This window comes from Sphingomonas sp. IC081 (assembly GCF_006874585.1).
Taxonomy (GTDB): Bacteria; Pseudomonadota; Alphaproteobacteria; order Sphingomonadales; family Sphingomonadaceae; genus Novosphingobium.
Genome location: NZ_CP029761.1, coordinates 416,351 through 472,093 on the forward strand (window position 1 = coordinate 416,351; position 55,743 = coordinate 472,093).

Consider the following 55,743-nt stretch of genomic DNA (forward strand, 5'->3'; position numbering starts at 1 on the left):
ATGCACAGGCAGCCGCAATGGCCACTGCCCTGGCGGCATTGCGCAAGAGCGGGCCGCGTCTGCGGCGGCATTTGCTGGTCGCGTTGCTGGTCAGTCTCTGCGTGCTGTCGCTGCTGATGCGCCGCGCGGCATTGCACATCGATCCGTGGCGCGGTGACAACCTGCCGTTCTACGCGGCGGGCCTGGCCCTCATGGCGCTGCGGTTCGGCTTGCCGCGCAGCGACTGGCGCCACGCCGTGCCGGTCGCGCGCTTCAGCGAGTATGCGGCGCTTTTCGCGCTGATCTCGCTGATGGGGGCGACGGCAAGCTATCCGGTGGCGGCGCTCACGCATGGCTATGCCGATGCGGCCTTGCAGCGCATCGACCTGGCGCTCGGGTTCGACTGGCTGGAGTGCTACCGGCGCGTCGCCGCGCATCCCGTGCTGCAACTGCTGGGCACTGCCGCCTATCGCAGCATCTATTTCACCCCGGCAGTGCTGCTGGCCCATGCGGCCTGGACCGGACGGCAGGGCCGGGCCTACGAGTTTCTCGCCGCCTTCTGGCTGGCGGCGGTGATCACGCTGGGCGTGTTCAGCCTGATGCCGGCGGTCGGCCCGTTCTCCTACCTGTGGCACGGGGCGATCCCCTATATGCCCGAGAGCGAACTGTGGCAGCAGGGGCTGATCCCGGGCTTGCGGGCGCACAGCGTGACGCAGGTCGACATCGCCCACTTGCGCGGGATCGTCTCGGCGCCGAGTTTCCACACTGCGGCGGCGGTGCTCTATATCGCGGCGGGCTGGCGGATCGCCGGGCTGCGCTGGCCGATCGTCACCCTCAACGCGGGCATGCTGCTGTCGACCCCGGTGGAGGGCACGCATTACCTGATCGACATGATCATCGGCGCGGCGGTGGCGGGGGTCTCGCTCTCGCTGGTTACCGCCTACCGGGCCATGCTGCGGCGGAGCGGCGCGCGAGAAGCGGGGCTTCTCGCGGCCTGAGAGGCGTTTGGGAATGCGCTTGCGGGCGGACTTTCCTCAATCCCGGAGCGCCTCAATCCCGGAGCGCCTCGATCTGCCGGGCGAGGTCGGAGCCGCGCTTGTCATCGGTGGCGATGCGTTCGAGCACGGCGATGCGCTTGCGCAGGTTTTCGACTTCGGCTTCGAGTTCGTGTTCGCGCTGGCCATGGTCTTCGCCGCCGAAGCCCGGCTTCTCGCCGCGCAGCTTCTGGGCCCGCAGCCAGACGCCGCTGGCGATGGCGAACATGACGACAACGGCAGTCCAGAAGCTCATTGCTTGGTAACCTCTTGACGGGCCTCAAGTCGGGCTTCCCGCAGGCCTTCGATCTGGAGGGCTACATCATAACCCTGGTCGGTGACAATCCGCTCGACGCTGGCGAGGCGGTCCTTGATCGAACCCACTTCGGCGCGCAGCTGGGCATTCTCCTGGGTGAGCAGTTGCACGCGGGCCTGGGCCTCGTTGTTGTCCTTGGGATAGAGTGCCTTGCCCCAGGAATTTTCCAGCGGATAGCCATTGCGCATGCGCAGCCAGTTGTTGACCACCCAGCCCAGCGTCGCCACCGCGGTCGCCGAGATGATGACGGGCGCGAGCGCTTCGATCACGACAAAATCGAGTGCCATGTTTGAAAATTTCCCTGTGGTCAGTTCGCGCGCGGTTCGCGGTCGCGCAGCGTTTCGATCTGGCGCGCGGTGTCCCAGGCGCCGTCGGTGACGATGGTTTCGAGGGCGCGCAGGCGGCTCTCGATTTCGGCATTGTGGGTGGCGTATTGCGCGGCCTTTTCGGCAGCGTTCCGGGCGGTGATGCCGGCGGTCAGTTCCAGCTTGCGCTCCAGGAAGGCGAGGCGGCGCTTGTAGACCCCGGCAAGGATCGCGGCGATGGCGATCATCGCGCCCATGACGGCGGCCAGGCCCATGAAGTCCCCGAAGCTCACTGGCGGGTTTCCTTTTCCGTCGTGCCGGTATCCGCGGCGCGCTGATCGCCCATCCGTGTGTCGCGAAGGGCCTCGATCTGGAGCGCGGTGTTGTAGCCGCCATCGGTGACGATGCGTTCGAGCACGCGCACGCGCTCTTCCAGTTCGCGGGCGTTCGAGGCGTATTGCGCGGCCTTTTCGGCGGTCGCCTCGACCTGCAGTTCCGCCATCTTGCGCTGGTGGCGGGTCCAGATCGCGAAACCGCCGATGATGAACGGCGCCAGCGGAATGAGCAGCGCGATCGTGTGGTTGTCCATGGTCCTGTATCTCTCTTGCCGTCGGGGGGCGGATCAGCGCAGGCTGTCGATTTCGGCGGCGAGGCGCGAGGTGCTGCTGGTCTTGTAGTGTTCCTCCATCTCGGCGACGCGGCGGTCGATGTCCGAGATGTCCGAGCGCAGGCGGCCAGAGCGGGCGCTTTCGCGGGTCATGGCGAAACCGCCAAGGCCGAGGCCCCGATCAAGGCCGCGGCTGCGGCGCACCCGGCGCTGTTCCATGCGGCGCAGCAGGCGGTCCTCCTCCTCTTCGGAATAGAGGTACATCGGCTTGTCGTCCGCCAGCCAGGCGATCATGATGTAGGCAAAGACGGTGAAGCCCGCGAGGCCGAAACACGTCAGCAGGACTGCCGCAAGGCGCACCCACAAGGCGTCGATCCCGGTATAGTCGGCGATCCCCGCGCAGACGCCCTTGATCTTGCCGTTCGACTTGTCGAGATAGAATTGTCCGCGTGACACTGCTGGTTTCCTTCCCCTGAAACGCTGGGAGGCAAAGGGCCTCGGCTCCCGGTTACTGGCCCGGTCACACCCCTGCTTGAGGGGGCCGGGCGGCGCGCGCATGCCGGGAGGCCAGGCGCGCGCCGGCAGGATCAGAACGGATCGCCGTCCGGCTTGGCAGGAGCGCTGGCGGCAGGCGTGCCCATCGCGCGCTTCATCTCGGCCAGTTCGGCGTCGATCGTGTCGCCATCGGCGAGTGCGGCGATCTCTTCGGCGAGCGTCGGCTGGCGCTTGTCGGCCAGGCTCATCGCCTCGGCACGGCCTTCCGCATAGTCGACACGGCGTTCGAGCTGTTCGAAACGCACCAGCGCCTCGTCCACGCGCTCGCTCGACAGCAAGGTGCGCAGTTTGACGCGATTCTCGGCGCTCTGCAAGCGCGCGGCGATCGAGGACTGGCGGCTGCGGGCTTCGCGCAGGCGGCTCTGCAGCTTCTCGATGTCGGCCTCGTAGGCGCGCAGGGCATCGTCGAGCACGAGGATCTCGGCATTGAGCTGCTCGGCCATGTCGGCGGCCTTCTTGCGTTCGAGCAGGGCGGCGCGGGCAAGATCCTCGCGGTCCTTGCTGAGCGCGAGCTGGGCCTTGTCGCCCCAGTCGGCCTGGAGCCGGTCGAGCTTGCCGACGTGGCGGCGCAGTTCCTTCTGGTCGGCGATGGTCCGCGCGCTGCTGGTGCGCACCTCGACCAGCGTCTCTTCCATCTCGAGGATGATCAGGCGGATCATCTTGGCCGGGTCTTCGGCCTTGTCGAGCATGTCGTTGAAGTTGGCGGCGATGATGTCGCGGGTGCGGGAGAAGATACCCATCGTGGTTGTTCCTTTGGTGCCGAAGCCCGAATTATGGATGCCCGAAGCCTTGAAGTCCGTGGTTCCGTGGTTGCCGCGTGTCCGCGTCCGGCTCTCGAAACCGAGCTGGCTCGGATCGAAAGGGCGGGCGCGGCCGTCCCGGGCGCTGCCGGCGGCTTGCCCCGAAGTCTGGAGAATTTCGATCTCCGCGTCGAGCCTGCTCATTGCAGGTGGCTCCCCATGCACACGGGGGCCGCCGCATGGGCCTTGGTGGCGAACTGGTCGCTCATGGCCACGAGGTTGAGCGAACCCATCGCCAAGATGCTGATGAGGATCGCCCAGTCGAGCTTGCTGCGCGCCGGGGCGCGGGCGGCGTCACGGCTGGCTGCGGGAGCTTCATGGAACGGCATGGCATCGGTCCTTCGATTGGGATCAGGTGAGATTGTCCCATGCTTCGCAAGGGGTGTGCCAAATTGCGGAAATGGCGGAATTACGTGATTTCAGTGTCTTGTCTTGGCGAGGGCGGAAATATGAATTGCCAATGAATGGGAAATTTCGCTAACATTTGGGAATGGAGCGCGAAGTCCAGTTCATTGGCCAGTCCTCTGCCTTCCTCGACGCGGTCGAGCGGGCGAGCCGTGCCGCGGCCGTGCGCCGTCCGGTGCTGGTGATCGGCGAGCGGGGGACCGGCAAGGAACTGATCGCCCAGCGCCTCCACCACCTCTCGCCGCGCTGGGGGGAGCCGCTGGTCACGCTCAACTGCGCGGCGCTGCCCGAGGCGCTGATCGAGGCGGAACTGTTCGGGCACGAGGCGGGGGCCTTCACCGGCGCGGTGCGGGCGCGGGCAGGGCGCTTCGAGGAGGCCGATCGCGGCACCCTGTTCCTCGACGAACTCGGCACCCTGTCGATGGCGGCGCAGGAGCGGCTGCTGCGCGCCATCGAATATGGCGAGGTCGCGCGGATCGGCGCCTCGCGGCCGGTGCAGGTCGATGTGCGCATCGTCGGCGCCACCAATGCCGACCTGCCGCGCATGGTGGAGGAAGGCACCTTCCGCGCCGACCTGCTCGACCGGCTCAGCTTCGAGGTCATCAACCTGCCGCCGCTGCGTGCGCGCGAGGGGGACGTGTTCGAACTGGCCGACTACTATGGCCGCCGCATGGCCAGCGAACTGGAGTGGGATCGCTGGCCGGGCTTCGCGGCCGAGGCGATGGCGGCGCTGGAGGCGCATCGCTGGCCCGGCAACGTGCGTGAACTGCGCAATGTGGTGGAGCGGGCGGTCTACCGCTGGGGGCTGGAAGAGGAGCCGATCGCGCGAATCGTCTTCGACCCGTTCGATTACCCCTGGCGGGCCGAGCCGGTGCCGGTGCCAGTGTCAGTGCAGGGGCCAGTTCCGGTTCCAGTGCGCGTATCGCCGCTCGCCGATGTGTCTGTTTCGCCTGCGGCGGCATCTGCGCCGGTTTCGGCAGGTCCGCCCCGTGCCGGGCGCGACTTGCGCGGGGCGGTCGAGGCTTACGAGCGGGCGCTGCTGGTCGAGGCGCTGGAGGGGCATCGCTGGAACCAGCGGCGGGCGGCGGCGGCGCTGGGATTGAGTTACGACCAGTTGCGCCATGCGATCAAGCGGCATCGCCTTTCCGCCGATACGATTGTGGCGCCGTCTTCGGCCGCCGGACGGCGGGATTCGCTTTCGGACCCCGAATCGGTTTAAGGGGCCCGGTGAACCCGTATGGGGTTTTTCAGGGTGGACTTGGGAAAGCCGGGCATCCGGCGACTGATTTCCTGAAGATATTTTCTTTAAGGGACTGCCCGTATAGGGTGGTGTTCTGGTATAGTACCCCGGCAGGCATGGACCCTGGGATGCACCGATTGAGGGCAGTGTGGACGACGTGACCGACATTGCGGAAGGCAAGGCCATGCTGGGCAGCCTCACCGACAAGCAGGTCGAGGTGCTGGACCTGCTGGTCATGCACCGCACCACCAAGGAAATCGCCCGTGAACTGGCGATCGCGCCCAACACCGTGGATCAGCGGATCGGCGCCGTGCGCGACAAGTGGGGGACGGTCAACCGCAAGGATACCGCGCGCCTCTATGCCCAGCTGGTCGAGCTATGTGGCAAACCCCTATGTGATTTTTCCCGTGTCGACGCCGGCCCCGCGCTGCCGGATGAAGCGGATCAGGACTTGCCGGTCGATCCGGTCTTCGTTCTCTCCGATGCCCGCCCGATGGAGCGGCATCCGGACTGGTACGGAGCCCCGACGATCGAGCTGGCGGGTCTGGAGGCTTTCGATGCGAAGTTCGGCCGTGCCGGGCGCATCGTCGCGGTAATCGTGCTGGCCCTGATGATGGCGGTGACGCTGGCGGCAACGCTGTCGATCGCCGATGTCCTGGGGCGGCTGATCTAGCGGCGTCTGCCCTTACCCTCGTGCCTGGCCGCCGCCGATGCCTCCGTCACGGGAACCGGCGCCACGGCGCAGATAGGGGTTAGAGGCATGACACCGGAAATCGCAGGCATGCGCATCGCACGCACCATTCGCTCGGTCGAGAACGACATGGACGAACTGCTCGCCAAGTCGAGCGAGCTTTTTGCCGAGATCGCCCGGGCGCGTATCGTCACCGAGGAGGCGGCCCGGCTTGGCCAGCAGCCGATGGCGCGCGTTGCCCGGCTGCAGCAGAGCCTGATGGATGCCCGTCTCGAACTGGTGCGGGCGCACCGCGACCTCTCGAAGATCGCGGAAACCATGGACATTCCGATCCGCTGCCCCGATGAAGCGCGTCTCGCGGAGATGACTGCGGAAGAGATCGGCGCGGTGGTGGCAACCGCCGCCTGATCGATGGCGAAGGGGCTGGTGTGATCAATTCGGAACAATTGGTTTTTTTCCTGCTCCTGGTCGTTTCGCTGGCATTGGCGCTGTGGAAGGGTGGGGCTCCCGAACGCTGGGGCGCCGTGGTCATCCTTGCGATGGTCGGGTTCGAGGCTACCGCCGAGATCTTCCTTCCCAGCGGCTTCCGGACCGTGGACCCCCTGTCGCTCCTGACGGACCTGGTGGGGACCATCGGTTTCGGCATGCTGGCGCTTCACGCGATGAGGATCTGGCCGTTATGGGCAACTTCGCTGCAATTGCTGAGCCTCAGCGCGCATTTCGCACGGTGGGCGGACATCGGCATCCCGCCGGTGGTCTATGCCGTGATGCGCAGTACGCCGACGGGGCTGGCGCTTGCGGTGCTGCTGGCGGGGACGCTGATGCATATGCGCCGGATGCGGCGGGATGGCAGCGATCGTTCCTGGCAGACCTGGTCCCGGGATACTGCCGGATCCGTCCGCTCTCGAGCCGGTTACTCGAAGCGCTGGTAGTCCGGCTTGGCCGGCTTGGCCGGGAAGTGCTGGTGGAGCTGCCGTTCGACCACGCCGGGCGACTGATCGGCGAGGCGGTGTGCGTCGCCGGCGGCGTCGCCTCGATCGGCAGCAGCTACCGGATGCTGGTCCAGCGGGCGCTGGCCTGTGACGCGGCGGGCATCGTGCTGGCGCACAACCATCCCTCCGGCAGTCATCGGCCGAGCCGGGCCGACGTTGTCGCCACGCGCCAGATCGCCGCGGTATGCCGGGCGGTGGATCTTGATCTGTTCGACCATCTCGTGATCGGCGGGCGCAGCGTTGCCAGCATGCGCCAGGCAGGTCTGTTGGCAGGCGCGGGGTAGCGCCTGCGGGGCGCGGGGCGATCATGCCCGCGCCGGCAAGAAGAATGACGTGGTTCGGCGACACCTCCCTCCGTCGCCGGACGCAGGCCGGGTGGGCCCCACCCCCACACACGATCCCGCCCGGCCTGCATTGTCCTGTGAGGTGCGCTCGCCACCCTGGTGGCGGGTTGGCGGCACCGATCCGTCGCTCTCCTGGCGAGCCCGAACGCGACCCTCGGGTCTTTTTGCCAAGGTGGAGGAACCGGCTGACTTCCCGGCGTGTGTCCTGACGGGAGGTCGCCAAGGCGGCGGGTCGGTGCCGTTTACGGCGGTTCGTGTGCCCTTGTGCCCGCATCGCCGCGGCCGCGACTCTCGCTCTTGCGTTTTTCCGGTAATGCGCTTATCTGCGCCTCATCCCGACATTGGTGAAACAAGGTTCGGGCTGGCGCCGGAAGGGGCCGGCGCGAAACTGCGTTGCCCCGGTGGCCGGTTTCACAGCAACGAATCGATTCGGAGAATACGGCTTGGCCGACATCGCACGCCTTATTGAAGTCATCGAACCGGAGGTTACCGCCCTCGGCTTCGATCTCGTGCGCGTGCGTGTGTTCGGCAAGAGCGAAGTGGGCGACGACGAGATCGCGCTGCAGATCATGGCGGAGAACCCGGCAACGGGCCAGCTGGTGATCGAGGACTGCGTGAAGCTCTCGCACCGCATTTCCGATCGCATGGACGCGCTTGAAGAAGCCGGCGACGTGCTGATCGAGGAAGCCTACCGTCTCGAAGTCAGCTCGCCGGGCATCGACCGTCCGCTGACCCGCCCGAAGGACTATGCCAACTGGGCCGGTCACGAGGTCAAGGTGAACCTGACCGCGCCGGTCGACGGCAACCGCAAGGGACTGACCGGCGAACTCGTCGGCATCGACGGCGACCAGGTCACGGTCGACGACAAGAAGTCCGGCCGCGTCACGTTCGGGCTGGACATCATTCATTCCGCAAGGCTCGTCCTCACCGACAAGCTGATCGCCGCAACCCGCCCGCTGGACGTCAGCGGGGCCGACGAGATCGTCGAGGAACAGGAAGACTAAGCCATGGCCAGTGCGATTTCCGCCAACCGCGCCGAGCTGCTTGCAATCGCGAACTCGGTCGCGTCGGAGAAGATGATCGACAAGTCGATCGTCATCGAGGCGATGGAAGAAGCGATCCAGAAGTCGGCCCGTAACCGTTACGGCGCCGAGAACGACATTCGTGCAAAGCTCGATCCGCGCACCGGCGACCTGCGCCTGTGGCGCGTCGTCGAAGTGGTCGAGCATGTCGAGGACTACTTCAAGCAGGTTGACCTCAAGCAGGCCGAAAAGCTCCAGAAGGGCGCGCAGCTCGGCGACTTCATCGTCGATCCGCTGCCCCCGGTGGACCTCGGCCGCATCGACGCGCAGTCGGCCAAGCAGGTGATCTTCCAGAAGGTCCGCGATGCCGAGCGTGACCGCCAGTACGAGGAATTCAAGGACCGCGTCGGCGAAGTGATCACCGGCGTGATCAAGTCGGTCGAATTCGGCCACGTGATCGTCAACCTCGGCCGCGCCGAGGGCGTGATCCGCCGCGACCAGCAGATCCCCCGCGAAGCCGCCCGCGTCGGCGAGCGTGTCCGCGCGCTGGTCCTGCGTGTCGAGCGCCAGAACCGCGGTCCGCAGATCTTCCTGTCGCGCGCTCACCCGGACTTCATGAAGAAGCTCTTCGCGCAGGAAGTGCCCGAAATCTACGACGGCATCATCGAGATCAAGGCCGCTGCCCGCGATCCGGGCTCGCGCGCCAAGATCGGCGTGATCAGCAACGACCATTCGATCGACCCGGTCGGCGCCTGCGTCGGCATGAAGGGCAGCCGCGTCCAGGCCGTCGTGCAGGAACTGCAGGGCGAAAAGATCGACATCATCCCCTGGAGCGAGGACACCGCGACGTTCGTGGTCAATGGCCTCCAGCCCGCCACGGTCAGCCGCGTCGTCATCGACGAGGAAGAGAGCCGCATCGAAGTCGTCGTGCCCGATGACCAGCTGTCGCTGGCGATCGGCCGCCGCGGCCAGAACGTGCGTCTTGCCTCGCAGCTGACCGGTTCGCAGATCGACATCATGACCGAGGCGGAAGCCTCGGAGAAGCGCCAGAAGGAATTCACCGAGCGCTCGAAGATGTTCGAGGAAGAACTGGACGTCGACGAGACGCTCTCGCAGCTGCTGGTCGCCGAAGGCTTCAGCGAGCTGGAAGAAGTCGCCTACATCGAAGTGGGCGAACTCGCCAACATCGAGGGCTTCGACGAGGAACTGGCCGAGGAACTCCAGAGCCGCGCCCACGAAGCGCTCGAGCGCCGCGAAGAGGCAAGCCGCCAGGAACGCCGTGCACTCGGCGTCGAGGATGGCCTCGCCGAACTGCCGCACCTCACCGAAGCGATGCTGGTCACGCTCGGCAAGGCCGGTATCAAGACGCTCGACGATCTGGCCGACCTCGCCACCGACGAGCTGATCGCCAAGAAGCGCACCGAGCAGCGTCGCCGCGACGGCACGGTGAACAAGCGTGCGCGTGACGAGGACAAGGGCGGCGCGCTTGGCGAGTACGGCCTGACCGAAGAACAGGGCAACGAGATCATCATGGCTGCCCGTGCCCACTGGTTCGAAGACGAACCGGCAACCGAGGAGGCCGCCGATGCGGAATCCTCGCAATGAGCGCGTAAGCTCCGACATCGATGGCACCGGTCCGGAGAGGAAATGCATTCTCTCCGGCGAGACCGGTGCGCGTGAAGACCTGATCCGTCTGGCGATTTCGCCGGACGGTCTGGTCCTCCCCGACGTCCACGCGCGTGCCCCCGGGCGCGGCGCGTGGATCGGCGTTTCACGCGAGACCCTTGAAATTGCCCTTGCGAAGGGCAAACTAAAGGGGGCGATGGCGCGCGCCTATAAGGGTGCACAACTCACCATTCCCGAAGACCTGGCGGACAGGATCGAACAGGCGCTGATTCGCGCGCTGACCGACCGGCTGGGGCTCGAACTGAAGTCGGGCAAGTTGCTCATGGGCTCGGACCGCATTGCGCAGAACGCGCGTGAGGGCCGGGTCACGTGGCTTGCCCATGCCGCCGATGCGAGCGAAGACGGCTCGCGAAAGCTCGACCAGGCCTGGAGAGTCGGGAGCGAGGCGGAAGGAAGCGGTCTCAAGGGCACACGCTTGCCACTGGACCGGGAGACGCTGTCTGTGGCATTGGGCCGCGACAACGTCGTTCACCTGGCGCTCAACGATCGCGGCTCGGCTTCCCGAGTCGCGGCGCAATTGCAGCGCCTACTGCATTTCCAGGGGCAACCCCGCGCCGATGCGGCCGGGGGCGATATGGCTAGTGGCACGGATCCGGCACAGGCTGCCGCATCCGCGACGACGAATTGAGACCGAAGGGCAAGACGAGAGATATGAGCGAGACCGACAACAAACCGACCCTGGGCCGCAAGCCGCTTGGGCTTAAGCGCTCAGTGGAAGCGGGTGAGGTCAAGCAGACCTTCAGCCACGGCCGCACCAACAAGGTGGTGGTCGAGGTGAAGAAGAAGCGCGTGATCGGCAAGCCCGGCGAGGGCGGTGCCGAGGCTGCCCCGGCTCCGCAGGCTGCACCTGCACCCGCACCGCAGGCGGCTCCCGCGCCGCAGGCCGCTGCGCCCGCGCGCCCGACTCCGCAGCCTGCGCCCCGCAAGCCGACCTTCATCCCCGGTGAAACCCCGCAGGAACGTGTCGCCCGCCTGCAGCGCGAGGCCGAAGAAGCCCGCCTTGCCGTGCTGGAGGAAACCACCCGCCGCGAGCAGGAACAGAAGCTGCGCGCGATCGAGGAAGAGAAGCAGCGCGCCGAAGCCAATCGCCGCGCCGAGGAAGAAGCCGTCAAGGCCCGCGAAGCGGCCGAAGCCGCAGCCAGCGCCGAAGCGGCTGCTCCGGCCAAACAGCCGGCCGAACAGCCGGTGGCCGCGCCCGAGGCTCCGGCAGCGGCCGCTCCGGCTGAGACGCCTGCCGCCCCGGTCGCCGCGCCCGCTCCGGTCGCCAAGGCACCCGTGCAGGCCGCCGCTCCGGCTCCTGCGCCGCGCCGCTTCACCCCGGTGCAGCGCCCCGAGCCGGTGCGCCGTCCGGAAGCGCCTGCCGCCAGTGCCGGTAACAATGCGGGTGGCAACACCGGCGGCACCGCGGCTGGCAACGCCGGCGGCAATGCCACCGGTTCGAGCAGCTCCGGCAGCGCGCCCAAGGGCCCGGCCGGCGTCAAGAAGACCAGTGCCCCGCCGCCGCGCAGCACGCCCGAGCGTGACCGCAAGGGTGGCGATCGCCGCCAGTCCGGCAAGCTCACGGTCAACCGTGCGCTCAACGACGACGAGGGCGCCCGCGCCCGTTCGCTGGCGGCGCTCAAGCGCGCCCGCGAGAAGGAACGCCGTGCCCACTTCGGCGGCCAGTCGCAGCAGCGCGAGAAGCAGGTCCGCGACGTGATCGTCCCCGAGGCGATCACCGTCCAGGAACTGGCGAACCGCATGGCCGAGAAGGGCGCCGACCTCGTGAAGGCGATGTTCAAGATGGGCATGATGGTCACCGTCAACCAGACGATCGACCAGGATACCGCCGAACTGCTCGTCACCGAATTCGGCCACAACATCCAGCGCGTTTCGGACAGCGACGTCGACATCGACACCTCGGTGGACGTCGATGCACCCGAAACCCTGAAGTCGCGTCCGCCCGTCGTTGCCATCATGGGCCACGTCGACCACGGCAAGACCTCGCTGCTCGATGCCCTGCGCGGCACCGACGTGGTGAAGGGCGAAGCCGGCGGCATCACGCAGCACATGGGCGCCTACCAGATCAAGACCAAGGGCGGCGATCTCGTCACCTTCCTTGATACCCCGGGCCACGCCGCCTTCACGCAGATGCGTATGCGCGGCGCCAACGTGACCGACATCGTGATCCTGGTGGTCGCGGCCGACGACGGCATCATGCCGCAGACGATCGAGGCCATCAATCACACCAAGGCCGCCGGCGTGCCGATGATCGTGGCGATCAACAAGATCGACAAGCACGAAGCCAACGCCCAGCGCGTCCGCGAGCGTCTGCTCGAGCACGAGGTCGTCGTCGAGGCGATGTCGGGCGAGGTCCAGGACGTCGAAGTCTCGGCCAAGACCGGTGCCGGTCTCGACGAGCTGATCGAGAAGATCCTGCTTCAGGCCGAACTCATGGAGCTCAAGGCCAACCCCGACCGCGAGGCCGAGGCGACCGTGATCGAAGCCAAGCTCGACAAGGGCAAGGGCCCGCTGGCGACCGTGCTGGTCAACCGTGGTACCCTCAAGGTCGGCGACATCCTCGTCGTCGGGACCGAGAGCGGCCGCGTGCGCGCCATGCTCGACGACAAGGGCCGCCAGGTGAAGGCCGCACCGCCTTCGATGCCGGTGGAAGTGCTGGGTATCGGCGGCGTGCCGATGGCCGGTGACAAGCTGACCGTCGTCGAGAGCGAACAGCGTGCCCGCGAGGTTTCGTCCTACCGTCAGGAACAGGCGACCGCCAAGCGCACGGCAACCGCGCCCGCCAACATCGACACGATGTTCTCGGCGCTGGCCGCCAAGCAGAATGTCATCGAGTATCCGGTGGTGATCAAGGGCGACGTCCAGGGTTCGGTCGAGGCGATCAGCGCCGCGCTCAACAACCTGTCGAACGACGAGATCAAGGTTCGCATCCTGCAGTCGGGCGTCGGTGCCATCACCGAAACCGACGTGGCTCTGGCTTCGGCCTCGGGTGCACCGATCGTCGGCTTCAATGTCCGTCCGAACGCCAAGGCGCGCGAACTGATCGCGAAGACCAAGACGCCGATGATGTACTACGACATCATCTACGAACTGACCGCCGAAGTCGCCAAGCAGATGGCCGGCATCTGGGGCCCCGAGCGGATCGAAACCGTCGTCGGCCGCGCCGAAGTCAAGCAGGTCTTCCCGGCCGGCAAGCGCGACAAGGCCGCCGGTCTGCTGGTGGTCGAGGGCTACATCCGCAAGGGTCTCAGCGCGCGTCTTACCCGCAACGACGTCATCGTTTCGGCCACGACCATCTCCTCGCTGCGCCGGTTCAAGGACGACGTGGACGAAGTGCGCGCCGGGCTCGAATGCGGTGTCGTGCTGGCCGACACGAACGACATCAAGGCGGGCGACCACCTCGAAGTCTTCGAAGTCAGCCACCGCGAGCGTACCGTCGGCTGATAGACGGTGCCCGTTTCGCGCGGGCGCCGGCCGAAAGGACAGCAGCGGCCATCGTCGGGCGACAAGCCCGGCGGTGGCCGCCTTCGTTTGCCGCGCCTTCGCGGCTGTCTCGGGGCGGCGATGCTGCTGCCAATAGGACTGATGATACTGCGATGACCCGCTACTGCGCCTTTTTCGAGAGTCTGACCGTTCGCGGCGACCGCCTGTCGATGGCGGACCTCAGGTATGCCTTCGAGCGTGAGGAACTGGAGAATGCCGAGACGGTGATCTCCAGCGGCAATGTCCTGTTCGAGTACGAGGAGCGGCCGAGCGAAGGGCTGGAGGACCTGCTGGCCTATCTGATGCGCGACCGGTTCGACCTCAAGGCGTTTGTCGCGGTGCGGACCCGCGCGGAAATTCGCGCGGCAGTGGAAGAGAATCCGTTCGCCGGGGAGAGCGGTGACAGCTTCGTGCACACCGTGCTGCTGTCGGGGCAACCGACGCAGGCGCAGTTCGAGCGGTTGCAGGCCGATCATGGCACGCTGGGCGGCGAGCGTCTGGCGCTCGGCACGCGCTGCCTGTTCATCGATTATGCCCGTCCGCCGGCGGAAAGCCTGCTGACGATGGAATTTGTCGGCAATCGCCTCGGCTGCCGGGCCACCGCGCGCAATGTCCGCTCGCTGGCGCGGATCGACGCCAAGATGTGAAAAAGGGCGGCGCCTTTGCAGGTGCCGCCCTTTTCGGTTTTCAGGTCCGCTGAAGGATCAGTGGAACATGTTCATGGTCACGGCGGCAACCAGGCCGCTGGTGATGCCCACGAGCAGCAGGTCATTGCCCGAACGTACGTAGTGGTAACCCTTCGGCGGCGCCTTCACGTTGCGATACTTGCGGTAGTCGACCGTCTGGTAGTGCGATGCGCGGCTGCGGTCGAACTTCTCGCCCTTCTTGAAGCGGTGCGGGGTCTGGCTCAGCTTCTTGGCCGGGGTCGCGTGACCCTGATTCGAATGGCCCTGATTCGAATGACCCTGGTTGGGCTTGCCGGGCTGCGCCATCGCCGGGGCTGCCAGGCTGGGCACGACGATCGCGGCGGCGAGCAGGGCTGCGGTGAATTTACGCATGGGTTCGGCTCCTTGAACGGGTGGGGGGAATGTGTCTCTTGCAGGCCTTAACCACAGGAACGGCGAATGGAGCCGTAATCATTTGTTGCAAATTGTCGCATTACGCCCACATGGAGGTCGTCATGTCCCGCCAGCAGATCACGCCCGAGCAGCAGTCCGTCCGCCTTCTCAAGGTTGGCGAGCAGGTGCGCCACGTCATTTCGGAAATCCTCACCCGCCAGCAGGTCCACGACGCCACGCTGAGCGGGCATTCGGTCTCGGTTACCGAAGTGAGGATGAGCCCGGATCTCAGGATCGCGACGGTCTATGTGAAGCCGCTGCTGGGTGAGGACGAGGAAGCGGTGCTCAAGGCCCTGCGCACCAACACCGCGTTTTTCCAGCGCGAGGTTGCCCAGCGTCTCAAGCTGCGGTTCGCCGCCAAGATCCGTTTCCGGGCCGACGAGACGTTCGACGAGGCCAGCCGCATCGACGCGCTGCTGAGCGATCCGCGCGTGAAGCGCGACCTCGACGAAGAGTAATCCTCCGCGCGGAGCCGTTATTCCGGCAGGAAGGTCAGCGTCACCCGGTCCCAGCGCCGCTGGGCGATGTCCCCGGCGGAAAGGCGGAACTGGAACAGGCCCTGGTGGGCCCAGTTCCATTCCATCATGTCGTCGCATCCGAGCTGGAGCAGCAGCACCTCGCCGCCCGGCGCCTGTGGGTGCCGCGGACGCGGTGCTCCGATGCCGAAAAGCTGGTGCTGATGGCCGATGGCAAGGCGGTGCTGGTCGTTGATCCGCGCCAGCTCGGCCTCGGGCACCTGCGCGAAGGCCTGCGCATCGCCGGTCATCATCGCGCGCAGCGACAAGCTGGTGAGTTCTCCCAGCGTTTCGGGCACGTAGAAGCGGACGAGGGCGGGGCAGTCGCGCTGCACATGGGCAAGCAGTTCGCCCAGCACCGCGATTTCCTCGGCACTGAGCGCCGTCCACGGATCGCGGTCGGCGACAAAACCGTCCATCGCCGTGACCACCTGTGCCAGACTGGCCTGTTCGGCCTGGATCGCGGGCAATTGCCGTTCGCAGGCGGCAAGGGCCTCGCCGGCCTCGTCGAGGTCCTCGATGCTGGTGGTCGGATCCTGTTCGAGCCGGGCCAGCCGTGCGCCTGCAAGGGTTCCCCGCTCCCGCTCGGTGGCGACGACATGGGCTGCGCCGTGGTAGGCCATGTGCAGGCAATCGGCCAGGTGCACGGCGCCGTGCCACCAGAGGTGCTCTGCGGGCTCCGTTGCGGTGAAGCCTTCGCTGCGTGGGGCCTCGTGCTCGGGCCGGTCCGCAAGGAGCGGTTCCACCGGCCAGAACGGGAAAAATGCGCGCGATAGCGGACCGGCATGGGCGGGCAGGGGGTGTCCGCCCTCGTCGAAGGCGGGGGGCAGGCCGGGAGGCGGCTCGGTGAAGAGTTCCGGCGCGCCGGGCACTTCGACGACGGCGCCGGAGCCGAGGAAAAAGGCGAGCGAACCGGACCGGGGCAAAGGGCTGTCGGGGCAGGCGGCGGCGATCGCGGCGAGGTCCAGCTGGGCCGCAAAGGGCAGCGGGCCGCGTTCGTCCGCGGGCCAGGCGGCCGTGCCGAGACGGGGCAGGCCGCCGAGCCAGCTGGTCTCGTCGAACCAGGCCTGCTCGCTGGTGGTGCGCTCGCGCGGTTTGCGGGCCAGCACGATTGCGCCGGGGATCGGCGGCAGGGAGTCGTCCGGGCCAGCATTCGGGCCAGGTTCGTCGTCAAGCTCGGGCATCAGCGGCGGTGCCGCCGGGGCGCGAGCGGCGGCGACCGGGGCGCCGGTGCCGTTCCCGGCTTCCCCATCGCTGGCGGCGCGGCGCTCAAGGCCGGGGACATGGTCCATCTCCGCCTCGACGGGTTCCGGTTCGGGGCGCCAGACGGCATCGGGGTCGGGGCGATTGCCCTTGCGGCCTCCCGGCATGCGCCGCCGTCCGCCCCTGGCAGCGGCCAGGCCGGCGCGGCGGGCGCTGGCGGCGAGCAGCAGCGCGAGGATGATCCCCAGCGCCAGCGGCGTGAGTACTGCCAGCTCGCGCCCCGAACGGACGACGAGGTTGGCGGCGGTATCGTCAAGCCTGGACAGCAGCGGGGCAAGCGCGCCGCCTTGCGGTGCAAGCGGGAACAGGGCGATATAGGCCGCAACCAGCACGGCCAGTGCCAAGACCGCAAAGACGGCGATCCATCGTCTCATGACCACCTCCACTCCCGGCCACGCGCCCGGGTCCCCAGCCGGCGATGCACGCGCGGGGGCTGCCGGTTTCCCGGCACCCGCGTGCCGCCCGGACCCATTAGATAACCTTGGTCCCGTCCATTCAAGCGGGGACAATCGCGGATCGTGCCCGTGCGCGGGGCAAACCGGCATGTTATCCCCAGCTGCGATGGCCAAGCTCTATTTCTATTATGCCAGCATGAATGCCGGGAAGTCGGCAACCTTGCTCCAGGCGAATTTCAACTACCACGAACGCGGCATGCGCACGATGCTGTGGACCGCCGCGCACGACGACCGGGGCAGCGGCGAGGGGGGCGACGATCACGCGATCGAGAGCCGTATCGGCCTGCACACGGCGGCGCATCGTTTTTCGCCCGATACCGATCTGGCGGCGCGCGTCGGGGCGGTCCACGCGGTGGAACCGCTTGCCTGCGTGCTGATCGACGAGGCGCAGTTCCTCACGCCCGAGCAGGTCTGGCAATGCGCGCGTCTGGCCGACCGGACCAACATTCCGGTGCTGTGCTACGGACTGCGCACCGATTTTCGCGGGCAGCTGTTCCCGGGATCGGCGGTCCTGCTGGGCATTGCCGACGCGCTGATCGAACTGAAGGCGGTGTGCCACTGCGGCCGCAAGGCGACGATGAACCTGCGTGTCGATGCCTCGGGCGCGGCGGTGCGGGAAGGCCAGCAGACCGAGATCGGCGGCAACGACCGCTACGTGGCGCTGTGCCGCCGGCACTTCGGGGAATCGCTGGGGTTCTGACGGCGGGCATGCCAGCCCCGCATCCCGGCCCCGCATCCCGGCCCCCATCCCGGCGGCGCGCGGGGCTGTCATTTCGCCGCAAACTATGCGAAATTCGCAGGCAACTTTTACACCGTCCCCTCGTTGGCAGTGCGACAACGGGTGCAGACGGGCCGAAATGCAGAGTGCGATAGTTCATCTGGGGTATCACAAGACAGCCACGACCTGGCTGCAGAAACAGCTGTTCCCGAACGCTGTAAGCCATGACTATGTGCCCCGGCAGACCGTTCAGGATGCCTTCCTCAAGCCTTGCGGCATGCATTTCTGCCCCGAACAGGCAAGCGAGGTGCTCTCGTTGCATGGCCGCAACCGCCCGGTTCTGCTGAGCGAGGAGAACCTCTCGGGCTATCTCCACAATGGCGGGCTGCACGGTTTCCTCGCCCCGGAAGTGGCGCGGCGGATCAAGGCGGTGCTGCCTGACGCGCATATCGTCATCTTCATCCGCAACCAGTTCGACATCTGCCGGGCGAGCTATGCGCAGTACGTCTCGGGCGGCGGCACCTGGGGCTCGCACCGTTATTTCGAGACCGCGCGCAAGGTGCGCGGCGCGCTGACCCGTCCGTGGAAGGCGCCGGCCTTCGAATTCGAGCATTTCGAATATGACCGGCTGATCGCCCATTACGACGCCCTGTTCGGGCGCGATCACGTCCACGTCTATCCCTATGAATGGCTGCGCGAGCGCGATGCGCTGATCGAGCGGATGCAGCAGGACCTCGGCCTCGCGATCGAGAGCCTGCCGCCGGAGGGCTCGCGCGCGAACCGATCGCTGGGGGCGGTGGGGCTGGCTATGGTGCGCGGGGTCAACCTGTTCTCGCGCCAGTCGGTGGTGAACAAGCACTATGTCATCGACCTGCCGGGCAGCCAGGCCTTGCGCCACGGTGCCAAGTGGCTGGCCGGCCGGGTGCCGGTGATCAACAATCGCCCCGCGCGGCTTTCGCCGCGCATGCAGGCCCGCATCGCCGCGCACTATCCCGAGAGCAACCGCCGCCTGATGGACCTGCGCGACCTGCCACTGGAAGAACTGGGCTATCCGCTTTAGGTCGTAAACTCATAAACGGCACCATCGAGGTTTGAGGCAAAATGGCTCAGCGGCAGGAGGGAAGGCGCTGGAATATGTCGATATTTCAAGACTTCCCGACGCGGCGCTGGGCCATTTTGGGCAAAGCCCGAAGGGGCGCCCAAATGGCTTCCATCTCGAACCGAAGCTGCCTTGGACGGGCAACCAGCCCGCCCGGCGGCAACTTCGGCCCGAGTTGTTCGCCATTTGGGAGCCTCGATGGTGCCGTTTATGAGTTTGCGACCTAGGTCATTGCGATAGCGCGGTACGCTTCCTAGATCGACGGCATGGAAAACACCCTGCTGCAAGCCGCGGCGCTCATTGTTCCCCTCATCATCGCAATCGTCTTTCACGAGGTCGCGCATGGCTGGACCGCGCTGGCGCTGGGCGACCCGACCGCGCGGGAGCAGCGGCGGCTGTCGCTCAACCCGCTGCGTCATGTCGATCCGTTCGGTACGCTCATCCTGCCGGGCTTCCTGGCGCTGACCGGCGCGCCGGTGCTGGGCTGGGCAAAGCCGGTGCCGGTCAACGCCTGGCGTCTGCGCAATCCGCGCCGGGGCATGATGGTGGTGGCCGCCGCCGGGCCGCTCAGCAATCTCGTGCTCGCTGCGGTGGGTTCGATCCTGCTCGGCCTGCTGATGCGCTTTTTCGGCGACGCGACCGGGCCGGTGCTGTCGTTCACGGTGATGAGCCTCGGCTTCTTTGTCATGATCAACGTGTTCCTGGCATTCTTCAACCTGCTGCCGATCCCGCCCTTCGATGGTTCGCACATCGTCGAGGGACTGCTGCCCGATGGTCTTGCGCGCCGCTATGCCCGGCTGCGTCCTTACGGGTTTGCGATCATCGTGCTGCTGATCGTTGTGGTGCCCTGGCTGGCGCCCGATCTCGGGCTGGTGCAGCGGGTGGTGCTGCCACCGGTGCTGTGGATGCTCGATCATTACGAGGCGCTGGCGCGCGCGGTTGCCGGGGTTTGAACCGTCGGGCGTTGACATCGCCGCCAGCCTCGCCTTGGGGAAGGGCATGAGCGAAACCCCGAAGACGCCGCATGGCTGGATCATTCTCGACAAGCCGCTGGGCCTCGGCTCGACGCAGGCGGTTGCCGCCGTGAAGCGCAACTTGCGCGAGGCGGGCTATGGCAAGAAGGTCAAGGTCGGCCATGGCGGCACGCTCGATCCGCTGGCGACCGGTATCCTGCCCGTCGCGCTGGGCGAGGCGACCAAGCTGACCGGGCGCATGCTCGATGCCAGCAAGATCTACGCGTTCACCGTGCGCTTCGGCGAGGAGACGGATACGCTGGACCTTGAGGGCAAGGTCATTGCCACCAGCGACGTGCGGCCAGCGCAGGCGGACGTGGAAGCCGTGCTGCCGCGCTTCACCGGCCCGATCGCGCAGGTTCCGCCGATCTATTCCGCGCTCAAGGTTGATGGCGAGCGCGCCTACGATCTGGCGCGCGCCGGGCAGGAAGTGGAACTGAAGTCGCGCAGCGTGACGATCTTCGAATTGAGCCTCGAGCGATTCGATGCGGAGGATGGGGCGACCCTGCACGCCCATGTCTCCAAGGGCACGTACATCCGGTCCCTTGCACGCGACATCGCACAGGCCCTTGGAACTTGCGGAACAGTCTCCATGCTACGCCGCGTAAAGGCGGGCCCGTTCGACCTGTCTCACGCGATTTCGCTGGACAAATTGAACGAAATCGGCAAGGGGGCACCGCTTGAACAGATACTCTTGCCACTGGAGGTGGGGCTGGACGACATCCCGGCCATCGACCTTGGTTCGGAGCAGGCAAGAGCGGTCCGACAGGGCCGCGTTCTGACCGGACTGTCTCAGGAAGACGGGCTGCATTGGGCGCGAGAAGGGATCATTCCCGTCGCGCTGATGGAGCTTTCGGGCGGAGAAGCCCGCGTCGTCAGGGGATTCAATCTATCGGATGTCGCGGAGTAAAGTACTATGTCGGTTACCGCTGAAAAGAAGCAGGACATCATTTCGGACAACGCACGCGTCGCTGGCGACACGGGCAGCCCGGAAGTTCAGGTCGCGATCCTCACCGAGCGCATCCGCAACCTGACCGAGCACTTCAAGGCTCACCACAAGGACAACCACTCGCGTCGCGGTCTGCTGGCCATGGTCAACAAGCGCCGCTCGCTGCTCGACTACCTGAAGAAGAAGGACGTCGCGCGGTACAACGCCCTGATCCAGAAGCTGGGTCTGCGTAAGTAAGACTTAACGGGAAGCGGCCCCTAGCGGGCCGCTTCTTGCATCAGGAGCGTTTTCCAATCGGGTGAGATCACCCGATGACTCGGAAAACGCGGCAAGACAAAAAGTAAGGGTCCGTCCGCAATCCGGCGGAGGGCCCGGGGGCTCCAAAGCGGCCCCATACCGGACCGGGACGGCATACCCGGCAGTAAACCCCGCCGCGCAATAGGGCCGGTGGGCTGAGGAAAACCTCTTATGTTCGACGTCAAAACCGTAAGCATGGAGTGGGGCGGCAAGACGCTCACTCTCGAAACCGGCCGCGTGGCCCGTCAGGCCGACGGCGCCGTCCTTGCCACCTATGGCGAAACGGTCGTGCTCTGCGCGGTTACCGCCGCCAAGTCGGTGAAGGAAGGCCAGGACTTCTTCCCGCTGACCGTGCACTACCAGGAAAAGTTTTCGGCCGCCGGCCGCATTCCGGGTGGCTTCTTCAAGCGTGAACGCGGCGCCACCGAAAAGGAAACGCTGACCAGCCGCCTGATCGACCGTCCGGTCCGCCCGCTGTTCCCCGAAGGTTTCTACAACGAAATCAACGTCATTGCCCAGGTTCTGAGCTTTGACGGCGAGACCGAGGCCGACATCGTCGCGATGATCGCCGCTTCGGCCGCGCTCACCATCTCGGGTGTGCCCTTCATGGGCCCGATCGGCGCCTGCCGCGTCGGCTTCGTTGACGGCGAATACACGCTGAACCCGAAGCAGACCGCCGCGCTGGCCGACGGCCGCCTCGATCTCGTCGTCGCCGCCACCGGCGATGCCGTGATGATGGTGGAATCGGAAGCCAAGGAGCTGACCGAGGAAGAGATGCTGGGCGCCGTCATGTTCGCGCATGACGAATGCCGCAAGGTCGTGAACCTCGTGATCGACCTCGCCGAGCAGGCTGCCAAGGACCCCTGGGAAATCGACCTGTCGGACAACACCGCCGACATCAAGGCGAAGCTCAAGAAGGCCGTCGGCAAGGACGTCACCGCTGCCTACAAGCTGACCGACAAGTCGGCCCGCGCCAACGCCCTCAACGCCGCGCGCGCCAAGGCGAAGGAAGCGTTCTCGGACGAAACCCCGCAGACGCAGATGGTCGCCATCAAGACCATGAAGAAGCTGGAAGCGGAAATCGTTCGCACCGCCATCCTCAAGGACGGCAAGCGCATCGACGGCCGCAAGCTCGATCAGGTCCGCCCGATCGAATCGATGGTCGGCTTCCTGCCGCGCACCCACGGTTCGGCGCTGTTCACCCGCGGTGAAACGCAGGCGATCTGCACCACCACGCTGGGCACCAAGGACGCCGAGCAGATGATCGACGGCCTCGAAGGCCTGTCGTACTCGTCGTTCATGCTGCACTACAACTTCCCGCCCTACTCGGTGGGCGAAGTGGGCCGCTTCGGCGCCCCGGGCCGCCGCGAGATCGGCCACGGCAAGCTGGCATGGCGCGCGCTGCACCCGGTGCTGCCCGCCAAGGAAGACTTCCCCTACACCATCCGCATCCTGTCGGACATCACCGAGTCGAACGGCTCGTCCTCGATGGCGACGATCTGCGGCGGCTGCCTTTCGATGATGGACGCGGGCGTTCCGCTGCAGCGTCCGGTTTCGGGCATCGCCATGGGCCTGATCCTCGAAGGCGACGAGTTCGCGGTCCTTTCGGACATCCTGGGCGACGAGGATCACCTCGGCGACATGGACTTCAAGGTGGCCGGCACCGAGAACGGCATCACCACGATGCAGATGGACATCAAGATCGCCGGCATCACCAAGGAAATCATGGGCAAGGCGCTGGAGCAGGCGAAGGCCGGCCGCGCGCACATCCTGGGTGAGATGAACAAGGCCCTGGGTTCGGCTCGTACCGAACTGTCGGCCCACGCACCGCGCATCGAGACGATCCAGATCGACAAGTCGAAGATCCGTGACGTCATCGGCACCGGCGGCAAGGTGATCCGCGAGATCGTCGCCGAAACCGGCGCCAAGGTCGACATCGACGACGAAGGCGTGATCAAGATCTCGTCCTCGGACGTGAACCAGATCGAAGCCGCCAAGAAGTGGATCCTCGGCATCGTCGAGGAAGCGGAAGTCGGCAAGATCTACACCGGCAAGGTCGTCAACATCGTCGACTTCGGTGCCTTCGTGAACTTCATGGGTGGCAAGGACGGCCTCGTCCACGTTTCCGAAATGAAGAACGAGCGTGTCGAAAAGCCGACCGACGTCGTCAAGGAAGGCCAGGAAGTCAAGGTCAAGGTCCTCGAGATCGACCCGCGCGGCAAGGTTCGCCTGTCGATGCGCGTCGTCGACCAGGAAACCGGCGCCGAGCTGGAAGACACCCGTCCGGCCCGCGAACCGCGTGAACCGCGCGGCGATCGCGAAGGTGGACGTGGTGGCGACCGCGGCGGTGACCGTCGTGGGCCCCGCCGTGATGGTGCCCGTGGCGGCAACGACCGTGGTCCGCGCGGTGAAGGACGCGGTCCCCGCGGTCCGCGCGGCGGCGACAATGGTGGCGGCGACCCCGACCACATGCCGGCGTTCCTTAAGGAAGACTGATCGCAAGGCGATCGGTGGCCTTTGATGGGCACTGACGGCGAAGCGGTCGGTGCTCCGAGGTCGCTCGGAACATGAAGCGCGCCCGGACTCTTGGAGTTCGGGCGCGTTTTCATGTGCATGCACGGTGCGCTGCCGCTTGTGTGCGGGGGGCGTGACGATATGAACGACGCCTCTGTCCTTCGGGGGAAGGACGATTGGGGTGTGACGGATGAAATTGCGATTTGCGGTAGCCAGCCTGGCGGCGGCTGCCCTGTTCTGTCCTGCGAGCGTGCAAGCAGGGGGGCAAGCAGGGGGGCAGGCCGGGGTATCGACGGGCGCTGCCGCGCCTTTGCCCGGCGATGCGTTCCGGGTCTGTGACGGATACGATCCGCCCAAGGGCAAGGGCGACGGTATCACCACGGGGACGATGCTGTTCGGCCTTGCCGCGAAAGAGCGCGATATCCGCCGAGGGGTGGTGAACGCCGATTCCCGCAAGGCCATCGAGGCGTGCGACGCGGCGCTTGCCGATCCGCTGTTGCTGCCGGCGTTCACGCTCCGGCGCGCGCACCTGATGCAGGCGCGGGCGTTCCATCAGATCGGCGCGGGGGCTTTCGACGAGGCGCTGCGCGCGATCGACGCGGTCGATGCGCTGAAGGGCGAATTCGACCCGATCTACTTCGAGCGGGGGCTGGGCTTGGGCAATCGCCTGCTGCGCGCCTATGTGCTGATCGAAACCGGCCGCACGGGCGAGGCGGGCGCGCTGCTGGACGCCATCGACGCCGAGCGGGCCTATGCGGCCAGCGTGCGGCGCACGACCGAGGTTCTGCGCCACCGGATCGATCCGGATCTCGGGCATCAGCTCGGGCGGATGCGGGCGATGGCGCCGGTCGTTCCCTCGATGGCCCTGATGGCGTTCAAGTATGCGATGCTGGACGGGCGGATCGAGCAGGCGGTCGAACTCGGCGCCGGGGTCAGTTTCGCAAAGCCGCAGATGCGCGGCAACTGGACGGCCCAGAATTCCGACGATTCCGCCGATCGGGAGATGCAGCTGGAGGCGATGTACGCCGGATTTTATGCCTATGCGCTGGCGGCATCCGGCAAGACCCGGGAAGCGCGCGCGCATCTTGCTGTCGTCAGGGCAGGGCTGGACGCGGCAATGGCGCCGCCACCGCCCAGCCCTGACGGTCGTCCGCTCTCGAAGTCGGCCCGCAACGCGTTCGAAATGCGGGCGGTGCTTGCCAAAAGCGGCCTTGAGCAGATGGAGGGCTGGGAGAAGATCATCGCCCTTCGCGAGGAAGCGCCGGGCTTGGACCTGCAGGGCCTGCTCGATCGGCTGAAAGCTGCGGGCCCCGAGGCGGGCGTTGTCCTGATCGATCTGGTGGGCCAGCTCGGCCAGGCAAGCCAGGCGGACAAGCGTGCGATCATCGAAGAGATCCGCGCCAGGCACAAGCGTGAGCGCAATCGGGAGTTCGCGACCGACCTTGCGCACCTCGCGCCGATGATGCCGCGCGCCGAGACCGAGGCCACGCAGGTGCGGCTCGGCGACAGCTATTTCCTGACGGGCGAAGGATTTACACTGCGCGGTGACAAGGACGATCCGGGCGACTGGACGGTGCGTTTCACGCACGGGCTCGCCACGTTGCCGACTCTGGAAGAGCACGCCATGCTGGCAGCGGCCACGGCGACCAAGGCCAAGGGCTATGACGCGATGCTGGTGCAGAGCCAGCGGGGGCTGGAGCGGACCTTGCACGTCACCGGCTGGGGCAGCAGGCAGGACGTCAATTCGGGGCGCGAGGCGCAGATGCGGGTGCGCATGGTTCACAAGGCGGCGCTGCCTGCGGACATCGCCGGCGCGCAGTGGCGCTTGCTGGATGCCGACACGGTGATCGCCGATCTGGCGACGCTGCCGCGCCGCTGAACCCGGCGCTTGTCGGGATCAGCCGGTGACGGTCAGGCGCGGCGCCGGGACTTCGTCCCGCTTGCCGCGCCGTTCGGCGACAACCACACGGTTCTTGCCGCCTTGCTTGGCGGCGTAAAGCGCGCAGTCGGCACCGGGGACGACATCCGCGGCCTTGGTCGCGGTCTCCGGCACCGAGGCGATGCCGAATGAAGCGCTGATCGCCACCCCGTGCGCCTCCGAAAGGCTCTCGATCCGCTTGCGCAGGACTTCCGCCTTGCTGGCAGCGTTCTCGAGACTGCACTTGGGAAGGATCAGGACGAGTTCCTCGCCGCCGTAGCGGGCAACGACATCGGACGGACGCAGGGCTCCGACGAGCTGTGCGGCGACGTCGCGCAGAACGGCATCGCCCTTGGCATGGCCGTACTCGTCGTTGACGCGCTTGAAGTTGTCGAGATCGACCATGACCACCGAGGTGGCGGTGCCGGTGCGCTCGGCAAGGCTGATGTAGCGTTCGAGCGCGTCTTCCATGTAGCGGCGGTTGTAGAGCCCGGTCAGCGGATCGCGCAGCGACTGGGTGCGCAGCTTTTCGCGCAGGGCGATGTTGGAAAGCGCGAGCGACATCGAATCGGCCAGGGCGCGGGCGATGCGGTGGATGTCGGTGTTGCCTTCCACGGCATCCGGCGCCGCGCTTGCCAGCATCAGCAGGCCGACCACCTGGCCGCGCGCCATCATCGGTTTTTCGATCGTGGTCCCCGAGCCGACCGCATGCATGCAGTTCAGGGTGCCGTGGGCGGGCGCATTGACGTGGGCCTTGCCGCGCTTGAGCGCCCAGCAGTTGCCGGGCAGCAGGCTGGCGGCGGGCTGGAACGAATCGGAGTGTCCCCAGGACCTGGCAAGGTCCAGGCGGTCGCGCGAATTGTTGAAGACGTAGAGGGCGCCGCCGAATTCCGGCAGCAGGCGCAAGGCCGTGGCCATCAGCACGGCACCGGCGTCGTCGTAGTCCTCGGCGGCCTGGAGCATGTCGGTCATCGCGAACAGCTCCTCGACCTGGCTGTGGGCGTTGCGCGCCTCGTCGACCAGCCGGATGTGGTCATCCAGTTCGGCGACCGCGCGGCGGCCCATGAGCACCCCCACAAACAGCGTGAAGAGCGAACAGGCGGCGGCGACGGTGGCAAGGGCGCGGGCGGTTTCGCCCTGTGCGAACATGGCGGTGAGGGCGCAGGCGGTGCAGACAGCCTGCACAAGGTGCAGCGTGAAACGCCGGGCCGAGGCGGTCCTTTCCTTTGGCGACAGGATACTTTCGTGCTGCACGATCGTTCACCCAGGTTCGTTTCAAGGGAGCCTAGGTAGGAGTCGCTAATAAACAGTAACTTTCGAAACGGGATTTTTGGATTACATTTTCGACACTTGCGTATGATGAAGAGTGTCTTGCAAAATACTGATGTTAACCATGTTCAAGTTGCAATGCCTTCGCCCGGATCGTCGAGGCTGGCAATGAACACGCGGTTGCGCCCGGCATCCTTGGCCCGGATCAGCGCTTCGTCGGCGGCGCGCAGGGCGGCGCGCGGGCTGTCGTAGGCGTGGACATCGGCGAGGCCCGCGGAGAAGCTGACGCGGCCGAACGGCGTGTCGGTCCAGCGATTGACCAGTTTGCGGGCGGCCATGTCCTCGCGCAGGGCGTCGAGCGTGGCGAACGCTTCGTCAAGGCGTTTGCCGCGCAGCAAGGCGACGAATTCCTCGCCGCCGTGGCGGGCGACATGGCACGTGTCGCTGGAAATCCTGGCGAGTGTCTGGGCGACCGTGCGAAGCACCCGGTCGCCGGCATCGTGGCCATGCATGTCGTTGATCCGCTTGAAGTGGTCGATGTCGCAGAAGGCGACGCAGAGCGGCTCGCCGGTGGCATGGCACTCGGCGTGCTGCTCCTTCAGCACGGCTTCGAAGGCGCGGCGGTTGGGCAGGCCGGTGAGGTGATCGATCTCGGCCTCGCGGCGCGCGTCGATCAGGTTCTTTTGCAAGACCTGGGTTTCGCGTTCCGAGCGAGCCAGGGCGCGTTCGATGTCGCGGGTGCGGGTGATCATGTCCTTGGCAAGCGCGGTAAGTTCGAGGATCGTGCGCTGGGCCTCCTCGTCACTGCGCGCCGCGCCGCGCCGGGCCGAGGCGCCGTGGAGACCGACGTGATCGGCATGGGCCTCGAGCGCGGAGTTGTAGTCGCTGGTGGCGCTGCGTGCGGCGCTGGCGGTGGCGGCGAATTCGCACAGCGTGGCTTCCAGCCGGTGGATCAGAACGTGGATCTGCTCGATGCCGTCGCGGCGGCCGAGTTCGCTGATACGGTCCTCCAGCCAGTAGAGCGTCACCGGTTCGCGCTGGCCGACCCGCTCCGCCACGTCCTTGCCCAGGCAGGGGTCGGCTCCGGTGATGATGTCGTGGGCAGCCTCCAGCGTGAAGGGCGTGATCGGCAGGCGGTGGGTGAGCAGGAAGCGGGCGATGTCTTCCAGCGTCTGGCGCCGCCGCTTGTCGCGCGAGGTTTCGTGGAAGAGCGGCGCCGGGGCCTGGTCCTCGGGCGCATCGACCGGGCGAGAGCCCGCGCCGCCCAGTCCGAACCAGCGGCGCAGGCCACTGCGGGCCATGGAGGGATCGTAGGCGGTCATCCCATGCGTCAACGGCCGTGAACGCGTGAAATTAAGTCCGGAAAATCCCGGATTCCGCTGGTCGGGACGGGAAGGGGGCTATTGTCCGGGGGCCGGAGCGCGGCGGGCGCTGAGGATCTTCACCGGCGGCTCCAGCATCTGGCCGCGCATCACGCCTTCGCCCTTGGTGGCCGAGCGCGGCGCGTCCCAGATCTTGCGGACGACATCCATGCCCGAGACGACATGGCCGAAGGCGGCAAAGCCGGGGCGCAGGTCGGGATTTTCGGACGCAGGGCTGGCGTCAAGCGACAGCACGTCGCCGATCATGATCGTGAAGTCGGCGGTGGCGGTGCCGGGGGCATAACGCGCCATCGAGATCGTGCCCGAGGTGTGGTGCAGGCCGGTCACGTTGGTCGGTTCGTGCGCGACGGGGGCAAGTACCTTGATGCCCTGGAGGCCGCCCTGCAGCAGGCCCGAGGGCTCATCGCCCCAGTCAAGATGCATGGCGCGGTAGAAGGTGGTTCCGTCAAACTTCTTCGCGTCGACGTACTTCAGGAAATTGGCGGTGGTGAGCGGCGCGTGAGTCTTGTCGAGCGCCAGCAGGATCGTGCCCTGGCTGGTGACCATCGCGACATAGACGTATTCGATCGGCGTTGCCGCCGGGGCAGGGGGCGTGGCCCCTGTGGTCGTGGTCGTGGTCGTGGTCGTGGTCGCCGTTGCGGCCTGTTGCGCCATGGCCGGAGCCATCGCGGCAAGTGTCATGGCCAGCGCGGCGACCATGACGGGCACGGCAAGACGCCGGTGGAAGCGGGCGCCAGGCCGTGCCGTCGTGGTCATCGGATTAGCGTACCCGCGGTCCGCCGAACGGCAGCGGCGGAGGGGGACGGCGCGCACCGCGCGGCAGCTGGGCCTGATAGGCGCGGCCGCAATGTTCGACGCAATAGGGGAAACCGGGGTTCACCTTCTCGCCGCAGAAGTGGAAGTCCGGTTCGCCCGGGTGGCCCATCGGCCAGCGGCAGACGCGGTCGCTAAGGTCGAGCAGGCTGGTCTTGTCGGCGATTTCCGGGCTCGGCTTGGCCGGAACCAGGCGGCGCGGCGGGGCCGGTGGGATCGGCTGCTGCTGATCACCCGGGCCCTGGCGCAGGAAGCCGCCGGGGCCGACCGAAACGACGCGCGGGCCGGTGGGTGCCGGCGGCGGCGCATCGGCGGCCTGCGGAGCCGAGGGAGCCGGTTCGGGTGCACGCGGCGCCGGGGTCGGTGCGGGGGCTGCCGGGGCTGCGGGGGCGGCGCGCACGACGGGCGGCGCGGCCTGCGGGGCCGGAGCGGGCGCTCGCTCTTCAGCGGGCTTCACCTTTTTCGGTGCGGCAGGGCGCGCAGGCTTCTCGTTCGCCTTCACCGGCGAAGGGCGGGCCTTGAGGCCGAGGCGATGGGCCTTGCCGATCACCGCGTTGCGGCTGACGCCGCCAAGCTCGTCCGCGATCTGGCTGGCGGTGGCACCGCCTTCCCACATCTTGGTCAGCTTATCGATCCGCTCGTCCGTCCAGCTCATTCCTGTTCCATCTCGTTCGTCAGGGGCGATACGCGAGAATCGCCCCGAAATTCCTAGCCACGACTTGCGTTGGGAAGTCGCAGCCGATACTCGCCGCTCCATGGTCGATCAAACGAATTCGTCCGATCTGCAGACCCCAGAGGGCATCGTGCAGCCACGCCACTTCCCGGCAAAGGGAGAACCCCTGATACACCAGGTGAACTGGGAGGGGCTCAAGACCCTGTATATGAAGGAGGTGCGACGCTTCTTCAAGGTCCAGACCCAGACGATCTGGGCACCGGCGATCACCACGCTGCTGTTTCTGGTGATCTTCACGGTGGCGCTGGGCCGCGGCGGGCGTGAAGTGCTGGGCGTCAACTTCGCCACTTTCGTGGCGCCGGGCCTCATCGTCATGGGGATGATGCAGAACGCTTTTGCAAATTCCAGCTTCTCGTTCCTGGCAGGCAAGATCCAGGGCACCATTATCGACTACCTGATGCCGCCGCTGAGCGAAGGCGAACTGATGCTGGCGCTGGTCGGTGCGTCCGTCACCCGCGCGGTGCTGGTCGGCCTTGCGCTTTGTGCCGCCATGCTGCTGTGGCCGGGGGTCGACCTGACCGTGCATCACCCCTGGGCGGTGGTGTGGTTCGGCCTGTGCGGTTCGGTGTTCCTGGCGCTGCTGGGCCTGCTCTCGTCGATCTGGGCTGAGAAGTTCGACCACAACGCCGCCGTCACCAACTTTGTCATTGCCCCGCTCTCGCTGCTGTCGGGTACGTTCTACGTGATCGACAACCTGTCGCCCGCGTTCCAGGCGGTGAGCCGCTTCAACCCGTTCTTCTATGTGATCTCGGGCTTCCGGTTCGGTTTCCTGGGGCAGAGCGACATCGGCAATTCCAACGAGGCCGTGCTGCACAGCGCGATCGGCCTCGGTGTGGTCAATGCCCTGTTCGCCTTTGCGGTCTACCGCGTGCTGCGTTCGGGCTGGAAGCTGAAGGGCTGATTGTCCCGCCCCGAACGGGCAACAAAAAGCCCCGGACGCAGGCAGCGTCCGGGGCTTTTTGTTGCCCGTTCGGGATTAGGTCCTAGTGCGCGAGGCCGTGGCGCAGGCGGTAGCGCCCGTTCTTGAAGGCCTCGAACAATTGCGGGACGGTCGGATGGTCCACCGGGCCCCCCTCGGCATCGCCGGTCAGGTTCTGCTGGCTGACATAGGCGACGTAGCTCGATTCCTCGTTCTCGGCGAGCAGGTGGTAATAAGGCTGGTCACGCTCGGGACGAATGTCTGCGGGGATCGATTCGTACCATTCCTCGCTATTGGCGAAGACCGGATCGATGTCGAAGATGACGCCGCGAAAGTCGTGACTGCGGTGGCGGACCACGTCGCCGATCGCAAAACGCGCCTTTGTCTGGCGCGGTGCGTCGATGATTTTGCCTGCCTGTGGTGAGAAAAACGACGCCCTGTTCATGGACACAATATAGAGGTGGGGGTGGGGGCTCACAAGTTTGCCTGTGGATTGTTCCCCATTTTTTGAAAAAAGAGGGCTTGGCAAGAGCGATTGCGCCAGCTAGAGGCGCGCTTCCCGACCCGATGGAGACCTTCCATCGCTATCGCATCTCTAGCGGAGAGGTGGCAGAGTGGTCGAATGCGCTGCACTCGAAATGCAGTGTACGGGCAACCGTACCGTGGGTTCGAATCCCACCCTCTCCGCCAGCCACTCATCCCCAAGCGTCCAAGAATCCCCGGTTTTCCTTGATTCTTCGACGTTTTGCACTATAGATTGTTCTCGATTTGTTTCGATGTTTCCATGTGCGTCCGTATCGATCGGGGGCATTTTTGGGGGCATCGAACGGCAGAATTGGGGGCACAGATGCTCAGTGAACTGGCGGTTCGGCAGGCGAAGGCAAAGGAGAAGGATTACAAGCTTTCCGATTCCGAGGGTCTGTACCTGTTTGTCGCGAAGTCAGGTCGGCGGAGCTGGCGCCTGAAGTATCGTTTTGCGGGCAAGGAACGGAGGCTCGTTCTCGGGGCTTACCCTGAGATGTCATTGAAACAGGCGCGCGACCGGAAGCTCGAAGCGCGTAAGCTGCTGGCCGAAGGGAAGGACCCGGGCATTGAGGCGAAGAAGGCTGCGATCGCCAGAACCGTTGTTGCTTCAAACACCTTTGAGCTGACAGCTCGGAATTGGTTCGCTCTACAACAGGACCGTTGGACACCAGTTCACTCGAAAGATGTAATCTCGAGCCTGGAAAAGGAAGTTTTTCCGTGGATCGGCGTCCTTCCCGTGTCAGAGATCGATGAGCCGGTAGTGCTGACCATCCTGAGGAAAATCGAACGTCGAGGCGCGATCGAAACTGCGCACCGCGTTCGCCAGAGAATGTCGGCTGTTTTCGTCCATGCTATTGCCGAGGGGCTTTCCACGAGGGATCCGGCAGCAGTGGTGGGTAAGGCCCTGAAACCGGTTCCGCGCGGCCGAAAGCGACCTGCAATCCTTGATATGGACGGCTTGCATGACTTGATCCGCAAGACAGAGATCGAGTTTGCATCGCCGCTTACGAAACTGGCTTCGCGATATGTAGCCTTGACTGCCCAAAGGCTTGGCTCAGTCCGATCAATGGCTTGGACGGAACTTGAAAATATTAATTGGAACAACGATGAGCCGTGTCCGGGTGCAATCTGGCGGATACCCGCCGGGCACATGAAACTCTCTAGCGAGAAGAAAATTGAAGAGGGGTACGAGCACCTTGTACCGCTCGCACCGGAGGCTGTTGCTGTGCTTCGTGCAGCAAAGCAGCTGACTGGGCGCGGACCGCTTGTGTTTCCGGGTAACAGAAATGCCCGCATCCCAATGAGCGAAAACACATTGAGCTACTTTTACAATCGGTGCGGATATCAGGGCAGACATGTACCTCACGGCTGGCGCGCATCGTTCTCGACTATCATGAACGAATGGGCAGAGCGGAACGGTACAGCGAGTGATCGTCATGTGATCGATTTGATGTTGGCACATATACCTGAGGGCGTTTCAGGTTCGGAAGGGGCCTACAATCGTGCAGCGTTTCTTGACCGCCGCCGTGAGATTGCGGAGGAATGGGCCAAGATGCTGTTCGAGAGCTTTCCAGCTCCGCGAAAGCTCCTGGATTATCCGTCGCGTTAATGGCCGTATTCCCACGCGCGCACCCTGATGCTGGCGGCGGCGAATACTCAGTGGGCTAGAACCTCCAGCTTTGCAGCACATTGCGTACATATCCCGGCGTCTCGCCATTCCGCGGTATACCGCCAGCACGCTCAACGGCGCCGGGACCTGCATTGTAGGCAGCTACCGCGAGGTGGACCACGCCAAACCTGTCGAGCATCTGCCGCAGGTATCGCGCTGCGCCGAAGATGTTGGCCATTGGATCGAAGCGATTGGAGACCCCAAGCTCTTTTGCCGTAGCGGGCATCAGCTGCCCAAGACCCGCGGCACCCGCCGGGCTGACAGCCAAAGGGTTGTAACGAGATTCTGTCCATACGAGCGCATCAAGCAGGCCCGCGGGCAATGAGTACTTCGCCTCCGCGGCATAGATGTGAGGCAAGTAGCTCGCTCGCCGAAACCCGGATGGGGCCGGCTTGGCATTGGGTTCGTATCTATATGGCAGGTTGACCCGGCCATCGTCCGCCACTGCCAGGCGCGGTGCTGGGGCGGTCTGCGCGGAACGCCAGAGCCCATGCTCGACCAGTTGGAAGCCGTTTGATGCTTCCGCAATCCGAATGCCTTCGGATGGGATCGCCGCAGCGCCGTTCGTGGCTGGCGCTGCTATGTCCTGAGCACCGGCCGGGATAGCAGAAGTGATCGCGATGCCTGCGATCAAGAGAGTTCTGATTGTCATTTCTCGATCCTTGTCTAGTCGAATCGAGTGAGAACATATAAAGAACAAGTGATGTAGGAAAATTGGAATGGCGCGAGTGCAGAGCGGAGGCTGCGCGGGGAGAGCACCTCAACCGGAGAAGGTCGATGCCCCCGTTTGACAAAGTTCATCAACTCGAACGCCGCGCCCGCACGATCGTCGAAAGCCTTCAGGGTACATGGAGTCGGGGCAAAGGCATGTGCTGCTGCCCCGCACACGACGACCGCACTCCCTCGCTGAGCGTGACGCTGGGGCGCAAAGCGATCCTGTTTCATTGCTTTGCGGGATGCTCGAACGAGGAGGTCATAGCGGCGCTTGACCGCCAGGGTGTTCGCAGCCGTGACCTGTTCGATGGCTCGGGTGCGGTTGCCGCTGATCGACTGGAAAAAAGGACCTTCAATTCCAACGCGCGGCGTTTGTGGCACTCGGCGACGGCGATCTCCGACGGCCCTGCCGAAGGATACCTCGCGCAGCGCGGGATCCTGCGTGCCTCAGATCAGCTCCGTTATCTCGAGCGCACGCCGCTCGGACCACGTGGTGCAGTCCAGTTCCTCCCTGCAATGTTGGCGGCAGTCACAACCGACATCGGCATTATCGCGGTGCACAGGACGTTTCTCGACACGCCGAGCGCAAAGCTCGCCGCTTTCGATCGGCCGAAGCGTGCATTGGGAAGCCTCGGCTGTGGTGCAGTCAGACTTGCCCCGCCGGCCGCAGGCCGGTTGGGCCTTGCCGAAGGTATCGAAAGCGCCCTGTCAGCCACGCAGATGTTTGGCGTCCCTTGTTGGGCAACGCTTGGTAACGAGCGGTTCGGCCTCGTCGCGATTCCAGAGAGTGTGCGCGAGCTTCATTTGTTCATCGACAATGATCGAGGGGGCGAGCTCGCAAATCAGCGCGCCCTAAAGGCATATTCTGCGTCATGCCGGGTGATCCAGTCGCGAGCGCCAGCGTCCGCCGGTTTCGACTGGAATGACGAACTCAAGGCAAGGCTCGCTCGCGAAACCTGATCAGCATGCCAGAGGGGAGGGGGCCTTCGGCTGATTGAGGCCTGCGAGACGCAGGACCTCGTCAGGAGGTTTCCCATGTCCAACTCTTCCTTCGCCTTCGCATTCGATCCACCATCTCCGCCGCTTGTCGTGACGGCAGCCAAAGCAATGGCGTTGCAATTGGCAGCAGGGAGCGCGATTTCGCGTAGCGACATCAACCGCATCATGACGGACCACTTCGGCGGAACCGATGCACTCGGGGCATGGTCAGTCCGTGATGCTCACGCTGCGCTCGAGCTGGCGCAGGTTCAACACCTGCAAGCATCAGATCAGATCCAGCTCACGAGCCCGATCGACGAGGCGGATCAGTTCTTCTGCGGCCTCGCTGCCCGAGTTCCGACCCAGACCAATCGCAGCGACGAGCAGATCGAATGGCAGCAGTTTGCAACGCCGCCGCGGCTTGCTTGGCTTGCCGCACGGGCCTGTGGACTGATGCCCAACGAGCTCGTGCTCGAACCTTCGGCCGGTACCGGCATGCTCGCAGTCTGGGCGATCAAAGCCGGTACGCGCCTTGCCTTGAACGAAATCTCGCCGCCGCGCCGCGACTGCCTGACTGCTGTGTTCCCGGCTGCCCGTGTGACTGGATACGATGCCGAGCTGATCGACGAATTGCTCGATCCGGCCATCGTCCCCAGCGTCGTGCTGATGAACCCGCCGTATTCTCACGGGATCGAGCGGGGACACGATGGCCGCACCGGGGCAAGGCATCTGCGATCGGCCTGGAACCGGCTTGCGCCCGGCGGGCGGCTTGTGGCGATCATGCCTGAATGGTTCGACTGCGTGCGGTTTTTGGCCGGTGCGAAAGGGCCAGTTTCGCTGAGGCTCAATGCCGCCGTCGAACGCGCATTCGTCAGGCAGGGCACTGGCATCACCACGCGACTGCTGGTTTTCGATAAGGTTGAAGGCGCCAACGAGCGCGTCACTATTCGTACAAACGCGTTCCGCCAGCTGGCCGATCTCGTCGATGCCTTGCCGGCTCGCGCCAGCCTTGAGGCTGCGCGCGAGAAATCCAGCCTTCCGGCTCGTTCGCCGCTCCTTTTGCTCGCCGCGCCGCGCAGGCCGCTGCCGATACCAACAAGGATCACTCCTGCAGCCTCCGCCATCCAGCCGCTCAACTACGTGCCGCTTGCAACCCCTGCGCCGGTCGCCCCTCAGGTCGGCCACTATCTGCCCTATCGCCCGAGCAGGATCGCCATCGATGGCGCGGCCGGACATCCGACGCCGCTTGTTGAGTCCGTCGCCATGGGGTCGATCGCCGCTCCGATGCCTGACGCAGTGCCGCAGCTTCCTGAGGGGCTGATTGCCAAGGGACTGCTGTCGGCTGCCCAGGCAGAGACTCTGATCTACGCGGCAAGCGCCCATGCGCGCGATCTACCCGGTCGGTTCGAGCCCGAGGACAAGGGCTGTTCGCTCAAGGCCTCGGCGGAAGGTCAGGTCTACCGACAGGGCTATTTCCTTGGGGACGGCACCGGCGCTGGTAAAGGACGCCAGGTCGCAAGCGTCATTCTCGATCGCTGGGTGCGCGGCGAGCGCCGCCATATCTGGATTTCGAAGAACGAGGCGCTGCTCGAAGATGCCCGGCGCGACTGGGCCGCGCTCGGCGGTCTCCCGATCGACATTCAGCCGCTTGCGTCCTGGAAACTCGGCACCCCCATCGCCATGCGCGACGGGATTCTCTTCGTGACCTATCCGACGCTGCGTTCGGGCCGGAGCGACGCAACGCGGCTCGACCAGATCCTCGCCTGGGCCGGTGAAGACTTCGACGGCGTGATCGTGTTCGACGAAGCGCATGCCATGGCAAATGCCGCTGGCGGCGAAGGATCGCGGGGTAAGGTTAAGGGATCGGAGCAGGGCATTGCCGGGGTGCGCCTACAGAACCTCCTACCTCGCGCACGCGTGCTCTACGCCTCGGCCACCGGCGCATCCGACGTCAACAACCTGGCCTATGCCACGCGCCTTGGGCTCTGGGGTCCGGAGACCGCGTTTGCCAATCGTGAGGCCTTCGTTGCCGATATTCGCGATGGAGGAATTGCAGCCATGGAACTGGTCGCGCGCGATCTCAAATCGCTCGGCCTCTACACGGCCCGGGCCCTTTCGTTCGCCGGTGTCGAGTATGAAATCCTCGAGCATTGCCTGACCGAGGATCAGATCGCGGTCTACGATGCCTATGCCGAGGCCTGGGCGATCTTATGCGCAGCTGCGCATAAGATTGCTTATCGCGAGGTCGCGATAATGCGCAGGAACGTGGCGAAGGCCCGCAAAGCTGCTGAGCATTTCGCCACGTCCTTCACATTATTTCACAAGGCATCGAGCCACTCCATCAGGCTGGCTTCTCGTTTCCACGAAGGTGGCACGTTGCTCGCCGCCGGCGCCCCTACCTGCTCGAGCGCCTTTCGTTTGGTCTCCAGATTGGCCTGTGCGTAGTGGTTGGTCGTATCGAGGCTGACGTGTCCCAGCCAACTGCGGATGACGGTGATGTCGACCCCGGCAGCGACAAGGTGAACGGCAGTCGCGTGCCGGAAGCTGTGCGGCGTCACATTTTTGGACCGAAGCGACGGCACGGTTTCTGACGCCTTTCCTACATAGGAGGCGAGTTTGAACCGCACTCCCGAGGCGCCCAGCGGCTCACCATATCGATTGACGAAGATCCGCTGATCTGGCGCGCGCGGGTGACGTTCCAACAACTTCCTGAGCAACGTCACGGTTTCCGGCCAGAGTGGACAGATACGTTCCTTGCGACCCTTGCCGTAAAGACGCACGAAGTTCGGTGCGTCGAACCGGATCGCCTCGGGACAGAGGTCGAGGGCCTCCTGGATGCGCGCGCCGCTGTTATATAGGAACGAGAGTAGCACGTGGTCGCGCATTCCCTCGATTGTCGACCGGTCGGGCTGAGCAAGGATCGCTTCGACCTCCTCCGGCTCGAGATAGCAGGGTGCAACGGTAGGTTCCCGCTTGAGCGGGACGGTCAGGACCTCGGCGCATTGCGCGATGTATTCGGGATCCTTGTCAGCCACGAAGCTGAAGAAGCTGCGGATCGCGGCGAGCCGGCAGTTGCGTGTACCGATCGTGCCCCTGCGCCCATGCTCGGTGTGGTGGAGGAACGCGCGAACCTCTCCGGCCGAGACGTCGGCCAGCATGATCCGCGCGACCCCGCCGCCCTTTCGCTCCGCGATGAACCGAAGCAACAACCGCCAGGTGTCGCGGTAAGACCGGATCGTATGGACAGATGCACTGCGTTGCTCAGCCAACCATTCCTGAAAGAACGCCCGCAAGAATGCGGGGAAGAGATTGCCCTTCGTCATGACCGCGCCTCCATCGTGAGGCATCGGGCGCCGACGGTCCGGAACCGCTCGCTTGCTTCCTGCAGCAGGTCCTGCGTGACGGTGATGTAGACCAGCGTGGAGTTGATGTCCCGGTGGCCCATGTAGGTGGAGAGGAAGCGCAGTTTGTCCTGCGGATTGACGCCGGATCGATACCATTGAAGGATCCGGTTCACGACCATCGAGTGGCGCAGGTCATGAACACGCGGCCCTGTCCGCCCGGTCGGGGCCTTGAACCCGGCACGGCGCATGACGTTGGTGATCATCGTTGAGACCGTCACCGGGGTATAGCGATCATTGAAGTGCTCGTGCCAGAAGAGCCCGGACCGAGGATCCTGTGGGGCGCCAGCGCGCCGCCTTGCATCGATATAGGCCCGTAATTCGGCCATGACGCTGCCGGTTAGCGGCAATATCCTGGTCTTGTAGAACTTCGTTTCCCGCACTGTGATCGTGTCTGATTGAAGATCGACGTCACCCAGATCGAGCCCGGCGAGTTCACTACGGCGCAGTCCGGCACAATAGGCCAGAACCACCATGGTGTAGAGAACCATCGGCCGCAGCGGCGCGTCCGGCGACGGATAGGAGCGGGCAACGTCGAGCATCTGCCGAACGTCGGCCGGGCTGAAGATGTGCGGTCGTCGATGCTCTCGTGCCACTTCCCGCTCGGGACGGGCGTTGAAGCGTTTCGGTGGGATGCTGGGATCAAGGCGATACCGCGCCTTAGTCAGGAGGCGCCCGAGCTTCTGGCATTCAGCCGCGTGATTGCGGGTCAGCTTGGCAGTTGCCCAGCGCGCCAGCATCGTCTCAAGCGATGCCCCTGTCAGTTCCGGGGTCGCCTGGAGGAACCGATCGAACCGCAATAACCAGTGAGCCTGAGTCTCATACTGATACCCCCGGCTCCGCATCAACGCGACATGCTCACGCATGAAGTCCCCCAGCGAGCTGCCGAAGGGCGCGGGGCGTCGCAATGCGGCCAGGGCTCCGTCGGGATTTGCGGAAGCCAGCGCTCGCCAGATCGGCTTGCTTTGTTTGACGTTGTATTGACGGCGAAGCACGGCAACGGGATTATCTGCGATCAGCCCGATTTCGACGAGGTGGTCGAGGAAGCGATCGACAATGCAGACCTGGTTGAGCAGCGTCGGCATTCGCCAACGTTTTTCCATTTCCTTCAGCCAGACTTCGAGCATCTGCCGGTCGACCGCCGGATGACGCTGGGCTACATTCTCGAAGCTGCGAAGGAACCAGCGATAAGTCGGCCTGCTTCCCTGCCGGAACTGCGATTTTTCCAGGAAGGCGTCGATGACCGTGCGATCGGGATCGTGCCAAGCGCTCATGGCAGCACCTCCGATCCGGGCACGTCGAGCGCCACGGCTCGGAGATCATCTATCGCCAGCTTGAGATAGGCGTTGGTGGATTCGGTGGATCGATGTCCGAGCACGTCGCCGATGATCTTTTGCGGGACCGACGCCCGCAGCATTTCGACCGCCCGCGCGTGGCGAAAGACATGCGCTCCTCGCTTTCCCGGCGGCTCGACGCCAGCGGCTGACAACCGCCCGCGGATCATGCCATACAGGTTTGTCATTGCGATATAGGGCGCGCAGGACCGGATGAAGATTTCCCGCCCCTCAACCTGGGGGCGCCCATTACGCAGATAGTCGAGGAGCGCCTCACCAACGGGCGCCAATAGCGGCAAGTAGGAGTACGCATTGGTCTTGGTGTGACGGATACGCAGGGCTTCTCCGCGCCAGTTCACGTCTTCAAGCCGAAGGCGACAGATCTCACCTTCGCGCAACCCATATGTGGCAAGCAGTTGAAGTACCGCAAGATCGCGCAGTCCCCGCGGCGATCCATCCTTCTTCGTCGCCGCCAGCACCGCGGCGATTTGGCGCCTGTCCAGCGTCGAGGGCACGTCTTCATAGGCGTAGAGCATGGGGCCGATGATGTGCGGCGTGAGATCCATCGGGATGCGCCTCGTCCGATGCAGATACCGCACCACCGACCGGAGCCGCTCAGCGACATCGGCCAATGATTTGCGCCGTAATCCAGGGGCGCGCATGTCCATGTAGAGATCGACCTCCCCGATGCTCAAGGTGTCGAGGCTGGCGGCCCCGCCCCGTTCGAACTGCCATCGCAGGAAGTTCCGTGCCTCCCACAGAAGCGCCGAGATGGAAGCGCTTGCCAGACCGCGCTCGTCGCGCAGCCATGCCTCATATTCGCAGCAGATCGCCTGCCGATACGCGGTTTCCGGTTCGGTCATCTCTGGCTCGGGCGGCCATTTGCCTTGGGCAAGCCGGAGCAGTTTGTTGATCGATGTGCGGGGCAACATCTGCCAGCGCGCACAGGGAGGCCGCCCGTACTGGGCTTCGAAATCCTGAACTGCATAGGCAAGATACTGATCGACCTGCGCCAGCGTCACAGTTTCCACCTGCACGCCGCACTCGGCCAGATAATCGAGAAACGCGCGGGCGTACAGGCGATGGTTCGCTACGACCACCGGGTTATAATTCTGCGTCGTGAGCAAATTCGAGAGTTCGGCGATCAACTCGTCGTGCAATTTCAACATGCTTTTATCCTCAGCTGGTCCAGAGACCGCCGAGGTTCGCAATCAAAATAATGCGCAGCAACATCGCCCCGCATTAGGAGAATCCACGTCGCTGCCGCGTTCCTTCACATTATCGCGACCTCGTGATAAGCCATCATCCACGCTAACCTGCGCGAAGCGCTGGAGGCCACGCGCATCGTCGACGGCGAAACCGGCGGGACGCTCAACTCGGGTGCCAAGTCCGCAGCGCTGTCGATCTTCGAGGGGACCAAGCAGCGCTTCTTCGCGCAGCTGCTTCTGTCGATGAAGCTCCCCAGCTTGCTGCCCGCGATCGATACGGCGATCGCCGATGGGCATGCCGTTGTCGTGCAACTCGTCTCGACGGCAGAGGCCATGCTCGACCGGCGACTGGCCGACCTGTCTGACGAGGAGCGCGAAGCTCTCGAGATCGACCTCTCCCCGCGGGAATATGTGTAATGTTGAGCTCAACATTACACGTATTCTTTGCAGTCGCAGTTTATGTCGAGCGTGGCGGCGGGAGGCGCAGGTTTCCTTCGGTTTTCCATGATTTCACTCCAGATAAAGTGAGTGCCAGGGGGGTGTCCGGAGACGGGCTAGGCTCGCCTTCGAACGTCGGTGAGCATGGTGATCAGGGCATCGGATGGCGGCTTGAAGCGCCCGGGCTTGATGGCAGGTGCGCCGTGCGCCGCGAGAATCTGCAGCTTCTCCTCGGGATCGGCGCGCAAATAGGTCTCGGTGCTCTGGATGCTGGCATGGCCGAGCCACAATGCGACTTTGCGAATGTCCCCTGTCGCCGCGAGCGTGTGCATTGCGCAGGAATGGCGCAGCACGTGCGGTGTTACGCGCTTTCCAAGGATTGACGGCTGCTTCGTTGCCGCGGTCTTGACGTGCTCGGCCAAACGGAACGCAAACCCGTCGCGTGTCATCGGCTGCCCGTTGGCATTGAGGAATATCTCGGCGACCTCGGCTTCGGGGCGGATCGCAATCCACGCGCGCAATGCGAACCGAGTCTCCTTCCAGAGCGGCAGGACCCGTTCACGCCGACCCTTGCCCAAGATGTGCACGGTCGAAAGCGAGCGGTCCGGGAAATCGCGCAGTTGTAGCGTTACGAGTTCCGACACCCTCAGCCCGCCAGCAAAGGCCAGATGCAGCATTGCGCGATCGCGGGTGCCAAGGCGTGTCCGGGGATCCGGGGCATCGAGCAAAGCCTTGATCTCTGCCCGGTCGAGGTAGTCGATCAGCGCCTTGTCGGTCTTCTTGGTAGGGATCGATCTGACGCGAAGGGCCTGATCCAGGCAGGCCGGAACACGATACTCGATGTAGCGGAAGAAGGACCGGATCGCGGCGAGCCTGCCATTGCGGGTCCGAACACAGCTGCCGCGACCGTTCTCGACATGGTCAAGGAAGGCCATGATCATGTCGGTGCCGAGATCCTCGATCTCGAGATCGGTCGGCCGACGCTTCAGCCGATCGGCAGCGAACTGGACCAGGAGGACGAAGCAGTTGGCATAGGTCTTCACCGTGTGCGGACTGACAGCACGTTCGCGCGGCAGATGTTCACGCAGGTAGATCGAGAGATGCGGAGCGAGTGCCGTCATGCCGCTTCTCCCCGGTAAAGTTGCTCGCTGGCGGCAGCGATATCGCGCAGCAGCACCGGAGTGGCCTCGAGATACCAATAGGTGTTGGCGACCGACGCATGCCCCAGATATACGCTGAGTCCGGCCATGTGGTGTGCGATGGCTTCCCTGTCGCGCGGACAGGACTCAAGGGAACGCACGGCGAAAGTGTGCCGCAGGTCGTGTAACCGCATCCCGGCCGTTCCGGTCGGTCCGCGGTATCCGAGCTGCCGGGCCAGCCTGACGAACACCACGTGGGCGCGCACCTTGTGTGGTGCTCTGCCCCGAATGGTCACGAACAGGTCATTGCCCGTGGCGCCAAGCCTTGCTCGGGTGGCGAGATATGCTTCGAGCGCCTGACGGGTCGATGGCTGCAGGGTAATCAGCCGCTGCTTGCCGAACTTGCCGTTGCGGACGATCAGGCCATCCTCGACCAGATCGTTGCATTGAAGAGCGAGGGCCTCGGAAATCCGGAGACCTGTCGCCGCCAGCAAGCCGAACAAATAATGGTACGTGTATGGGCTGATCGTGTCTTGGGACGCAACGTCCAACGCAGCGGTCATGATCGCCCGGACCTGTTCCGGTTCGATGATGGTCGGGGTCGGGCGTGGCCGCTTGCCCCGACCGAAGACACCGGCAGGCGGAACCTCGTAAACTGGATCATCGGCTTGGATAAAGCGGCTGAAGTTGCGAACGGTATCGAACCTCCGGCGGGCCACATTTTGCGAACTCGCCGTGTGGCACCAGTCGTAGATCCGCTGGACTTGGATGTGCCGGTCACCGAATCCTCCGGCGTAGGCGGCGTACAGGCGCAGCATGCGTTCCTGTTCAGAGAACTTCCGCCCGAGGCTGCGATGCAGCGCCACGTATCTGGAAATGTGGATATTCAGCATGACTGTTCTCCCGGCCAGGGCTGCGCGATCTTCATGAGCATCGGCAGATCGACCTTGGCGTAGATGGCAGTGGTCTCGGGCGAGCTGTGACGCAGGATGGTTCCGACGGACTCCAGGCCTGCGCCCGCTCGCAGCAGGCTGGTGGCAAGCGAATGCCGGAATATGTGCGACCCGGTCGGCACCCCATCGATCCCACCGCGGTCGCGCGTACGGGCGACGATGCCAGCGATCTCGGCGGACGAGCGGAATGGCCGGAACGGCGCTTGTGCGCGCAGGAACAGATGCTCTTCGGCGGCCCTCGGGCGGGCTCCCGCAAGATATGCCAGGATCGCGTCGCCAACATCCTGCGGCAACGGCAGGCGGTCCGGCCGGCGCGTCTTGCCCTTGACCGTCAGGTGACCAGATCGCCAGTCGATATCCTCAAGGCGCATGTCCCGAATATCACCGGCGCGCAGCCCAAGTCTGGCGAGCAAGAGTATGATGGCCTTGTCCCGGACCTCCACCGGACGATCTGTTGGACAGGCCGCAATGATCCTCTCGATCGTTGCCGAGTCGACGTGGCGCGGCAGCGTTGAAAGGCGGTAGCGCTGCACAGATGGAACTGCATGCGACAATGCCGGCCGGCACTCGCCACGCACGACCAGAAACCGGATGTAGCTCCTCATTATCGTGACGAGCAGCGATGCCGAGCCCGGCGTCTCCTGGCTTCGTCGTTGGAATGCGCTCCTGAGTCCGGCGGCATCCCATAGCGAAGGCTCGCCCAACATAGGGATGAGCCGTCTGATATCGGTCCGGTAGCGCCGGATCGTCTCGTCCGTGGCGCCGCGGTGTTGCTTGAGCCATGCCAGGTAAGCCGACATGTGCGGGTCATCGTCCGCCACCGGTTCAACCAATGGGATGGCGCCCCGGCCTCGAAGGAACTCGACGAAGTGCCGTGCGCATCGCCGCCGCCGCTTGGTGCCCGTTGCGACCAGCTTGCCCCGCTTGCGCCAGACCGGGCATCGGCAATCATGCGCGGCGTACTGGTCGATGATCGTGTCATCGATATCGATCCATTGGCGCCGCGCCATGCGAAGCCAGGCCACGAAATGCTCGGCCTCGGACCGATAGGCCTGTGCCGGTCCCTCGGCGAGTTGCAGGCAAGCGATCGCATCGAAATAGTCAGCGAGGTGCCGTGGCAGATCGTCGATCCCGTCGTCGACTTCGACGTAGCCTTGATCTTCCAGGAACCGGACGAAGCGCCTGACCCTTGCTGCTTGGTCAGCCTTGTAGTGCGCTTGCTGCGCCGAATACCGGTGGCACCGGCACCGATGCTTCTCGAACCGCCGGACAGCCTGATCGTCAATCGTGCGGATCGCGGTCCTATGCCGCTCCAGCCAATGCAGGAAATGGCGGACCGCCGCGCCATACAGAACCGCACAGCCTGACTTCTCGTCGAGGGACAGAGAGGAGAGGAATGCGGTGAGAAGAGCGCCGTGACTGGGCGGGTCTTCGCCCCTGAGCGGGGCAGTCCGAAACGGCAGTGATGATCGTGTTCGCATGTTGGCTCCTTCGACTTGCTGAGGTCGACGGAACCGTAGTTATCTGGAGTGAAATCATGGAAAACCGAAGGAAACCTGCGCCTCCCGCCGCCACGCTCGACATAAACTGCGACTGCAAAGAATACGTGATCGACTACCTCGCCAAGAGCTTTCCAGTCCGCTTGATGGCGGTGTTCACCGACGAAAACGGCAATCCTCGCTCCGAGCCGATGAGTGACGAGCATGGCGCGCCCGTGCAATGTCGCTCCGCGCTGGCCGCGCGCGACCGGATGATCGAGCAGCTCTGTGCATTGCCGCCGATTGCCACCGCGCTCGATGCCATCATTGAGCGCTTCGGCGTTGACCAGGTGGCGGAAGTCACCGGCCGCACGCGCCGGCTCATCGTTGGGCGCGACGGTCGTCAGAAACTCCAATCCCGGTCGCCCCGCGCCAACGTCGCTGAGACCCAGGCGTTTATGGACGGTGCCAAGCGTATCCTGGTGTTCTCCGATGCCGGGGGAACGGGGCGCAGCTACCATGCCGATCTGGCCGCGAAGAACCAGGCCCGCCGCGTACACTTCCTGCTCGAGCCGGGCTGGCGGGCTGACGCCGCAATCCAGGGGCTTGGCCGCACCAATCGCACCAATCAGGCATCGGCCCCGCTGTTCAGGCCCGTGACGACAGATGTGCGCGGCGAGCGCCGCTTCATCTCGACGATCGCTCGGCGCCTCGACAGCCTCGGCGCTCTGACCCGCGGACAGCGCCAGACCGGTGGCCAGAACCTCTTCGATCCTGCCGACAACCTCGAAAGCATCTACGCCAAGGAGGCGCTCCATCGCTGGTTCGGCTTGTTGTTCACCGGCAAGCTCGAAGCCGTCGGTCTCGGGCGCTTTCAGGAGCTGACAGGTCTCCGGATCGAAGCGCCTGATGGTTCGATGGTCGATGACCTGCCGTCGATCCAGCGGTGGCTCAACCGCATTCTTGCGCTTCCCATAGCCCTGCAGAACGCGATCTTCGATGAGTTCATGGGGCTGGTCGAAGCGCGTATCGATGCCGCCCGGCAGGCTGGCACGCTCGATCTCGGCCTCGAGACCATCGCAGTCGAGGACTTCACTGTCCTGTCGGACACGCTGCTGCGCACCGATCCGGCATCGGGCGCGACGACCCATCTCCTCGAACTGGAGATCGCCAGAGCCTTGAAGCCGCTCACGTTGAAGCGGCTCGAGGAGATCCACGGCCTCACCGGGCAGCGGCAACGGCCGGTTCGAAATGCTCGCTCAGGCCGGGTTGCCTTGCTCGTGCCTGCACGCAGTATTCTTGCTGATGACGGCACCCGCGTTTCCCGCTTCGAACTGCTGCGCCCCTTGAAGCGGACTCACATCACCGAGGATCAGCTCGCTGAGAGCAGCTGGGAGGCAATTTCCGTCGACGTTTTCCGTGAAGCCTGGGCGGCCGAAGTTGAGGAAGCGCGGACCAGCCACAAGCGCGAGCGCCTCTATCTTGCGACGGGCCTCCTGCTGCCGGTCTGGGACAAGCTGCCTTCGGATTTCGTGAGGGTGAGCCGCATCTCGGCTGCGGATGGCCGGTCGCTCCTTGGCCGGGAGGTTCCCGTCCACTGCGTGCCCGAACTGTGCCGAGCGCTGGGTCTGGAACGCGAGCAAACTCTTTCCGCCGACGACGTTGTCCAGACCGTCTTGGCAACGGGCAGGGCCATCGAGTTCGCGGGCCGCGAGCTGCTCATGGTCAAGCGCAGCTTGGTCAATGGCTCACAGCGAATTGAGCTTACGGGATGGAGTGCTGCTCGGCTCGACTGGTACAAGGCCCAAGGCTGCTTTACCGAGATCATCCGCTATCAGACCCGGCTCTTCGTGCCGATCGAGGGCGCGGCGAACGTGATTGCCAGACTGGCATCATCGGTATAGTTCCTTGCCAAATGGCATTGTTCGGCGTACATGATGCCATATGGAGAACTGCCATGCTGGCGCTGCAACCCGTTGATACTGCCGTTACCGCTTTCCGTCCCGATCCAATAACCCAGGACGAGGCATCTGCCATGTTCCGGGCAGTCCTCAATCTGTTCGGCAAATGGGAACTGACCGACGAGCAGGCTGCAACCCTGCTCGACATGCCGGTGCGCTCGTATCGCCGATGGAAGGCGGAAGGCCCCGGGCGTATTTCGCGCGATGGGCGTGCGCGCCTCTCCAATCTCATGGGCATCCACAAGGCGCTCCGGATCATCTTCTCGGAAGCGACCCGCGGGTATTCTTGGATCAGAGCAGCGAATGAAGCGTTCGGCGGAGCCACTGCGCTCGACGTGATGCTGGGAGGCGAGCTTACCGACATCATGCGGGTGCGTCGCTATCTCGACGCCGAGCGCGGTGGCTGGTGAGCGTATCGGCAGATATTCCGATTTCTCGAGTTGAGTGGAAAGGCGCTGTCAGGATCATCCGCAGTGCCTTCCCGCCCATCGATCTGTTCGAGGACATCGCTGATCCAGCCGACTGGCCGCTGCTGATCTCAGCAGAGCAGAAAACCAATCCTCGCATCATGGCGACGATCGGCAATCTCGACCTCGTTCCGGTTGACCGGCGCGTCGGCGGCAACGGGGCCTCTTACCTCATGGCGCCATTCACCCACGTTAGCACCGATCGACCGAGCCGCTTTACCGATGGCAGCTACGGCGTGCTCTACGTTGGGGACCGTTTTGAGACCGCACTGTTCGAGACGATTTACCATCACGCCCGCTTCATGGCCCGGACGAAGGAAGCACCTGGCTGGACCTCACAGTTCCGAGAGATCGTCATGTCAGTCGATGCTGACCTCCATGATCTCAGAGCTGCAGATGCAGAGCTAGCCGCGACGCTGGACCCTGACAGCTACGCGGCATCTCAAGCTCTTGCAGCGTATCTCAGGTGTAGCGCGACAAACAGGATGAGGATTGCGCGTCAATCAGGATGAGAATGTGATTGTCGCGGCGCGTCATTCAGTGCCGATTTTAATTGTCGCTGGCAAGGACCTCGTTCTCATCCTGATTGTCGCGGATGGTCTCGAGGACTTTGGGTGTGGTGTAGGCGGCAGGACGTCCAGCCCCGGTGCGGCGGGCCTGGGCTGTGCGCCGGCGATAGCTTTCGACGTTCATCTCGAAGATCGTGGCGTGATGTACGAGCCTGTCGACTGCAGCGAGCGTCATTGCCGGGTCCGGGAAGACGCGGTTCCACTCACCGAAGGGTTGGTTGGCGGTGATGAGCAAGGATCTGCGTTCGTATCGGGCGCTGATCAATTCGAAGAGGACGGAGGTTTCCGCCTGATCGCGCGAGACGTAGGCGAAGTCGTCGAGGATGAGCAGATGGTACTTGTCGAGCTTGGCGATGGCGGATTCCAGCGTCAGTTCGCGGCGAGCGACCTGCAGACGCTGAACGAGGTCGGAGGTGCGGGTGAACAGCGCTCGCCAGCCATTTTCCACCAATGCCAGGCCGATCGCCGCCGCCAGATGGCTTTTACCGCCGCCTGGCGGGCCGAACAGGATGAGATTGGAACCCTGGTCGAGCCAGCCATCGCCGGCGCACAGGGCCATGACCTGAGCCTTGGAGATCATTGGCACAGCCTCGAAGGCGAAGCAGTCCAGTGTCTTGCCCGCCGGCAGGTGGGCTTCGGCAAGATGACGCCCGATCCGGCGGCGATCGCGTTCGGCGAGTTCGTGTTCGGCGAGAGCTGCAAGGAACCGGCTCGCGGGCCATCCTTCCTTATCCGCCTGGGCCGCAAAATCTCCCCAGATATGCTTGATGGTTGGCAGGCGCAGTTCATTGAGCATCAGGCTCAGGCGCTGTGCGTCGATCATGGGAGCCGTGCTCATGCTGCTTCTCCCTGTTCGATCAGCCCGTCGTAGATCGAGAGCGACACCATCTCGACTACGACTTCGGGTAAAGTGGCGGGATCGGGGCTGAAGCGTGCCCGTAATGCCGCCAGGCATGGGATCCTGCGGATCGCCAGGTCCTCCTCCAGGAGATGGGCGAGCTCCGCCTCGCAGGCGCGCTCGTGGGCCATGGCCAGAAGCTCGACCATGATCCGGCAGGCTTCTTTCTCGCCCACGGCGTCCAGCAAGTGCTCGAACATGAGGCGGTAGGGCGCGCGGGGGAACAGGCTGTCACGATAGACCAATCCCCGCAGGGCCATCGGCTTGCGGCGCAGGGAATGAATGACATGACGATAATCGACAACGTGGCCGTGCTTGCCGTTCGCACCGGCGCGGCCGCGCTGCAGGGTCATGAGCCTTGTGCCGCCGATGAAGACATCGAGACGGTCGTCGTAAAGGCGCACTCGCAGGCGATGTCCGATCAGGCGCGAGGGGACCGTGTAGAACACCTTGCGCAGGGTGAAGCCGCCCGAGGACGTCACCGTCACGAGGACTTCCTCGTAATCGGTTGTCCGCATGTTTGGGAGGGATCGCAGCGCCTTGCGTTCGGCATCGATGCCGGGACCATGGCGCCGGTTCCTTGCGGTCACGACTTCGTCGATGAAGCGGCGATAATCGGCAAGGTCGGTGAAGTCCGTGGTTCCGCGCAGCAACAGCGCGTCCTTCACTGCGGCCTTGATATGGCCGTGGGCGCTCTCGATCGCACCGTTCTCGTGAGCAATGCCTGTGTTGTTGCGCGTCGGCTCCATTCCATAATGGGCGCATAGGGCGTCATACCGCCTGGTCAGGTCGGCCTTCGTATCGGCGTCCAGATTGCGGAAGGCGGCCGACAGGCTGTCGGTGCGGTGGAGCCTGGGCGCTCCGCCGGCAGACCAGAGCGCATTCTGCAGCCCTTCGGCCAGGGCGACGAAACTCTCGCCGCCCAAAATGACATGCCCATGTTCAAAGCCACCGCAAGGCAGGCGGAAGTGATAGAGCAAGTGATCCAGCGGTGCCCCGGCGATGGCGACGTCCAGATCGTTCATGCACGTAAAATCGGACATGCCGAGCCGACCCGGTTCATGAACCTGCCTGAAGATGACTTCCCGATCCTGGCCGTTCAGAGCGCGCCAGTCGCGAATACGCCTCTCCAGGGTTCGTCGTGAGCCGAACTCGGTATCCGGGTACCGGCGGCGCAGTTCCTCGAAGATCGCGACAGGACGAAGACCGGGGGCGGCCTCCAGCATCGGCACGACGACTTCTTCGAAAATGCCTGATAGCGGATCAGGCCGCCGTCGGCCGCGCGGCGCCTGTCGCTGGGAACGCAGGCGCGCATCCTGCAGCACCCGGTAGCCGGTCGCCGGGCTGAAACCGGCCTTGGCCGCCGCCAGGGCGACGGGATCGTTACGTCTGTGGGTCATGAAAAGTCTCACCTGATGATCGTTGATGTGTCGGCCCGCCACACGTCAGGTCCTCCTCCCTGGGAAAACCCAATGCATAGCGACCACCACGACCATCACAGGCACCCTTCAAAAGGCGCCTCCTGCGTTCCGGGATCGGCTACGGGCTACGCCCTTCGCCAATCCCGGAACGCAGGATTCTCATCTTGTTTGTCGCGCTTTCTCAACCTGAATGTCGCGCGACACTCAGGGGCTCTGCATCCGACGGCATTGTCTACCCGAGCATCCGCCATCGTGGTGGGGAGTGCGTCGCGCTCTTCTACCCGGACTGCGCGTCAAACCTCTTGCAGGGGCGGCACCTCGACTACCACTGGGATGGCGAGCGCGTTGACCTCGTCCGTGATGCTGGATCTGGGGCTGTTTTCCGTATCGTCGATTTGCCGATCGATCCGATCTGATCGCAGAAATCCCGAGTAGTCGATAAAGTGCGGTCTGATTACTGCACTCAATGAACGGTCAGCGGCTCTGCCTTCGACGAAGCTAGCGCTAGGCTCAGGACCCATTGATTGGCTGACGGCGATGTGATTCAGGCTCCGCGAGGAGACTGAGCATGAGCGACCTGTATTGGCTGACGGACGAGCAGATGGCGCGGCTGTTGCCGTATTTTCCCAAGAGCCACGGCAAGCCAAGAGTTGACGACAGGCGTGTCCTGAGCGGGATCATCTTCGTCAATCGGAACGGCCTGCGCTGGCGGGATGCGCCCAGAGAATACGGGCCGCACAAGACATTGTACAACCGCTGGAAGCGGTGGGGCGAAATGGGCGTGTTCACTCGGATGATGGAGGGCCTGTCCGCGCAGAGGGCCGAGCCGCAGACCGTCATGATCGACGCGACCTATCTCAAGGCCCACCGCACGGCGTCCAGCCTTGGGGTAAAAAAGGGGATCTCGGGCGTTTGATCGGACGGACAAAAGGCGGCATGAACACGAAATTACACGCCATCACCGATGCCAACGGGCGTCCTTTGAGCTTCTTCATCACGGCCGGCCAGGTAAGCGATTACACCGGTGCAGCGGCCTTGCTCGACGATTTGCCCAAGGCCAAGTGGATGCTCGCCGACCGCGGCTATGACGCTGACTGGTTCAGAGATGCGCTGGAACAAAAGGGCATAAAACCGTGCATTCCGGGCCGCAAATCCCGTTCTTTGCCCGTCAAATACGACAAGCGGCGGTACAAGCGGCGTAACCGCATCGAGATCATGTTCGGTCGTCTGAAGGACTGGCGCCGCGTGGCAACGCGATATGACCGCTGCCCAACCGTCTACTTCTCAGCCCTCGCACTGGCGGCCACCGTACTCTTCTGGCTGTGATCAGTGAGTCCTGAGCCTAACCCGGCGCTGTCCCCGAGTCAGCAAGCGGCGCTTGAGGCCGAATACGGAATGGTTGACGGCAGGCTTATCGTCACCAAGCGGCTGAGCCAGACCTTCTACCTCATGACCGAGCACAATTTCGATGTTGCACCTGATACACTGCCGCCGGGCAAGCAGCAGCTGGTGCTCCTCAATCGCGAGGAGGTCGTTAATGCTCGGACCATGGCTCGCAAGCTGTCGATCGACGCGATCGAAAGAGCCTCTCGTTGAACATGGGGCCAAACGATCAAGGGGTTTCAGCTATCTTGCTGTTTGGCAGTCGTGCCCGGGAGGATAATAGCCGGGGATCGGACACCGATTTGCTGCTGATAAGCCCTCCTGGCACGCCACAGCACAAGTCCATTGGGCATCTCTCAATGTTCTTTTATCCGTGGGAGAAGCTGAAGTCCGATGCCCGCGACGGAGATCTCTTCGTCTGTCACATAGTACGTGAAGCAAAGCCGGTGTTCGATCCGCTAGGCCAGCTCGATCAGCTACGGTCACAGTTTAGGCTTCGGACTAGTTATGCCCGTGAAATCGGGCACGCCCGTGACCTTGGTTGGTTTCTTGATCGCCACGCTGGAGCGCTGAACTCTAACGTCGTCGTACGGCGCATGGTCTGGTGTATCCGCACGATTCTCATCGCGCGACTCGCTGAACGTGGCACCCCCGTTTTCGCACCGCTCGAGCTGGCTAGGGTCGCTCCTGCCCCCGCCGCTGACCTTCTCGCAGATCGCCATCAGCATCGTTTGGATGTCACAATGAGACAGCGATTTCGCCAGTACATGATGCAGGAAGACGCAAATCCAACCCTGCCAAGTGACGCAGCGATCAACGACTACCGATCGCTTTTCCTTGGGACGGGTAACAAGGTAGGCCTGCAAACGATCGAACGGGGTCTGCGAACGCCCGAAGGCCACCAAGATATCTATAATTGAGCGGGTCGGAGCGATCACAGTTGGAGGAGTTGATCCATCAGTCCGACGTATCAGCCGTTCTCTCACGCTAGCTCTGGAAGTACGGCCCAAAAGAACAGCAGAGTGGAGTGGGCTTTGCCCTGGTTGAGCCATTTGGGCGTCGATGGTCGATGCACCGGGCTCACAATCAGGAGTCCGTCCCATGATCAAGTCGATCCCACTGAACAAGCTTGTCCAGTCTCCCCGCAATGTCCGCCGTCACAGTGATCCAGCTGCCGATGCCGAGCTCAAGTCCAGCATCGCTGCCCATGGCCTGCTGCAGAATCTCATTGTCCGGCCGGCTGTGAAGGGCAAGTTCGAGGTCGAAGCCGGCGAGCGCCGCCGCCGCGCGATGCTGGCGCTCGCGGACGACAAAATCCTCGAGCGTGATCACGAAGTCACGTGCCTCTTGCTCGAAGACAGCGCCGAAGCCGCGGTCGAGACCAGCCTCGCGGAAAACTTCCATCGATTGGCCATGAACCCTGCCGATGAAGCCCAGGCCTTTGCCGCGCTTGTGACTGGCGGTGCGACTGTGGAGGATGTTGCGCGCCGCTTCGGTCTGACAGTCCGCTTCGTCGAGGGCCGGCTGCGTCTTGCGACGCTAGCGCCTATCGTGTTCGAGGCGCTGGCATCGGGCCAGATCACCCTCGACATTGCCAAAGCGTTCGGCGCTACCTCGGATCAGGGCATCCAGACCCGCGTATTCGAGCAGGTGTCCTCGGGCTATTATGCGCCTAACCCCGACAGTGTCCGGCGTATGGTCCTGTCCGGGACGGTACGAGGCAGCGATCCGCGCGCCCGTCTCGTTGGCCGCGACGCCTACATCGCTGCGGGCGGCCGCATTGAGCGCGAACTGTTCGACAACGACGACAGCGAGTCCTGGGTCGATGTTGCTTTGCTTGAAAGCCTTGCCGCCACGAAGATGGAAGAGCAGGCCAAAGCCCTCGCCGCTGAGCAGGGTCTTGCCTGGGTCAAGCCGACGCTCGATCCTTATGCCAGCCACGACCTGGTCGAAGGGCTGGTCAGGCTTCCCGCCGAACCGGCGCCGCTGACTGAAGCGGAAGTGGCAAGGCTCGACGAACTCGATGCCTCCTATGACGAGCATGCGGCGATCCTTGAAGACGAGGACAGTGCCGAGGAGGCCGTGGCTGCGGCCGAAGCGGCTATCGAGGCCATCGAACGCGAATGCCAGGACATTCGTGCCCGACCGCCGGTTATCGCGCCGGAGCTTAAGGCCGAGGCGGGAATGGTGCTGGTGCTCTCCCGCGATGGCACGCCGGTACTCCAGCCGGTGTTCTACGGCGAGCGTCAGGCTGAACCCGCCGAAGCTGACGACGGGATCGAAGTCGTTGCCGGCGATGAAGTTTCGGACAGACGCCGGACGACCTTGTCGAAACGTCTGGTCGACGAACTCGCGATGCAGCGCCGCGATGTTCTGGCACTTCACGTTGCATCCGATCCCGGGCTGGCGCTCGACGTCATGGTCTTCACCCTCGCCGATTCCGATACCCACGATTGGCGGGCGCGCCATTCGACCACGCTGCGTGCGCCTGTTCCGGCAGGCCCGATCATCGGCTTCGAAGCCAAGGACGCGCCGGCGAGCAGCGCGCTTGCTGAGCTCAGATCCGGCCTGGACGAAAGCTGGCGTGCGGGCACCGATGTGACTGCCCGCTTCGATCTGTTTCGGGCGCTGCCCGATGAAAGCCGAGCCGCATGGCTGGGCTACGTCGTCGCCCGGTCGCTCGAGGCAAGCCTCAACATGTCCGGTGAGCGCCAACTGCCGTTCCAGGATCACCTTGGCAGCCTGATCGGCATCGATATGGCGCAGTGGTGGCGTCCGACGGCGGCCAACTACTTCGACCGGGTGTCGAAGCAGGTGATCCTCGATGCGCTGACTGATGTCGGCGGCATCGAGCTTTCCTCGCGCTTTGCCGCGGTCAAGAAGGGCGATCTCGCGATGAGTGCCGAGCGCGTCTTCGCAGGCACCTACATCACCGAGGTCGAGGTTCGCGAGAAGGCGCTCGCCTGGGTGCCTGAGGTCATGCGCTTCGCTTGCCCTGCGCCGGAGGCTGGCGAAGCCGAGGTCGACGCAACTGACGCTGAGCCTAGTGTCGACGGCGAAATTCATACCCCCCGCGAGCTGGCCGCCTGACCTCCTCCTGACAGGCAAGGCCACTCGTACCTCGAGAAGCGGTCCTTCGGCTTACGCCGGAGGGCCGCTTCCTTTTTGGAAGCAGAGCAGAGGGGGCCCGTGAACCTGTGGCACTGACCGGCGAACCTGTCGCCAACTGTCCGGATGCCGCAATCAGGAGAACAATCATGGCCTATCGCAAGGGGCAGGGCGGCGGCTTGTCGCCCGCCACCCGCATCACCCAGGAAATCATCGCCCGTCTGGAAGCAGGCACGAAGCCGTGGATCAAGCCGTGGCGCGGTGTCCCAGTTTCCCGGCCCTTGCGGGCCTGCGGAATTCCGTACCGCGGCATGAACGTGTTCTGGTTGTGGATGGTCGCCGACATGTGCGGCTACGCCTCGCCGTTCTGGATGACTTACAACCAGGCCAAGTCGCTCGGCGCCCAGGTCCGCAAGGGCGAGAAGTCGACCATCGCGATCTTCTACAAGAGCTATACCCAGGAGGTGGAAGCCCCCGATACCGGCGAAAAGACCGATGAAGCGCGCCGGGTGCTCAAGGCCTATCCGGTCTTCAATGCCGATCAGGTCGAAGGTCTACCCGAGCGTTTCCATCCGGCTGCAACGCTGGAGCTGGTCGAGCCTGCAGGGCGCGAGGCTGAGCTCGACGCCTTCTTCGCTGCCATCCCCGTCAATCTGCGCCATCAGGGCTGCGAAGCCTATTACGAACCGACTGCGGATCGCGTCACGATGCCGCCGGTCAGCCTCTTCTCCGGGTTCGATCACTATTACGCCACGCTCGCCCATGAGCTGTCGCATTGGACCGGCCACACGAGCCGTCTGGGACGTGATCTCAAGAACCGCTTCGGCACTTCCGCCTACGCCGCCGAGGAACTCGTCGCCGAACTCTCCAGCGCCATGCTGGGCGCCGAGCTGGGCCTGCCGGTCACGCATCTCGACAGTCACGCGAGCTATATCGAGCACTGGCTCAAACTTCTGAAGGACGACGACCGCGCCATCCTGACCGCTGCGGCCAAGGCCGAAGAAGCTTCGAGCCTGCTGCTGAAGCTCGGCGGGAGGGTCATGCCTGAGCAGTTTGACGACGCGTCAGACGACGCTGCTCTCGCGGCCTGAGGGAGGATGTCATGGGCCGATCGGTCAGCTATCCGAGCGGCGCTGTCGTCGCATTTACGGTGCTCGACGTTGAAAGCGACGACGATTGGGAATTCGAGTACGAATGGCTGCGTGACGATCTGTGCGAGCGGGCCGCCAAAGCCTTCCCGTCCCTGATCCCGCACGACGGCTGGCGCGGCCGGGAGGACCGGATCCTCATGCGCAATGCCTATGCGGATTTCGGCGTATCGGTCTATGGCGGGCTGGTGGCCGTCTGGATCGTCGAACGCGATGACGGGGCCTATTGGGACGCCGATTGGCGCACGGCCCGCTCACCGCGGGCACAGCGCTGGCTGTCACAGATCGCATCCCGTTTCGATGCCTTGTTTGGTGACTACGATTGCCTCGGGCACATGTCGAACGGCGAGGGGGTCTACACCAAGCGCGCAGCTTGAGGCCTGTGAGTTGGTTGGTCGCGGCGCTGGGTTGCCATCCCTGACTGCACTTTGCCGGCCGCTCATGGTCTGTCGCCATGCGAGAGAGGCCCTGGGCCAGCCGCCAGCCTTGCGCAACCCGGCTTGGGCGGGCCCGTGTT

The 55,743-nt window shown here is 64.5% G+C and carries 53 protein-coding genes, 1 tRNA gene and 4 pseudogenes; 35 read left to right on the forward strand and 23 right to left on the reverse strand.

The features are described 5' to 3' along the window. Nucleotides 1-17: 17 nt before the first annotated feature. The gene (locus DM450_RS02065; protein WP_142637399.1) at nt 18-977 is read left to right on the forward strand and encodes a phosphatase PAP2 family protein; all 960 of its coding nucleotides are present in this window, start codon (nt 18-20) and stop codon (nt 975-977) included. 52 nt (nt 978-1,029) lie between these two features. On the opposite strand, the gene DM450_RS02070 is transcribed toward DM450_RS02065, so the two are convergent. From DM450_RS02070 to DM450_RS02100, 7 genes are all read right to left on the reverse strand, one after another. Beyond that, the gene (locus DM450_RS02070) at nt 1,030-1,269 is read right to left on the reverse strand and encodes a hypothetical protein (protein ID WP_142632378.1); all 240 of its coding nucleotides are present in this window, start codon (nt 1,267-1,269) and stop codon (nt 1,030-1,032) included. Continuing rightward, entirely contained in the window at nt 1,266-1,616 is a 351-nt protein-coding gene (locus DM450_RS02075) for a hypothetical protein (RefSeq protein WP_260610081.1), read from the reverse strand. Before DM450_RS02075 ends, DM450_RS02070 begins: the two co-directional genes overlap by 4 nt. Nucleotides 1,617-1,636: 20 nt before the next feature. After that, the gene (locus tag DM450_RS02080; protein WP_142632379.1) at nt 1,637-1,927 is read right to left on the reverse strand and encodes a hypothetical protein; all 291 of its coding nucleotides are present in this window, start codon (nt 1,925-1,927) and stop codon (nt 1,637-1,639) included. Beyond that, nucleotides 1,924-2,223, reverse strand: a complete 300-nt coding sequence (locus tag DM450_RS02085) for a hypothetical protein (RefSeq protein ID WP_142632380.1) — start codon at nt 2,221-2,223, stop codon at nt 1,924-1,926. Before DM450_RS02085 ends, DM450_RS02080 begins: the two co-directional genes overlap by 4 nt. Before the next feature lie 33 nt (nt 2,224-2,256). Beyond that, nucleotides 2,257-2,697 carry a PspC domain-containing protein gene (locus tag DM450_RS02090; RefSeq protein ID WP_142632381.1) on the reverse strand — a complete coding sequence of 147 codons (441 nt, stop codon included), beginning with the start codon at nt 2,695-2,697 and terminating at the stop codon, nt 2,257-2,259. Between the two features lie 131 nt (nt 2,698-2,828). After that, nucleotides 2,829-3,740: a phage shock protein PspA gene (pspA, locus tag DM450_RS02095; RefSeq protein ID WP_142632382.1), complete on the reverse strand. Its 912-nt coding sequence runs from the start codon at nt 3,738-3,740 to the stop codon at nt 2,829-2,831. Then, the gene (locus DM450_RS02100; RefSeq protein WP_142632383.1) at nt 3,737-3,925 is read right to left on the reverse strand and encodes a hypothetical protein; all 189 of its coding nucleotides are present in this window, start codon (nt 3,923-3,925) and stop codon (nt 3,737-3,739) included. Before DM450_RS02100 ends, pspA begins: the two co-directional genes overlap by 4 nt. Before the next feature lie 161 nt (nt 3,926-4,086). Here DM450_RS02100 and pspF point away from each other — a divergent pair, with 161 nt between their 5' ends. From pspF to DM450_RS02145, 10 genes are all read left to right on the forward strand, one after another. Beyond that, a complete protein-coding gene (pspF, locus tag DM450_RS02105; protein WP_142632384.1) occupies nt 4,087-5,220 on the forward strand; it encodes a phage shock protein operon transcriptional activator in 1,134 nt (377 codons plus the stop codon). 178 nt (nt 5,221-5,398) lie between these two features. Beyond that, on the forward strand, nt 5,399-5,914 hold the full coding sequence (locus tag DM450_RS02110) for a helix-turn-helix domain-containing protein (protein WP_260610084.1): 516 nt from the start codon (nt 5,399-5,401) through the stop codon (nt 5,912-5,914). 87 nt (nt 5,915-6,001) lie between these two features. Then, nucleotides 6,002-6,340 carry a hypothetical protein gene (locus DM450_RS02115; protein ID WP_242526235.1) on the forward strand — a complete coding sequence of 113 codons (339 nt, stop codon included), beginning with the start codon at nt 6,002-6,004 and terminating at the stop codon, nt 6,338-6,340. Nucleotides 6,341-6,360: 20 nt separating this feature from the next. Continuing rightward, entirely contained in the window at nt 6,361-6,864 is a 504-nt protein-coding gene (locus DM450_RS25680; RefSeq protein ID WP_185928794.1) for a hypothetical protein, read from the forward strand. Between the two features lie 32 nt (nt 6,865-6,896). Continuing rightward, nucleotides 6,897-7,208 carry a JAB domain-containing protein gene (locus tag DM450_RS02120; RefSeq protein ID WP_260610085.1) on the forward strand — a complete coding sequence of 104 codons (312 nt, stop codon included), beginning with the start codon at nt 6,897-6,899 and terminating at the stop codon, nt 7,206-7,208. Between the two features lie 503 nt (nt 7,209-7,711). Beyond that, nucleotides 7,712-8,272, forward strand: a complete 561-nt coding sequence (gene rimP, locus DM450_RS02125) for a ribosome maturation protein RimP (RefSeq protein ID WP_142632385.1) — start codon at nt 7,712-7,714, stop codon at nt 8,270-8,272. Between the two features lie 3 nt (nt 8,273-8,275). After that, nucleotides 8,276-9,895 carry a transcription termination factor NusA gene (nusA, locus tag DM450_RS02130; protein WP_142632386.1) on the forward strand — a complete coding sequence of 540 codons (1,620 nt, stop codon included), beginning with the start codon at nt 8,276-8,278 and terminating at the stop codon, nt 9,893-9,895. After that, entirely contained in the window at nt 9,876-10,604 is a 729-nt protein-coding gene (locus DM450_RS02135) for a DUF448 domain-containing protein (protein WP_142632387.1), read from the forward strand. The genes nusA and DM450_RS02135 overlap by 20 nt, the downstream gene beginning before the upstream one ends. A 23-nt stretch (nt 10,605-10,627) precedes the next feature. Beyond that, on the forward strand, nt 10,628-13,420 hold the full coding sequence (infB, locus tag DM450_RS02140) for a translation initiation factor IF-2 (protein WP_142632388.1): 2,793 nt from the start codon (nt 10,628-10,630) through the stop codon (nt 13,418-13,420). 152 nt (nt 13,421-13,572) lie between these two features. Continuing rightward, on the forward strand, nt 13,573-14,106 hold the full coding sequence (locus DM450_RS02145) for a DUF1697 domain-containing protein (protein ID WP_142632389.1): 534 nt from the start codon (nt 13,573-13,575) through the stop codon (nt 14,104-14,106). A gap of 57 nt (nt 14,107-14,163) precedes the next feature. Here DM450_RS02145 and DM450_RS02150 read toward each other — a convergent pair whose 3' ends face one another. Continuing rightward, the gene (locus DM450_RS02150) at nt 14,164-14,517 is read right to left on the reverse strand and encodes an RcnB family protein (protein ID WP_142632390.1); all 354 of its coding nucleotides are present in this window, start codon (nt 14,515-14,517) and stop codon (nt 14,164-14,166) included. 122 nt (nt 14,518-14,639) lie between these two features. Between DM450_RS02150 and rbfA the strand changes: the two genes are divergently transcribed. Next, on the forward strand, nt 14,640-15,035 hold the full coding sequence (gene rbfA, locus DM450_RS02155) for a 30S ribosome-binding factor RbfA (RefSeq protein WP_142632391.1): 396 nt from the start codon (nt 14,640-14,642) through the stop codon (nt 15,033-15,035). A gap of 17 nt (nt 15,036-15,052) precedes the next feature. Here rbfA and DM450_RS02160 read toward each other — a convergent pair whose 3' ends face one another. After that, on the reverse strand, nt 15,053-16,729 hold the full coding sequence (locus tag DM450_RS02160; protein ID WP_185928684.1) for a DUF1963 domain-containing protein: 1,677 nt from the start codon (nt 16,727-16,729) through the stop codon (nt 15,053-15,055). 187 nt (nt 16,730-16,916) lie between these two features. Here DM450_RS02160 and DM450_RS02165 point away from each other — a divergent pair, with 187 nt between their 5' ends. The 7 genes from DM450_RS02165 (at nt 16,917) to DM450_RS02195 (ending at nt 25,279) form a co-directional block, all read left to right on the forward strand. Further along, nucleotides 16,917-17,510 carry a thymidine kinase gene (locus DM450_RS02165; protein ID WP_142637409.1) on the forward strand — a complete coding sequence of 198 codons (594 nt, stop codon included), beginning with the start codon at nt 16,917-16,919 and terminating at the stop codon, nt 17,508-17,510. A gap of 157 nt (nt 17,511-17,667) precedes the next feature. Continuing rightward, the gene (locus tag DM450_RS02170; RefSeq protein WP_142632393.1) at nt 17,668-18,588 is read left to right on the forward strand and encodes a hypothetical protein; all 921 of its coding nucleotides are present in this window, start codon (nt 17,668-17,670) and stop codon (nt 18,586-18,588) included. Nucleotides 18,589-18,893: 305 nt separating this feature from the next. Beyond that, on the forward strand, nt 18,894-19,580 hold the full coding sequence (locus DM450_RS02175) for a site-2 protease family protein (protein ID WP_142632394.1): 687 nt from the start codon (nt 18,894-18,896) through the stop codon (nt 19,578-19,580). 46 nt (nt 19,581-19,626) lie between these two features. After that, a complete protein-coding gene (gene truB / locus DM450_RS02180) occupies nt 19,627-20,550 on the forward strand; it encodes a tRNA pseudouridine(55) synthase TruB (protein ID WP_142632395.1) in 924 nt (307 codons plus the stop codon). 6 nt (nt 20,551-20,556) lie between these two features. Further along, nucleotides 20,557-20,826, forward strand: coding sequence for a 30S ribosomal protein S15 (gene rpsO / locus DM450_RS02185; RefSeq protein ID WP_021232261.1), 270 nt, complete (start codon nt 20,557-20,559; stop codon nt 20,824-20,826). A gap of 231 nt (nt 20,827-21,057) precedes the next feature. Further along, nucleotides 21,058-23,382, forward strand: a complete 2,325-nt coding sequence (gene pnp / locus DM450_RS02190; RefSeq protein ID WP_142632396.1) for a polyribonucleotide nucleotidyltransferase — start codon at nt 21,058-21,060, stop codon at nt 23,380-23,382. Between the two features lie 208 nt (nt 23,383-23,590). Further along, a complete protein-coding gene (locus tag DM450_RS02195; protein ID WP_142632397.1) occupies nt 23,591-25,279 on the forward strand; it encodes a hypothetical protein in 1,689 nt (562 codons plus the stop codon). A gap of 18 nt (nt 25,280-25,297) precedes the next feature. On the opposite strand, the gene DM450_RS02200 is transcribed toward DM450_RS02195, so the two are convergent. The 4 genes from DM450_RS02200 to DM450_RS02215 form a co-directional block, all read right to left on the reverse strand. Further along, entirely contained in the window at nt 25,298-26,572 is a 1,275-nt protein-coding gene (locus DM450_RS02200) for a GGDEF domain-containing protein (protein ID WP_142632398.1), read from the reverse strand. A 143-nt stretch (nt 26,573-26,715) separates the two neighbouring features. Continuing rightward, a complete protein-coding gene (locus tag DM450_RS02205; RefSeq protein ID WP_142632399.1) occupies nt 26,716-27,909 on the reverse strand; it encodes a sensor domain-containing diguanylate cyclase in 1,194 nt (397 codons plus the stop codon). Between the two features lie 78 nt (nt 27,910-27,987). After that, on the reverse strand, nt 27,988-28,725 hold the full coding sequence (locus tag DM450_RS02210) for a peptidylprolyl isomerase (RefSeq protein ID WP_260610089.1): 738 nt from the start codon (nt 28,723-28,725) through the stop codon (nt 27,988-27,990). A 4-nt stretch (nt 28,726-28,729) separates the two neighbouring features. Then, nucleotides 28,730-29,437, reverse strand: coding sequence for a GcrA family cell cycle regulator (locus DM450_RS02215; RefSeq protein ID WP_142632400.1), 708 nt, complete (start codon nt 29,435-29,437; stop codon nt 28,730-28,732). A gap of 100 nt (nt 29,438-29,537) precedes the next feature. Here DM450_RS02215 and DM450_RS02220 point away from each other — a divergent pair, with 100 nt between their 5' ends. Next, nucleotides 29,538-30,416: an ABC transporter permease gene (locus DM450_RS02220; protein WP_142632401.1), complete on the forward strand. Its 879-nt coding sequence runs from the start codon at nt 29,538-29,540 to the stop codon at nt 30,414-30,416. Between the two features lie 82 nt (nt 30,417-30,498). Here the strand turns inward: DM450_RS02220 and hspQ are convergent, their stop codons facing one another. After that, a complete protein-coding gene (gene hspQ, locus DM450_RS02225) occupies nt 30,499-30,879 on the reverse strand; it encodes a heat shock protein HspQ (protein WP_142632402.1) in 381 nt (126 codons plus the stop codon). A gap of 155 nt (nt 30,880-31,034) precedes the next feature. On the opposite strand from hspQ, the gene DM450_RS02230 reads away from it, so the two are divergent. Together DM450_RS02230 and DM450_RS02235 are read left to right on the forward strand one after the other, a co-directional pair. Continuing rightward, nucleotides 31,035-31,124, forward strand: a tRNA-Ser gene (locus DM450_RS02230). Nucleotides 31,125-31,281: 157 nt separating this feature from the next. Further along, on the forward strand, nt 31,282-32,568 hold the full coding sequence (locus DM450_RS02235; RefSeq protein WP_142632403.1) for a tyrosine-type recombinase/integrase: 1,287 nt from the start codon (nt 31,282-31,284) through the stop codon (nt 32,566-32,568). A gap of 55 nt (nt 32,569-32,623) precedes the next feature. Here DM450_RS02235 and DM450_RS02240 read toward each other — a convergent pair whose 3' ends face one another. Beyond that, nucleotides 32,624-33,280, reverse strand: a complete 657-nt coding sequence (locus DM450_RS02240; protein WP_142632404.1) for a lytic transglycosylase domain-containing protein — start codon at nt 33,278-33,280, stop codon at nt 32,624-32,626. Between the two features lie 125 nt (nt 33,281-33,405). Here DM450_RS02240 and DM450_RS02245 point away from each other — a divergent pair, with 125 nt between their 5' ends. Both DM450_RS02245 and DM450_RS02250 read left to right on the forward strand, forming a co-directional pair. Beyond that, entirely contained in the window at nt 33,406-34,302 is an 897-nt protein-coding gene (locus DM450_RS02245; RefSeq protein ID WP_142632405.1) for a toprim domain-containing protein, read from the forward strand. A 75-nt stretch (nt 34,303-34,377) separates the two neighbouring features. After that, nucleotides 34,378-36,537, forward strand: a pseudogene (locus DM450_RS02250) (strawberry notch-like NTP hydrolase domain-containing protein); the annotation flags it as partial. Nucleotides 36,538-36,638: 101 nt separating this feature from the next. On the opposite strand, the gene DM450_RS02255 reads toward DM450_RS02250, so the two are convergent. Genes DM450_RS02255 through DM450_RS02265 form a run of 3 tightly spaced genes read right to left on the reverse strand, consistent with a single transcriptional unit; the run spans nt 36,639 to nt 40,224 of the window. Then, nucleotides 36,639-37,643, reverse strand: a complete 1,005-nt coding sequence (locus DM450_RS02255; protein WP_142632406.1) for a site-specific integrase — start codon at nt 37,641-37,643, stop codon at nt 36,639-36,641. Continuing rightward, nucleotides 37,640-38,995: a tyrosine-type recombinase/integrase gene (locus tag DM450_RS02260; protein ID WP_008832422.1), complete on the reverse strand. Its 1,356-nt coding sequence runs from the start codon at nt 38,993-38,995 to the stop codon at nt 37,640-37,642. The genes DM450_RS02255 and DM450_RS02260 overlap by 4 nt, the downstream gene beginning before the upstream one ends. Continuing rightward, a complete protein-coding gene (locus DM450_RS02265; RefSeq protein WP_142632407.1) occupies nt 38,992-40,224 on the reverse strand; it encodes a site-specific integrase in 1,233 nt (410 codons plus the stop codon). The genes DM450_RS02260 and DM450_RS02265 overlap by 4 nt, the downstream gene beginning before the upstream one ends. 129 nt (nt 40,225-40,353) lie before the next feature. Between DM450_RS02265 and DM450_RS26510 the strand changes: the two are divergent. Next, nucleotides 40,354-40,680, forward strand: a pseudogene (locus DM450_RS26510) (methylase); the annotation flags it as partial. A gap of 137 nt (nt 40,681-40,817) precedes the next feature. Here DM450_RS26510 and DM450_RS02275 read toward each other — a convergent pair. From DM450_RS02275 to DM450_RS02285, 3 genes are read right to left on the reverse strand one after another with little or no spacing between them, the layout of a single operon-like run. Next, entirely contained in the window at nt 40,818-41,822 is a 1,005-nt protein-coding gene (locus tag DM450_RS02275; RefSeq protein ID WP_142632408.1) for a tyrosine-type recombinase/integrase, read from the reverse strand. Continuing rightward, on the reverse strand, nt 41,819-42,733 hold the full coding sequence (locus DM450_RS02280) for a tyrosine-type recombinase/integrase (RefSeq protein WP_010408889.1): 915 nt from the start codon (nt 42,731-42,733) through the stop codon (nt 41,819-41,821). The genes DM450_RS02275 and DM450_RS02280 overlap by 4 nt, the downstream gene beginning before the upstream one ends. Beyond that, complete coding sequence (locus DM450_RS02285; RefSeq protein ID WP_142632409.1) at nt 42,727-44,274, reverse strand: tyrosine-type recombinase/integrase; 1,548 nt, start codon at nt 44,272-44,274, stop codon at nt 42,727-42,729. The genes DM450_RS02280 and DM450_RS02285 overlap by 7 nt, the downstream gene beginning before the upstream one ends. Before the next feature lie 209 nt (nt 44,275-44,483). Here DM450_RS02285 and DM450_RS02290 point away from each other — a divergent pair, with 209 nt between their 5' ends. From DM450_RS02290 to DM450_RS02300, 3 genes and pseudogenes are all read left to right on the forward strand, one after another. Continuing rightward, the gene (locus DM450_RS02290; RefSeq protein WP_409529356.1) at nt 44,484-46,175 is read left to right on the forward strand and encodes a strawberry notch C-terminal domain-containing protein; all 1,692 of its coding nucleotides are present in this window, start codon (nt 44,484-44,486) and stop codon (nt 46,173-46,175) included. 53 nt (nt 46,176-46,228) lie between these two features. Beyond that, on the forward strand, nt 46,229-46,642 hold the full coding sequence (locus DM450_RS02295) for an MbcA/ParS/Xre antitoxin family protein (RefSeq protein WP_142632410.1): 414 nt from the start codon (nt 46,229-46,231) through the stop codon (nt 46,640-46,642). Then, nucleotides 46,639-47,166, forward strand: a pseudogene (locus tag DM450_RS02300) (RES family NAD+ phosphorylase); the annotation flags it as partial. The gene DM450_RS02295 and the pseudogene DM450_RS02300, both read left to right, overlap by 4 nt. Before the next feature lie 82 nt (nt 47,167-47,248). Here the strand turns inward: DM450_RS02300 and istB are convergent. After that, nucleotides 47,249-48,106, reverse strand: a complete 858-nt coding sequence (istB, locus tag DM450_RS02305; protein WP_142632411.1) for an IS21-like element helper ATPase IstB — start codon at nt 48,104-48,106, stop codon at nt 47,249-47,251. Further along, nucleotides 48,103-49,566: an IS21 family transposase gene (gene istA / locus DM450_RS02310; RefSeq protein ID WP_260610094.1), complete on the reverse strand. Its 1,464-nt coding sequence runs from the start codon at nt 49,564-49,566 to the stop codon at nt 48,103-48,105. Before istA ends, istB begins: the two co-directional genes overlap by 4 nt. Nucleotides 49,567-49,784: 218 nt before the next feature. Here istA and DM450_RS02315 point away from each other — a divergent pair. From DM450_RS02315 to DM450_RS02345, 7 genes and pseudogenes are all read left to right on the forward strand, one after another. Beyond that, a pseudogene (locus DM450_RS02315) lies at nt 49,785-50,003 on the forward strand (RES family NAD+ phosphorylase); the annotation flags it as partial. Nucleotides 50,004-50,155: 152 nt separating this feature from the next. Continuing rightward, nucleotides 50,156-50,913 (forward strand): IS5 family transposase gene (locus DM450_RS02320; RefSeq protein ID WP_142632413.1). Its coding sequence is split into 2 segments (ribosomal slippage): nt 50,156-50,489 and nt 50,489-50,913, totalling 759 coding nucleotides; the frame shifts between segments, so codons are not numbered across the junction. A gap of 3 nt (nt 50,914-50,916) precedes the next feature. Further along, nucleotides 50,917-51,183 (forward strand): hypothetical protein, encoded by a 267-nt coding sequence (locus tag DM450_RS02325; protein WP_221889449.1) that lies wholly within the window; start codon nt 50,917-50,919, stop codon nt 51,181-51,183. Between the two features lie 2 nt (nt 51,184-51,185). Next, the gene (locus DM450_RS02330) at nt 51,186-51,890 is read left to right on the forward strand and encodes a nucleotidyltransferase domain-containing protein (protein WP_260610373.1); all 705 of its coding nucleotides are present in this window, start codon (nt 51,186-51,188) and stop codon (nt 51,888-51,890) included. Nucleotides 51,891-52,071: 181 nt separating this feature from the next. Further along, a complete protein-coding gene (locus DM450_RS02335) occupies nt 52,072-54,060 on the forward strand; it encodes a ParB/RepB/Spo0J family partition protein (RefSeq protein WP_142632416.1) in 1,989 nt (662 codons plus the stop codon). Between the two features lie 167 nt (nt 54,061-54,227). Then, nucleotides 54,228-55,169, forward strand: coding sequence for an ArdC family protein (locus DM450_RS02340; RefSeq protein ID WP_142632417.1), 942 nt, complete (start codon nt 54,228-54,230; stop codon nt 55,167-55,169). An 11-nt stretch (nt 55,170-55,180) separates the two neighbouring features. Continuing rightward, nucleotides 55,181-55,603, forward strand: coding sequence for a hypothetical protein (locus DM450_RS02345; protein ID WP_142632418.1), 423 nt, complete (start codon nt 55,181-55,183; stop codon nt 55,601-55,603). Nucleotides 55,604-55,743: the final 140 nt, after the last annotated feature.

Excerpts from the sequence above, each read along its gene's own strand:
- DM450_RS02215 (WP_142632400.1), bottom strand. The coding sequence starts at position 29,437 with ATGAGCTGGACGGACGAGCGGATCGATAAGCTGACCAAGATGTGGGAA.
- DM450_RS02160 (WP_185928684.1), bottom strand. The coding sequence starts at position 16,729 with ATGAGACGATGGATCGCCGTCTTTGCGGTCTTGGCACTGGCCGTGCTG.
- DM450_RS02330 (WP_260610373.1), top strand. The coding sequence starts at position 51,186 with ATGGGGCCAAACGATCAAGGGGTTTCAGCTATCTTGCTGTTTGGCAGT.
- DM450_RS02070 (WP_142632378.1), bottom strand. The coding sequence starts at position 1,269 with ATGAGCTTCTGGACTGCCGTTGTCGTCATGTTCGCCATCGCCAGCGGC.
- DM450_RS02075 (WP_260610081.1), bottom strand. The coding sequence starts at position 1,616 with ATGGCACTCGATTTTGTCGTGATCGAAGCGCTCGCGCCCGTCATCATC.
- DM450_RS02340 (WP_142632417.1), top strand. The coding sequence starts at position 54,228 with ATGGCCTATCGCAAGGGGCAGGGCGGCGGCTTGTCGCCCGCCACCCGC.
- DM450_RS02205 (WP_142632399.1), bottom strand. The coding sequence starts at position 27,909 with ATGACCGCCTACGATCCCTCCATGGCCCGCAGTGGCCTGCGCCGCTGG.
- DM450_RS02145 (WP_142632389.1), top strand. The coding sequence starts at position 13,573 with ATGACCCGCTACTGCGCCTTTTTCGAGAGTCTGACCGTTCGCGGCGAC.
- nusA (WP_142632386.1), top strand. The coding sequence starts at position 8,276 with ATGGCCAGTGCGATTTCCGCCAACCGCGCCGAGCTGCTTGCAATCGCG.
- DM450_RS02335 (WP_142632416.1), top strand. The coding sequence starts at position 52,072 with ATGATCAAGTCGATCCCACTGAACAAGCTTGTCCAGTCTCCCCGCAAT.
- DM450_RS02220 (WP_142632401.1), top strand. The coding sequence starts at position 29,538 with ATGGTCGATCAAACGAATTCGTCCGATCTGCAGACCCCAGAGGGCATC.
- DM450_RS02285 (WP_142632409.1), bottom strand. The coding sequence starts at position 44,274 with ATGCGAACACGATCATCACTGCCGTTTCGGACTGCCCCGCTCAGGGGC.
- rbfA (WP_142632391.1), top strand. The coding sequence starts at position 14,640 with ATGTCCCGCCAGCAGATCACGCCCGAGCAGCAGTCCGTCCGCCTTCTC.
- DM450_RS02165 (WP_142637409.1), top strand. The coding sequence starts at position 16,917 with ATGGCCAAGCTCTATTTCTATTATGCCAGCATGAATGCCGGGAAGTCG.
- DM450_RS02345 (WP_142632418.1), top strand. The coding sequence starts at position 55,181 with ATGGGCCGATCGGTCAGCTATCCGAGCGGCGCTGTCGTCGCATTTACG.
- DM450_RS02275 (WP_142632408.1), bottom strand. The coding sequence starts at position 41,822 with ATGACGGCACTCGCTCCGCATCTCTCGATCTACCTGCGTGAACATCTG.
- DM450_RS02235 (WP_142632403.1), top strand. The coding sequence starts at position 31,282 with ATGCTCAGTGAACTGGCGGTTCGGCAGGCGAAGGCAAAGGAGAAGGAT.
- DM450_RS02240 (WP_142632404.1), bottom strand. The coding sequence starts at position 33,280 with ATGACAATCAGAACTCTCTTGATCGCAGGCATCGCGATCACTTCTGCT.
- DM450_RS02195 (WP_142632397.1), top strand. The coding sequence starts at position 23,591 with ATGAAATTGCGATTTGCGGTAGCCAGCCTGGCGGCGGCTGCCCTGTTC.
- DM450_RS02295 (WP_142632410.1), top strand. The coding sequence starts at position 46,229 with ATGCTGGCGCTGCAACCCGTTGATACTGCCGTTACCGCTTTCCGTCCC.
- DM450_RS02170 (WP_142632393.1), top strand. The coding sequence starts at position 17,668 with ATGCAGAGTGCGATAGTTCATCTGGGGTATCACAAGACAGCCACGACC.
- DM450_RS02065 (WP_142637399.1), top strand. The coding sequence starts at position 18 with ATGGCCACTGCCCTGGCGGCATTGCGCAAGAGCGGGCCGCGTCTGCGG.
- DM450_RS02280 (WP_010408889.1), bottom strand. The coding sequence starts at position 42,733 with ATGCTGAATATCCACATTTCCAGATACGTGGCGCTGCATCGCAGCCTC.
- truB (WP_142632395.1), top strand. The coding sequence starts at position 19,627 with ATGAGCGAAACCCCGAAGACGCCGCATGGCTGGATCATTCTCGACAAG.
- istB (WP_142632411.1), bottom strand. The coding sequence starts at position 48,106 with ATGAGCACGGCTCCCATGATCGACGCACAGCGCCTGAGCCTGATGCTC.
- DM450_RS02265 (WP_142632407.1), bottom strand. The coding sequence starts at position 40,224 with ATGTTGAAATTGCACGACGAGTTGATCGCCGAACTCTCGAATTTGCTC.
- DM450_RS02255 (WP_142632406.1), bottom strand. The coding sequence starts at position 37,643 with ATGACGAAGGGCAATCTCTTCCCCGCATTCTTGCGGGCGTTCTTTCAG.
- DM450_RS02150 (WP_142632390.1), bottom strand. The coding sequence starts at position 14,517 with ATGCGTAAATTCACCGCAGCCCTGCTCGCCGCCGCGATCGTCGTGCCC.
- DM450_RS02210 (WP_260610089.1), bottom strand. The coding sequence starts at position 28,725 with ATGACCACGACGGCACGGCCTGGCGCCCGCTTCCACCGGCGTCTTGCC.
- istA (WP_260610094.1), bottom strand. The coding sequence starts at position 49,566 with ATGACCCACAGACGTAACGATCCCGTCGCCCTGGCGGCGGCCAAGGCC.
- DM450_RS02260 (WP_008832422.1), bottom strand. The coding sequence starts at position 38,995 with ATGAGCGCTTGGCACGATCCCGATCGCACGGTCATCGACGCCTTCCTG.
- hspQ (WP_142632402.1), bottom strand. The coding sequence starts at position 30,879 with ATGAACAGGGCGTCGTTTTTCTCACCACAGGCAGGCAAAATCATCGAC.
- pspA (WP_142632382.1), bottom strand. The coding sequence starts at position 3,740 with ATGAGCAGGCTCGACGCGGAGATCGAAATTCTCCAGACTTCGGGGCAA.
- DM450_RS02245 (WP_142632405.1), top strand. The coding sequence starts at position 33,406 with ATGCCCCCGTTTGACAAAGTTCATCAACTCGAACGCCGCGCCCGCACG.
- pnp (WP_142632396.1), top strand. The coding sequence starts at position 21,058 with ATGTTCGACGTCAAAACCGTAAGCATGGAGTGGGGCGGCAAGACGCTC.
- DM450_RS02175 (WP_142632394.1), top strand. The coding sequence starts at position 18,894 with ATGGAAAACACCCTGCTGCAAGCCGCGGCGCTCATTGTTCCCCTCATC.
- pspF (WP_142632384.1), top strand. The coding sequence starts at position 4,087 with ATGGAGCGCGAAGTCCAGTTCATTGGCCAGTCCTCTGCCTTCCTCGAC.
- DM450_RS02100 (WP_142632383.1), bottom strand. The coding sequence starts at position 3,925 with ATGCCGTTCCATGAAGCTCCCGCAGCCAGCCGTGACGCCGCCCGCGCC.
- infB (WP_142632388.1), top strand. The coding sequence starts at position 10,628 with ATGAGCGAGACCGACAACAAACCGACCCTGGGCCGCAAGCCGCTTGGG.
- rpsO (WP_021232261.1), top strand. The coding sequence starts at position 20,557 with ATGTCGGTTACCGCTGAAAAGAAGCAGGACATCATTTCGGACAACGCA.
- DM450_RS02290 (WP_409529356.1), top strand. The coding sequence starts at position 44,484 with ATGAGTGACGAGCATGGCGCGCCCGTGCAATGTCGCTCCGCGCTGGCC.
- DM450_RS02115 (WP_242526235.1), top strand. The coding sequence starts at position 6,002 with ATGACACCGGAAATCGCAGGCATGCGCATCGCACGCACCATTCGCTCG.
- DM450_RS02085 (WP_142632380.1), bottom strand. The coding sequence starts at position 2,223 with ATGGACAACCACACGATCGCGCTGCTCATTCCGCTGGCGCCGTTCATC.
- DM450_RS02135 (WP_142632387.1), top strand. The coding sequence starts at position 9,876 with ATGCGGAATCCTCGCAATGAGCGCGTAAGCTCCGACATCGATGGCACC.